Origin of the sequence: Streptomyces sp. CG4 (assembly GCF_041080655.1) — a bacterium.
In the GTDB taxonomy this organism is placed as follows: Bacteria; Actinomycetota; Actinomycetes; order Streptomycetales; family Streptomycetaceae; genus Streptomyces.
This window is the reverse complement of sequence record NZ_CP163525.1, coordinates 1,377,991-1,434,067: the sequence shown is the minus strand read 5'-3', so window position 1 is coordinate 1,434,067 and position 56,077 is coordinate 1,377,991. Positions and strand designations below refer to the sequence as shown.

Genomic DNA, 56,077 nt, shown 5'->3' with positions numbered 1-56,077 from the left:
GGCCGGTCCGGCGGTGGCGCGCTGTCCAGGGTGTCGACCACGGACCCGTACCGCGGCCGGAGCGAGGGATGCGAGACGGCCGAGCCCCGTACCGGTGCCGGCCGTGACGGTGATGCGGATGCGGTGAGCGAGGGCGCGGGTGCCGGGCCGGAAGCCGTCGGGGCGGTGACCGGACGCGCCGACGGGCTGGACCATGGGGCCGCGTACACGAGCACGCCACCGACCACGGCGAGCAGCGCACTCGCCGCCACCACGGCCTTCGCGGTGAGGCTGGTCCCTGCGGTCCCTGCCGTCCCCGCCGTCGCGGAACCCCCGCTGCCTGAAGTGGCCGTGGTGCCGGCATGGCCGGCTGCCGCGGCGTGCGTTCCCGCGGACAGCCAGGGGCGCCAGGCCAGCAGTGCCGCCGGCACGGGCAGGAGGGCCAGGGGCGCCAGCAGTCCTTCCGGGGCCAGCATGCCTTCCTCGTGGCGCACGCACCGCGGGCACTGCCGTACATGGCGGCCGAGGCGTTTGCGCCACAGGCCGCTGGGGGCCCCGTTCCAGTCCAGGGTCAGCCGGGTCAGTTCCCCGCATGCGGGCCTGGCCGCGAGGGCCCGGACGATGACACGGGAGGTGTGCAGGCGCTCCTTCATGCGTTGCACCCGTACCGCCGCTTGATGGCCGGTCATGTCCAGAGCGGAGGCGAGCTCGGCCCGGGCGAGCCGGCCGGCCGTCTCCAGCCACCACAGTGACAGCAGCTCCCGGTCGTCCTCGTCGAGCCAACGGGTCGCGCGCACGGACTCCTCGCGTTGCCCGGACAGCCGCAGGTTGAGGATGACCCCCTCGGCGAAGTCGGCGGCCGGGTCGGGCCGGTGCTCAGCCGCGTCGAACGCCGCTCCTGTCGTCTCCCTCCTGCCGCGCCTGCGGATGTGGTCGCGGACCTCGTTCACGGTGATGGTGATCACCCAGGACCGGAACGCCTCCGGGCGCTCCAGTCCTCCGATGCCGCGCAGGATGCGCATCATCGTCTCCTGGACGATGTCGTCGACGTCGTCGCCGTACGGGTGCGCACGCGCCGCGACGCTGTAGACCAGCGGAAGCGTCCGGGAGCTGAGCTCTTCCAGGGCGCCGCGATCGCCGGCCCGAGCCGCGGCTATCACGTCGGCCGCGGGCGCGGCATGCCTTGGCATCGGGTCTCCCTTCGACCTGACGCGGGTACGAAGCCCCGCTCGCGGCGACCGAGCCGGGTTGCGGGGGTCCTCGGGCAATCGCCGTCGGTATCACACACACCGTGGCAGCGATGTCATCGTAAGGGGTGAGCGCTGACAGCCATGGGCGGGCCGGTGGAACCGTGGCGGCCGGGGATCAGCGGGAGTGACGCGGGGACGTACGCAGACGCGAGCGGCTGCGTACGAAGACGAAGACCGCGGCGACGCCGGCGAGAACGACGCCCGCCAGTCCTGTGACGGCCCACAGAGCACCGACGTTGTTGCCGGTGTCCGCCATGGTGCCGGTGGAGGCGCCCAGGGGGGTGGCCGCTCGGCCGGTCCGGGCCGGGGAGGGTGCCGGTCCTGTCGCGGCGGAGGAGGCGAGAGCGGTGAGCACGGTGTCGGTGCCCGCCCGGCTGACGGAGAAGCGCGCCCCGCCGATGGCGAGACCGGTACCGGAGACTGTTGCGGTCGTCGAACCGACGGTCAGCTCAGGGGAGTTCCGGGAAAGAAGGATCTTCGCGCCTGTGACGACCTGCAGTCTGCGCAGGGTCGTGTCGCGTGCCTTGCTGAGGTCCAGGACGGCCGAGGAACCGGTCAGAGCGACCGCGCTGGATGTCCGCAGAGAGGTCCCGGAGACGATCAGGCTGCCTTTGGCGACGGTGGTGGCGCCGGTGTAGGCGGCGCTGGTGACGGTGGTGGCCGCGGCTCCGCTCTGCGTCACCGATCCGGCACCGGTCACCGCCGGGAGGGAGGTGGGTGTCCCGGTGTTGCGGAGCACGAGTGAACCGTTGTCGATCACTTTGTCAAGGGCTCCGCCGGTGTGGAGGCTCCCGTCGCCGCCCGCGGTCCCGGAGCCGAGACGGAGGGTCGCATTCCTGTCGATCGTGGTGGATCCGTCGTAGTACTGCGCTGCTGCGAAGGTCACGTCGTTGCCGCTGGTGCCGGCGATGACGACGTCCCCGGCGCCGGGAGCGCCGAGGGTGTCGTGGTACATGCCGCCGCCGATGGGCGCGCCCAGGGTTACCGGTCCGTTGTAGTCGAAGGTGAGCCGGGAGCGCTGCCGTCTGGCGTGCAGGTTGATGTAGACCGTCTGCGCCGTGCCGGGCATGAAGATCTGGTGCGTGGTCCCGTCGCCCCACTGGACGTCGGCGCCCTCGATGTTGGTGCCGCGCTTGTTCAGTTTGTGGGCCACGGGCCGCCAGTTCAGTGCGGGGTCGCTCAGTGAGGGCGCCGCCCCGTCGCCGCTGTCACTCCAGCTGTAGACGCCGGTGAGGATCACCTTGCTGCCCGGGCGGGAGTGCACATTGACGTCGTTGCCGTACTCGTGGCTGTAGAAGTTCTGCCGCTGTACGACAGTGTGGTTGAGCGGGGTGTCGATGATCCATGAACCGCGGTTGACGACGGAGCGGGCGCCTGGCAGTTCGGCGGCACAGGTGGTGCTCGCGAAGTTGACGCCCGTACCGTTGTCGAAGATGCCCGAGAACGGGTTGGTGCCACAGATCTGGAGCGTTCCCCACATGTTCCGGGGCTGGGTGACCTGGCCGGAGCCGCTGATGATGCCCAGGTTGAACAGCCGGGTCAGCGACAGACGTAGTGTGCCGTCCACCCGGATGTTGTCCTGGTTCTGCTGGTAACCGGGCGTGTTGTACGGGAAGGACCCGATCAGGCCGGTCGTACCGCCGGTGCCGTACTGGAGGGTTGCCCCCGCGTCCACGGTGACCGCGGGCTCGTCGGGACTGCCGACCACGACGTACGGGTGGTTGCCGCCCGGGATCTGGACCCTCTGGTGCTGCAGGGAGTGCGGCAGGGTGAAGGTGCTGTCCTTGGCGAGGGCCAGCGTGCCGGTGCCGGACACGCGAAGGGCTCCTTCACCGCTGATCACGCCGGTGTATGTGTGGGTTCCCTGCGGGACGCGCACGACCGCGTCGCCGGTCAGGACGACATCACGGTTCGCCAGGACGGCCGAGGTGATGTCGCCGTCTGCGGCGACCGCGCTGCCCGCCGCTACCACCGGTGTGACGGCTCCCGCGACGAGAGCCGACGCCAGGACAAGGTGCCAAGATCGATTCATCGAGTCAGGGTGCTTCCTGAAGTGCTGGTGATCCTTACGGACGTGAAGACCGGTGGCCGGCCACCGGGATCTCAAAAACCCGGAGAAGTTCTCCATTCCACCTACGTCGCCCGTCGGGGAGGACGAGGCGCAGGGGCATTGAGGACTTGCCCACCTGGCACACGGAAGGCATCGGGTCCTGGGGAACGGTTCAGGACAAGCGCGAGTGGGTCGCGTGCAACGCCGCGGTTACCCCTGGTCATTCAGCAGAATGGGGCGAGTTGACGCCCTCACAATGGAAGGTCGGGCATGCGGGGGCGGTGGAGCCTGTTGGAGGCCGAGCAGCTTGAGCTCCACCGTCAGGGCCGTGTTCGGCCCTGCGGCCTCGGATTCGACGATGCGCCGCCTGCCGGCCGAACTGGACGGCAAGACCCTGATACGGATCGTGAAGGTACGGCGGCGGGTGCGCTGGCATGTGTGGATGCTGCTCCACCGGCGGCCCGGCGGCCCGGCGGCTTCCCGTGGCTCACGGTCGCCGAACGGAGGCTGACGGGCTGGATCGTCGTCGGCCTGGACGCCCCCGTCATCACGAGCGCGTCCATGAAGCAAGGGGCCGCGGCCACGTTCAAGGGCACGCTCAGCTTCCACCCGCTGGGCAGCTGGCCGGCGAACCCCGGCGAGAGCCTCGCGATGGAACTGCGAGCGGGCAACGCAGGAGCCAACACCGTGGACGACCACATCCGCGTCCTAGTCGCCGCGCTGGATCAGATACGTAGGCTCCCCGAGCAGGCGTGGGAGACCTCGCTGACACAGGACGGCGACGTCCAAGCGGCCTACCGGGCCGGGAGTTGACCGGGAACCGGGGGCCAGGGCCGGATCACCCGGTTTCGCGGACCAGACCCTGGAGGAGCCCCTGGGGATGTGGCACATGGCCGGGATGTAACAGATCCCGGGAATGTGCCACATCGTGCTACGACGCCCCGTGACTACGACGCCTCGTGGCGCCCCCGGTCGCGGCGGCGCAGGAAGAGCAGGCCGCCGGCGACGGCGGTGACGCCCACAGCGGCCGTCCACCCGACGATCTCCCCGGAACCGGTCGCGGCGAGGCCGCCCCCAACGGCGGGGGAGGCGGAAGCGGCGGGCTTCGGAGCGGCCTTGGTGTCCGTTGCCTTGTCCCGCGTGAACGCCAGCGTCCCGAAGCCGAGCTGGTCGAACCCGCCGCTGTTGGGCCCGTAGTCCCCGCCGCCGCCCTCGGGCGCGGCTTTGGCGGCGATCTGCGTGAGGTACGTGGCGGACAGTCCGCGCCGCTTGGTGTAGTGGTTGGCGGCCATGGCCCAGACCGGCCGCATCTGCGCCGGGCTGGCGGTGGCGACGTTGGTGGGGTGCTGGATCCCCGGCCGATGGTCCACGAGGGCGTAGGGCGTGTACGGCACATGTCCGCCCAGGCTCCACTTGGCCACGTACTGAGCGCCCTTGAGGAAGCGGTTGTCGTCGTAGCCGTACAGGTCGATGCCCTGGTTCCAGGCCATCTCGCAGATGGTGCTCATCAGCCCGACGCCCATCAGCGAGTGCCCCTGGTCGCGCCCGGCCTCCATCCACTCGGCGAGCCCGTCGTCGTGCACGACCGGGATGGCGTGCTTGATCGAGCCCATGCCGTCGCCGTGCTTGAAGTACTCGACGGCCCGCTCGACCTTGGCCTGGTCGTCGCAGAAGATCCCCGTGGCCAGCGCGCAGGCCATGTTGCACAGGTCCCAGTTGGGCCAGTAGTGGGGGGCGGGGGTGCCGTTGTTGTGGTTGACGAGAAAATCCTCACTCACCGAGTAGAAGACGTCGAGCAGCATCTTCTGGAATCTTTCGAGTGCGAAGTCGCTGTGGTCGCGGACGAGTTCGGCTGCGTTGGCGGCCTAAGCGGCCACCGGCCCCGAGACACGATCTCATCGGAGGCGGGCACCAGCTGGACGATCTCCTTGGCTCAACCAGTAGTTGTGGGCCGCCGGGGCTCCGTCACGGTGGCTGTCTGCCTGGACACGCACCTCGGAGTACTCGGCCGTGCTTCCACTCGGGATCGCAACGACAGGGTCCTCTCCAGCAGCACAGTACGAAGGCCACGACGCACCCCGTCGTTGAACGCCCCGGCCGGCGCTGCTGGATAGGCTCGGGGCGTGCAGCCAAGCGGCACGCAGCCGAACCACGCGTTCGCCGGAGAAGCCCGGGGCGAGCTGTCGTCCCGGGCGGCCCGGGCGTTGTGGTGGGGGTCGGGCGGTCTGGTGCTCGGCGTGCTGGGCACCTCGGTGCTCGTCGCCGGTGCGGAGCACGGCCGGCGCCTGCCGGTGACCGTGGTCCTGGTCCTTGCGCAGGCATGTGCCCTGCGGTGGCAGACGCGCGCACCCATGGCCGTACTGGCCGTCAACGCGCTGACGGGGCTCACGGTGTGGGCTCTGCTGCCCGCCGTGTCCTTGTCGGGGGCGCTGCTCGCCGCGCAGTTCACGTTGTGCGTGCTGTCGGCCACCAGGCCGCGGCGGGTGTCGGTGTGGGTGCTTGCGGCGATGTGCCTGCCGGCGCCGTTGGCGCTCGGGGCGGCCGGCGCCGCGGGGCCGGCGGTCTATCTGCTGGCGGTGGTCCTGGCGTGGACCGCGGGGCAGTGGCGCAGGGCACAGCAGGACCGGATACGGGCGGAGGCGCGCCGGGCTGTGGTGGAGGAGCGGGCGCGGATCGCGCGCGAGGTGCACGACGTCGTGGCGCACACCCTCTCAGTGATGGTCATTCAGGCGGGCGCCGCCGACGACGTGTTCGTCCAGCGGCCCGAACAGGCGCGTGAGGCGTTGCGGGCCATCGAAACGGGTGCCCGCTCGGCACTGGGCGAACTGCGCTTGCTGCTGCGGGCCTTCCATTCCGACGCGGGGGCGGGCGCGGCTGGGGATCAGTGGGGGCAGCAGCCCTCGCTCGCGCGTCTGCAGGAGCTGGCCGACAGCGTGCGTGCGACCGGGATCACCGTGCACGTGCACTGCGAGGGCGCAACCGACACCCTGCCGGCCACGGTGGACCTGGCGGCATACCGGATCGTCCAGGAGGCCCTCACCAACACCGTGCGCCATGCCGCCGGTGCCGACGCAGTGAGCGTGCGAGTGACGGCCGAAGGGGAGTGCGTGAAGGTCACTGTGGTCGACAACGGCCGTACCCGGCAAGGTGGTCCGGCCATGAGGGGAGCGGGCCGCGGGCTGGTGGGGATGAAGGAGCGTGCCCGGCTCGTGGGCGGCAGCCTGCGTGCCGGGCCGTTGCCCGAAGGAGGCTTCGAGGTGACGGCGCAGTTGCCCGTGGGGGACGGGTCATGACGCTGCGCGTGGTGGTGGCCGACGACCAGACGTTGGTCCGTACCGGGTTCCGCCTGATCATCGATGCGCGGGACGACCTTGAGGTGGTCGGTGAGGCGGCCGACGGCCAGGAGGCAGTACGGCTGACCCGGGAACTGACACCCGACGTGGTGCTGATGGACGTACGCATGCCCGTCGTGGACGGCATCGAGGCGACCCGGCAGATCGCGCGGTACGGCAGCCCGGCCAGGGTGCTCGTGCTGACCACGTGGGACGTGGACGCGCACGTCGTCGCCGCTCTGCGGGCCGGAGCGAGCGGCTTCCTGCTCAAGGACATCCGACCCACCGAGCTCGTCGACGCGATCCGCCTCACCGCGCGCGGCGACGCGCTGCTGGCGCCCGCCGTGCTCAGCCGCGTCCTCGACCGGTTCCTGCGCACCACGCCCGACCCGGCACCGCCGCCCTCCCTGCAGGACCTCTCCGGTCGCGAACGGGAGGTGCTCACCCTGATCGGCCAGGCCCTGTCCAACGCCGAGATCGCCGAACGGCTGCACTTGGCGGAGGCCACGGTCAAGAACCACGTCACCGCGGTACTGCGCAAACTGGGCCTGCGCGACCGCGTCCAGGCCGTCGTCGCCGCCTACGACCACGGCCTCGTGCAGCCGCGCCGCCCCTGACACCTGCCTCCTCCTCAAGGAGGAGGCAGGGCCACGATCCTCCTGCGTTCCCAGTGCCGGACCGCTCCCATGGCCGATCCACGGGCGGGGTGGCCGGCCGTAGCGTCGACGTGTGATCGACGACCTGCCTTGCCTCATGTATCTGCTCGCCTACGACGACGCGGCCGAAGGCCCCTACGACCGCCCCCGGACCCAGTTGCTGCTCCGGGCCGCCGCCCTCGTCGACCTCGCCGTGCGCGGCCGGCTGCGGGAGGACAACGGCACGGTCACCGTCTTCGGCACCCGACCGACCGGCGTCCCCGCCCTGGACGGCATGCTGCACGACGCGGCCGGCGGCCACGGCTGGAAGCACCTCGCGCGCACCCATCGCAAGCGGACCCTGACGGAGGTGGAGGACCACCTCACCGCGGCCGGAATCCTCACCGCGAAGGAACCCCGCACCCCCTTCGGCACCCGGCGGCTGACCCTGACCGACCGCGCCGTGCCCGCCGCCCTGCACGCCCGCATGTCCGCGGCGCTGCGCGGGGACGAGCCCGTGCAGCGCCTCCCCGCCGCCGACACCGCGCTGCTGGCGCTGGCCGCGGCGGCCGGCGTCCACTCGGTCGTCTCCCGGCAGGACCGCAAGACCTACCGGACCCGTATCGACGCCTGCACGACAGCTCTCGCCGCCCTCGCCCCCGGCCTGGAGAAAGCAGTACGCGACCTGCCGACGACCATGATCGCCGCCCAGGGCGGCATGGGCGGCAGCTGACCGGACGAAACGGGGAGACGATGACCATGCGCCGCGTCCTGACCGCCCTGTGCTGCGCCCTGACCGCCGTCATCGTGACGGCCTGGTCCGCAGCTCATCGAGGACACCAACTCGATGATGACGATGTGCATGTGGTTCTTCTTCGGCAACGCCGTGGTGCTTGCCGTGGGCGACGGCGTCCACTGGCCCACCGTCGTGCTCTGCGTCGCCGCGCTCACCGTAGTGCGCATCCTTCCGATCATGCTCGCCTTCCTCGGCTCGACGTTCACCTGGCGAGAACGGCTCATGGTCGGCGCGCTCGGACCACGCGGCACCACCTCCATCGTGTTCGGCCTGCTCGCGTTCAACGCTCTGCCGGACGGGCCGTACGCCGACACCGCCCTGTACGCCATGACCCTGACCTTGCTCGGCAGCGTTCTGCTCCACGGCGGCGGCTCGGTGGTCATCGCCCGGTCCCTGACCGGCCCGACCCCGTCGGCTGCCGGCGGCCCGGGCTCCCCGAGGACTGACGAGGCGGACGCACAGGTCGTCGCCATGCGGAGCTGATGTGCCTGGCGGTGCTGCGTTCCTCGCGGTGCTGTCGTGTCATGCGGTGCTGCCATGTCTTGCGGTGCTGCCGTGCTTGCGCCGCATCCGCCTCGCGGCCCCGACGTCTACCACCCCAGGCCGGTCTTCTCCAGCCACTCGGCGGGGGCGGACCCGACAGTCGCCGGATGTGCGGAGAGCGGCCGGGCGTCCAGGCTGGAGGCATGACACAGCATGTTCGCGACAAGGAGCCCGAGACCACCCTCGGAGCATCGGTCGACATCGACGTGCCGGGCCGTGACGCCACACCTGGCAGAGGCGGGTTGCTCGAACTTCTCGGCCTGACGCTGGCGGCGGGCGCGGGCATCCTGTTCGTCGTCCGTCCTGAGTTCTACGAAGCAGCGGTGCACACCTTCGCCACGCGGGCGGCCTCACTGCTCCACTGAGCCGCCCAGGGGGTTCCTGAGGCGTTCGCAGGCGGCGGTGCCGTCCTTGATCTCGATGAAGCCGCGGGTTCGGATCCGGCTCCGCCGCCCCTGCCTCCCCCTACGCCGGTTTTGGTTGGTCCGGTTGAACACCGCGTCCGCCCCGGAGCCGACGGGTGCCGAGTCCCTGCGCGCCCGCGGGACGCTCAGGGCGCTGTATGGGTACGTCCGTCCGCACAGATGGGCCGTCGTGCTCGGTCTGCTGTGCGCGCTGACCGGGGCCGCCGGGGGGCTGTTGCAGCCGCTGGCTACGAAGACGCTGGTCGACCGACTCTCGTCGGGCGGCACGATCGGCACCGTCCTGCTGATGTTGACCGTGCTGGTGCTGCTGAGCACGGTGGCCGAGGCGTTCGGTACCTATGTGCTGGAACGGACGGCGGAGTCGGTGGTGCTCGCCGCCCGCCGCAGCCTCATCGGCCGGTTGCTGCGGTTGCAGCTGGCAGACGTGGACCGGATGCAGCCGGGGGATCGGATGTCCCGGGTGACCTCCGACACCACGCTGCTGCGGGCCGTCAGCACCCAGGCGTTGGTCTCCGCAGCGACGGGGCGGTGACGCTCGTCGCCGCGGTCGTGGTGTTGGCGTTCAGCACCGTCGCGCCCACGATCACGAGGATCGCGACGCCCATGCTGCCGATGATGTCGAACGTGGTGCCGCTGTGCGGCCCGGCGGACAACAGATCCGAGAACGATAGCTGGGGCTCGATGACCCGCTGCCCATGGACGCCGCCCCGGAGCCGCTGGACGACGCCCCGTCCTCCGCCGTGCTGCGCAACGCGTTCTTGCCTGCCAGCAGCAGGGACAAGCCATAAGCCCCTACGACGAGGCCGGCAGCCCCTACGACGAGGCCGGCGCCGAGCGCCGCCAGGCGCCGCTGGACGGCAGCCGCCGACAGGTCCATGCGAGCCGGCGCCATGCCGGCGATCACGAACGGCATCCACGTGATCGTCGGGTAGAAGCCGGTGAGCAGCAGATCGAGCACTCCCACGTCGCTGAGCCGGTGGAGCGGGTCGTAGGCGTTGATGTTCTGCTGGACGGAGTCGCTCAGCCGCGTTGTCAGGACGAACGCCAACTGCGGCATGACGAGCGCAAGCCCCGCCGCGATCACCACGAGGGTCCCCGCGCGCTGTCGTACCAGGGGCAGGGCGAGGAGGAAGGAGACGCCGTAGAAGCCTAGGATGATCACGCCGCCGTATTCCATCGCCATAGCGGTGCCCAGCGCCGGCAGGATCACGGCGCGGATCGCGATCCGGACTTTCGCCTGCCGGCCGGCGAGGCCGGTCTTCGGCTCGAAGCGGCCGGCGATCAGCATCAGCGAGAACCCGGCGAAGGTGGCGAACAGGACCGACGAGTGGCCGTCGACCAGGTATCGGACCCAGCTGGCGACGCCGTGCGTGGCCGACAGCGGGGGGCCGATGTGCACGATGTACATGCCGAACACCGCCAGCACGCGGGCCAGTTCCACTCCGACCAGGCGTCCCATCGAGGGACCGCCAGGTACCTGCCCGGCGGACTCGGGCGAGGTTCGGGGCCCTGGAGGCGAGTTCCCCTGCTGTGCCGGTGTCTCCTGCGGCGGCTGTGCCTGTGTCGGACGGAGAACCTCTCGGTGCCGTCAGGAGGCGGACCATCCGGCAGGCTTCGGTAATGCCCCCGCCGACCGGCCGGGACCGCCCCGCCGACCGGCAGAACAGCGCCGCGCCGGCCGTCCGACGGGTCCGGACGAGCAACTGCCCTACTTGATGACGGCGTTGGCCACCACAGCCGCAAGCCCGAGCAGCAGGGCCAGTGTCGGCACCGTCGCCACCACCAACGGTCACTCGGACAGCAACAGCCGCACCGCGGCGCGCACTCCGTGATGGGTCTGGTCACCACGCCGAGCGATCACATGCGCGTCACCGCGCGCCAACCGTGCGCGGGCGTGCCCTTGCGCTCCCGTCCTCCGGAAAGGAGCACTCCGAGGTGTAGGGCTTCGCCTAGAAGACAGTCGGACCGGGCCGATGCGTGGTCTCCCCAGGTGAATGGTTGAACCGGGACCGTTTCGGTCTCCGTAGGGCTGTCGGGTTCGGAAGGGGCTGGAGGCCATGGAACGAGCGGCAGTAGTCGCCGGACTCGGGGGCTGGGTGCCCCCCATGGTCGTCACCAATGACCAACTCGCGGAGGTCCTCGACACCACTGACGAGTGGATCCGCATCCGTACCGGTATCCGGGAGCGACGCTGGGTCTGCCCGGGGCAGTCCACCGGTGACCTGGCCGTCGAGGCCGCGCGGCGGGCGCTGTCGTCCGCCGGGGCGGAGGGCGTGGACGCGATGGTCCTCGCCACCAGCTCCCCGGACCGGCTCTGCCCGGCGACCGCGCCCGAGGTGGCCGCCCGCCTGGGACTAGGACCGGTCCCCGCGTTCGATGTGGCGGCGGTGTGCACGGGCTTCGTGTACGCCCTTGCGACAGGGGCCGGCATGATCGCGCTCGGCGCCGCCGACAGCGTGCTGGTCGTGGGTGCGGACGCGTTCTCCACCCTTCTCGCCCCGGACGACCGCTCGACCCGGGTGATCTTCGGTGACGGCGGCGGTGCGGTGGTGCTGCGCGTAGGGTCGCCGTCCGAGCCGGGTGCGCTCACGGGGCTGAACCTCGGCAGCGACGGGACCCTCAGCGATCTGATCGAGGTCCCGGCGGGCGGGTCCCGGCAACGGTCCACGGGGGTGCCGGCCAAGACCGAGGACACCTACTTCACCATGCAGGGGCAGGCCGTCTACGCCCAGGCGGTGCGGCGAATGGCGGAGTCGGTGCGGGAGACCGCCGCGCGCACCGGATGGAGCCTGGAGGAGATCGACTCCTTCGTGCTGCACCAGGCCAACGCCCGGATCCTGACGGCGGTCGCCCGGCGGCTCTCGCTGCCCCCGGAGCGGTTCCTCTCCAACATCGGCACGCGGGGCAACACGGTCGCCGCATCGATCCCCCTCGCCCTGGCCGACACGGTCGCCTCCGGTGAACTGCGCCCCGGGCACAAAGTGGTGCTGGCCGGCTTCGGCGGCGGGCTCACCTGGGGATCGGTGGCCCTGGTCTGGCCTCACCTCGCAGCGCACCCGACCGAACTGTCCGAGCTCGCGGCGACCTCCGCCGGACCTGTGGGCGGCACCGCCTGATCAATGCCCCCGATACCCCCACTTCACCAGGAGGCCTCCGTGGACGCGGAGTCGATCATCGCGCAGTTGCTGACCCCCGAGGGACGGTCCGATCCCTACCCGCTGTATGCGCGTGCCCATGAACTGGGGCCCGTCATGCCGGCCGGTGACGGCATGGTGCTGGTCTGCGGCTACGAAGCCTGCAAGCAGGCCCTGCGCCATCCGGGCCTGGGAGCCGACATCAACATGGTGACCTGGGGCGCCAGCCTGGACGAGCATCCCTCGCTGGCCATGCTGAGCCGGTCCCTCCTGGTCGCCAACCCGCCCCACCACGGGAGGCTGCGGTCATCGATGTCCCAGGTGTTCACCGCACGCCGTGTGACCGCCCTGGAACCCCAGATCGTCCGTATCACCGACGCCCTGCTCGACACCCTCGCCGAGAGCGGCTCCTCCCCGGTCGAATTCATGGACGCCTTCGCCTTCTCCCTGCCGGCCCACGTCATCTGCGAACTGATCGGAGTCCCGGCCGAGGACCGTCACCGCTTCCGGGGCTATGCAGGCGATCTGATGGCCACTCTGGAACTGCTGGCCGACCCCTCCGGCCTCGAAGCCGCCGACCGGGCGGCGGTGGAGGTCGATCACTACTTCACCGCGCTCGTCGAGGCGCGACGGGGCGATCCACGCGACGACCTGGTGAGCGCTCTGGTAGGCGTCCAGGAGCAGGAGGCGCAGCTGGACGACGAGGAACTCGTCGCGAACCTCACCCTTCTGCTGCTGGCAGGCTTCGAGACCACCACAAACCTCCTCGGCAACGGGCTGCAACAGCTCTTCGAACACCCCGATGTGATGGCCGGACTGCGGGCCGGAACCATCCCGATGCAGGGCTTCGTCGACGAGGTGCTGCGCTATGACTCACCGGTGCAGCTGAGCAACCGGATCGCGCTGGCGGACGGTGTCTCGATCGGGGGCCTGCCGGTTCCGGCAGGGAACCACGTGGTGCTGCTGCTGGGTGCCGCCAACCGGGATCCGTCCCGCTACGACGGCCCCGGACGGTTCGATCCCCGCCGTCAGGACATCCAGCCGCTCAGCTTCGGCGGGGGTGCGCACTACTGCCTCGGTGCCATGCTGGCCCGTCTGGAGGCCTCCACCGCCTTCGGCCGGCTGCTGTCCCGGTTCCCCGCCCTCGGCCCCGCTCCCGGAGACGGCCCGGCCCGCCGTGACCGGCTCACCCTGCGTGGCCATGAGACCCTGCCGGTCGTCCTGGCCTGACGATGAACGGCCGGTGAGGTTTAGGGAAACTCCTATCGTGGCCAATTCCGAGGTTTTGACCGGCCTCGCTGTGAAACCTTTCGGTGAGGTTGGCCCAAAGCCCTTCGGAGGGGAATCAGTTGTCGTTCAATGCGGGATCAATTCAGCGGTCCCTCGGCGTCCTCACACCTTCCAGTGAGGAGTCCCTGATCGCCGAACGGGCCGGCGGCAAAGCGAGAAACCTTCATACCCTGACCGCCGCCGGTTTCCAGGTGCCGAGCTGGTCGGTGATAGGCCTCGACGTCTTCGCGGAATTCTCCCACGCCAGCGGACTGGACGAGCGTCTGGGAGATCTGCTCGCCGATGGCTGGGACGACAGGGCTGCGCAGGTCGCCGCGGAAATCTCCGCACTGATCGAGGGGGCGCCCCTCGACGAGCGTATCGCCGCGGCCATCGCCCTGGCCTACCAGGAGGCCGGGCGCGGTCTGGTGGCCGTCCGCTCGTCCGGCGCGCAGGAGGACGGGACCGAGCACTCCTTCGCCGGCCAGTTCGACAGCTATCTCAACGTCTCCGGACTCGACCAGGTCACCGCCCATGTCCGGCGCTGCTGGGCCTCCGGATTCTCGGAACGGTCCATGAGCTATCGCGCGCAGCGCGGACTGCCGCCCGATGGCGGCGGCGTCGCCGTCATCGTCCAGCGCATGGTGCCCGCCGAGCGCAGCGGCGTGCTGTTCACCGCCGATCCGACGGCCGGCCGCGCGGACCGTTATGTGGTCGGCGCCGTCCATGGGTTGGGGGAGGGGCTGGTCTCTGGCGCGGTCGACGCCGACACCGTCGTCCTGGACGCCGCCACCGGCGAGCCGCTGAGCACCGTGATCGGCGCCAAGCAGGAGCGCTACGACGCCGGCACCGGACCGGGCTGCGAGGTGTCGCCGGTCGCCGACGAAGACCGCAAGGCGCTGTCCCTGACCGCCGACGACCTCGCCCGCCTGCACGCGGTCGGGATACGCGCCACCGAACACTACGGCAGCCCGCAGGACATCGAGTGGGCCATCGCCGACGGCACCCTGTGGGTACTGCAGAGCCGCCCGATCACCACCCTCGGCCCCGCCGTCGACGCCGCGCCGGAACCCGAGGGGGAGCTGCGAATTTGGGACAATTCCAACATCATCGAGAGCTTCAGCGGCGTCGTCTCCCCGCTCACCTACAGCTTCGCCGCCGACACCTACGCCAAGGTGTACGAGAGCTACGCCCGTGCGCTGGGCGTCCGGGGCGACAAGCTGCGCGAGGTCCAGGAGTGGACCCCGCACCTGCTCGGCTACATCCACGGGCGGGTCTACTACAACCTGTACCACTGGTACCGCATGGTGCGCCTGGCACCGCTCTACCCGCTCAACCGCCGTGTGCTGGAGAAATCCCTGGGTGTCGCCGAGAGCATTTCGGACGAGACCGCCGACGCGCTTCATCCCTTCACGCCACGCCCCGGGCTGCGCGGCCGAGTTTCCCGGCTGGCTCGTACGATGACCTTCGCCAGAAGGTTTCTGGCCATCCGGAAATCCGTTGAGACCTTCCACCGGGATTTCTACCGGGCGTATGAGGTTTTCAACAATATCGATTACAACGCGCTGCCCGGTGACGAGACCTATCGCCGTTTCCGCCGGCTGCAGAGGGAACTCATCGAGAAGTGGGGCCCGATGCAGGCCCTCGACGCCACGATCCTGCTCTCCGTCGGACTGCTGGCCCTGCTCACCCGCAGATGGCTGCCCGACGCCCCCGAGTGGTTCACCTGGGCCGCGGCCTCCCCCGGCAGTGACGTGGAGTCCGCCGAACCGGTCTGGGCGCTGGCCGAGTTGGCAGCGAAGGCGCGCGCCGACGACGAGGTTCGCAATCTGCTGGAACACACGCCCGACGCCGACGCCTACGGGGCGCTGCGCGACGCCGGCCACACGGAGTTCCTGGCCGCCTTCGACGCGTACGTCGCCGACTACGGTTACCGCAGCCCCGACGAACTCAAGCTCGAAGTCCCCGACCTGCACGAGAATCCCGCCGGGCTGTTCACCCTGCTGCGCGACGCCCAGCCCGGGGCCACGAGCGGCAGCGCGGGCGATCACGGCGGCGAGGCCGACTCCTATCTCGACCGGCATCTGCGCGGCCCCCGTCGCTGGGTGTACGAGCGGGTGCGGCGCAAGGCCCGGGCCGCGCTGGCCGACCGCGAACGGCTCAGGTTCTGCCGCACCCGCGCCTTCGGCGCGGCCAAGCGCATGCTGCGCGCCATGGGCCGTGACCTCGCCCGCAGCGGGGCCATCGCCACCTGGGACGACGTGTTCATGCTGCGCCTGGAGGAGATCAGGGGCGCCTACGAGGGCATGATCGCGCACGCCGAGCTGACGGAGCTGGCCGCACTGCGCCGCAGGCAGCTGGCCGCCGATGCCGAGCTGCGCGCCCCCTCGCGATTCACCACCCGCGGCGCCCCGTACTGGTCGGGCAATCTGGAGCGGGCCGGCTGGACCAGTGGTCCCGCCGCTCGCAGTGGTGCCCGCGAACTGCGCGGTACCCCCTGTTGCCCCGGCGTCGTCGAAGGTCCGGCGGTGGTCACCGACACCCCGCGTGACATCGGCGGCGGCATCCTGGTCACCTACCGCACCGACCCCGGCTGGGTGGCCGCGTTGCGCTCGGCTGCCGCGCTGGTCATCGAACGGGGCAGCCCGCTCACCCATGTCGCCGTCGTGGCCAGGGAGTTGGGCATCCCGACCGTGGTCCAGGTCAAGGACGTCACCACCGAGATCCGTAGCGGCACCCTGCTGCGCGTCGACGGCGCCGCCGGCACGGTCACCGTACTTGCCGAACCGCCGGACGGCGGCACAGCCGTCGCGCCCCCGGACAATCCCAGGACGGAGATACCTCAGTGATCCTCACCGAGGACCAGCTGCAAGGCCTGCTCGACAAGTCGCTGGCCGAACTGCCCCGGGGCGCCGGGTGGGCCGTCGTACTCGAGGGCTCCATCGCGGAGGGGTTCGGCAACCCCTCCTCCGACATCGACTTCCTGCTCATCGGCCGCGCCGAGGAAGACCTGCCGACCATGCCGTCGCTGCTGTTCGTCGACGGACGCCGGGTGGAGATCCGCACCCGGTCGGTGCGTCAGATCGCCGAGCAGTTCCGCGCCCTTCAGGAGGGGGCCAAGCGGCCCGGCCGGCTCTCCGAGGATCTGCTCAACCGCTGCCAGCGGTTGCTGCACAGTCACCCGCTGCGTGGCCACGGCCTGGTCGACGAGGTCAAGGCGATGCTGCCGGTGGAGCGGTTCGCCCGTATCGCCGCCGACTGGTGGGCGCACCGGGCCCGGCAGTCCCTGCGGCACGCAAGGGCACTGCTCTGCCTCGGCGAGACCGATGAGGCGGTCGACTGGTCCCGCGCCGGACTCGTCCAGACGATCAAGTCGTGGGCGGCCGGCCAGGGCGAGACCTACCTCGAACCCAAGTGGCTGTCCATGCAACTGGACCGGGCCGACCGGCCCGACGTGCGCGACCGGTACTGGGAGCTGGAAGCCGCCGCCCCGGCCCCCGGCGATGCCGACGCCGCCCGCGCCCACCTGACCGCCTGTCTCGCCTTCGCCGAGGACCTTGGTCTCACCGGCGTCTCCTGGCGCCCCGACCGGCTCACCGTCGGGCGCGTCGCCGGGGTCACCACCTGGCAGACCGGAGAGCGGGTCCACATCATCCGCGGGCGGCGCGAGGTGTTCGCACTCGGCGACCACGCCGGAACGGTCTGGCGCTCCCTCGTCCCGGGCCGGCCTCTGACCGAGGTGCTCGCCGCGGCCGAGCACACCGGCGTGGCCGACCCCGGACCGCTGCTGGCCGCGTTCCTGCGCTACGGGCTGATCCGGCTGGCGTGGAAGGGCGGCGGCACCGTCACCCCGTCGCTGCCGCTCGCCGCGCCGCCCGGCCCCATCACCCCGCCGCCCTCCACCGCGCAGCCGCTGCTGTCGGTGCGCGGCGCGGCCGTCAGCGGCCCCGACGGCATCGACCTGGTGCCGCTGCCCGCCCACCGGTTCGCCGCCGCCACCATGGCCCTGGTGTGGTCCAACGTCGTCGTCGAGAACGCCATCGAGGACCTGACCGGCGCCCTGCAGCGCGGTCAGTGGCGGGTCGCCGAACTCACCGCACGCCGCGCCGTGCACGCCGCGCTGCGCGGACTGTTCAGCGCGTACGGCGTCAACCCGCTGCCCGCCGACTCCGACCTCGTACGCCGTATCGATCTGCTGCCGCCGGCGACCCGCCCGATCCGGGAGCGTGCCGAGGAACTGCTGCGGCGCACCGTCGACTCGGCGGAGCGCGGCGACGGCCTCCTCGCGGATCTGCGCTCCTATGTCGAACTGGTGCGAGGTACCGCCGGCGCCGACGCCTTCCCCTCCTCCTTCGACTCCGCGGACACCTGGCGGGCCACCCTGGAGCTCGGCTACGACTGGCTGCGCATCGGCGCCTACCTCGACGCGGAACTGCCCCTGGAGGAGGCCCGTGACCTGCTCGCCAGCAATGGCGCCCAGCCTCATCAGGCCGTGTGAGCGCCGGCCTGTATGACACCCCCCTGGAGGACCGACTGATGGCCGACACGATGACGGTGCTGGTGACCGGTGCCAGCGGTTTCGTGGGTGCGGAGGTGACCGCCCGGCTCACCGCCGCGGGCCACACCGTGCTGACGCTGCTGCACCGCAACGGCGACCTCGTCCGCAACAACGGCAGGAAACTCACCCCCGGGCCCGGCACCCTGACCCGGATCACCGGCGACGTCACCCGCCCCGGCCTCGGACTGACCGACGACGGCCGCAGGCTCGTCGCGAGCGCCGACCGGATCGTGCACTGTGCCGCCGTCACCGACTTCGGACTGCCCGATGACCGGTACGAGAGCATCAACGTCGCCGGCACCCGGCATGTCCTGGACCTCGCGCTGGCCCACCGCACCCCGCTGGTCCACGTCAGCACGGCCTATGTGTGCGGGGAACGCGACGGCATCGCCCGTGAGGACGAACTCGATGTCGGCCAACGCCCCGGCAACGGCTACGAGAAGAGCAAGCTGACCGCGGAGACCATGGTCCGCAAGGCTGCCGCGGAGGGACTGCCGGTGACCGTGGTGCGCCCCAGCATCGTCACGGGCGCCGCCCGCACCGGCTGCGCCCGCGACTTCAAGACCATCTACCCCGTACTCAAGGTCATCACCAGGGGCCTGGTGCGCACCGTCCCCGGTCACTACGACGCCGCCCTCGACCTGGTACCGGTCGACCACGTCGCCGACCTGGTGACCGGGGCCGCCACCCGCTTCGAGGACGCCGAGGGGCTCACCCTGCACGCCGTCGGTCAGGTGCTGACCCTGAGGGACTTCTCCGACGTCCTCGCCGAGTACCCGTCCTTCCAGGTCGCCAGGTTCGTCCCCCCGTCCGCGTTCTCAGCGTCGGCCCTGCCCGACCGTGAACGCCCCTACTACGACCGCGTCGTCTCCCTCTACAACACGTACTTCAGGCGGCGCATCCACTTCGACGACACCCACGCCGCCGCCTTCAGCGGCCGTCCGGCATACGCGGGCGGGCGGCCCTACCTGCGCCGTCTCCTCGACCACTGCCTCAAGGTCGGCTACCTCGGCGCGCCCCCGCCCAGGGAGCCTGCCGCCGCACCGACCGACGGGAGCACCCAGCGATGAACCACCCCGAGCCCGCGCACGGCATTCCGGTCTCGCCGCTGCTCACCTGTGACCCCGAGAAACAGCGGCTGTACGGCGCGGACACGTACTACCAGGAGAGCTACGAACAACTCGCCGCCCTCACCGACGACGTCACCGGCTTCGCCCACCGTCACGCCGCGCTGCTGCTGAAGCCGGACGCGGTGGTGGCCCGCAGGCTGGACGCGGCCGTCGAATGGCTGACCGGGCAGGGCTTCCGGATCGTCGGCGCGGCGACCACCCGGCTGACCCGGACCATGATCCGTTCCCTTTGGTACTTCCAGTGGAACCTCGCCACCCCCTACCGCAGGCGGCTCGCCGCGCTCTTCCTGGAGGACGCCGACGCCCTCGTCCTGCTGGTCCGTCCCGAGCACGACACCGACGTCCCGGCCTCGGTCCACCTCACCAGCCTGAAGGGGCCCACCGACCCCGAGGCCCGCAAGCCCGGTCAGCTGCGCCACCTGCTGGGCCGCTACAGCTATCTGCTCAACCTTGTGCACACGCCCGACGAACCCGCCGACGTCCTGCGGGAGCTGGCCGTCCACTTCGACGAGGCCGAGCGCGACCGCCTCTTCCGCTCCGCGCTCGCGGACGAGGACCGTTCCGGGGACGCCCTGGAGCTGGCCCACTGGCTGTACTCCGCCACGAAGCCCCGTGAACTCGACTTCGAGCCCGCTGTCGAACGCCTGCGCGATGTCATCGCCCGCCATCCTGGCCTGGACCCGGCCGCCTCCCCGCGCGAACTCCTGGAATCGGCCTGGCACCACGGGATGGACCTCGACCCGTGGGACACCGTCATCGTCGGCTCGAAGGTTCTTCCCATGCGGCAGCCCGGCTGGCTCCCCGTGCTGGACGGTGCCGGCGTCGACGAATGGCGCAACCACCTGGACGCCGTACGCGGCGCCTCGACCTGAGGAGCGACCCATGCAGTTCGCCCGGACACTTCCGAAGGAGCTGGTGCACCGGGCCGCGATCGCCGAGGTCTTCCTGACCGATGCGGAGCGCCACAGCGACGACGAGGTGCTGCTCGCCGCGCAGCTTCCCCGCCTGCACGCCTTCTACGACGACACCCTGGGACCCCGCACGCACCACGACCCGATGCTGTTGTTCGAGGCGTGCAGGCAGGGCATCTTCGTGGTGGCCCACTCGTACTTCGGTGTCCCCCTTGGGCACAAGTTCCTGCTGCGGACCGTCGAGTTCGAGATGCCCGATCCGGCTGCCCTGGCGTCCGGTGCCACGCCCACCGAGGCCGTCATCGCCGCCTGTATCGAGCGCCGGATCCGGAGCCGGGCCGGGGTGACGGGACTGCGGCTACGCTTCACCGTGACCATCGGGGCACGCGAGGCCATGCTGGCCCGCATCGATTACTCATGGATGCCGCCGGAGGACTGGACGCGCCTGCGGGCCGGGCAGCGCGAGGCACTCGGCCTGCCCGAACTCCCCGTCGCGCTGCCCGGACCACGGATCGATCCCGCCCTGGTCGGCCGGAGCGACCCGGCCAATGTGGTCATCTCCTCGCCGCGCACCCCGGGCGACGGCATACGCACGGCCCGTCTGGTCGCCGACACCATGCACCCGACCCTGTACGACCACTGGGTCGACCATGTCCCCGGGATGCTGGAGCTGGAAGCCTTCCGGCAACTGGCCGTGAACGCAGCCGTCGCCGCGGGCACGGTGCGCGCGGCCACCGCGCTGCCGGTCGCCCTGACCGCGAGGTTCAGGTGCTTCGCCGAGATGGACCTGCCCCTGGAGTGCCGGACCGCTCCGGTACTGCCCGGCACCGACATCGAGTGCACCCTGCACCAGCCCGGCGCCCTGGTCGCCGAGGCCGGCATCCGGCTCGCCGACCGGGACACGGCCCTGGCGGGCATCTCCGCGAGTCCGGGGACACACGCGGGCGCCTGAGCCCCGCGACACGACCGACACCGCACGACACATACCCGAACAGGGGGACACCCCTCAGTGACCACCGTCGCCGCGCCCCAAGTGCCCGCCCGGCTGGGCCGTTTCGTACTGCGCATGTTCCGGCCCCACATCTACGCCACCTACGGACTGCTGTGGGTCCTCGCCCTGGAGGGCTCGGCGGTGGAGCTGACCGGCACGCCCTGGCGGCCGTCCGGCGCCACCTGGGTGCGGGTCGTCAGCGTCGTCCTGGCCCTGCTGTTCCTGCGCATGCTGGACGAGCAGAAGGACTTCGAGTACGACCGGGTGCACCACCCGGACCGGCCGCTGGTCACCGGTGCGATCACCGTGGCCGAGCTGCGCGGCGCCATGGCCGCCCTCACCGCGGTCGTGGCGGGCCTGAACGCCGCCCTGTCGGCGACGGCCGTCCTGTTGATCCTGGCGGCCCTCGGTTACGGACTGTTCCTCGCCGCCCTGGAACGCCTGTCGACGGCGGTACGCGACCGGCAGCTGCTCAACCTCGCGGTCACCTACCCGGTGCAGGTGCTGCTCGGCGTCTATGTGTGCGGCTCGCTGGCCGCCGCGGGGACCATCACCGCCGACTGGCGCGAAGCGGTGCTTCTCGCGCTGTGCGCTTGTGTGTTCCTGCACTTCGAATTCGCCCGCAAGACGGCCTGGGAGGCGGAGCCGGGCACCCGCCTGTACTCGGCCGACCTCGGCCCCCGGCGCAGCGCGGCGATCACCGCGAGCCTCGCGGCCGGGGCGGTGGGTTGCCAGGTCGTCCTGTTCGCGCCGGACGGCCCGCTCGGGCTGCTGCCCTGCCTGATGGCGGCCCTGCCGGCCTGGGGCACCCGACGGTTCCTGGCCGCGCGCCACGGCGGCTGGCCGCTCGTGACCGCGATGGGCTTCATCGTGGGGACGTACCTCGCCCTGGTCGTCAGGGCGGTGCTGCTGCCGTGAGCGCTGAACTTCCCCTGTCCTGCGAGGAGTTGCTGACCACCACGCGTTCCGTGCGGCGCGGCCTTGACCTGGCGCGGGCGGTGGATGCGGAGCTGGTCGAGGACTGCCTGCGCGTCGCCCTGCAGGCACCCAACGGCAACAACCGGCAGAACTGGCGCTGGATCCTGCTCACTGACCCGCAAGTGCGTGCGGACGTCGCCGAGGTGTACCGGGCCGCGTTCTACGACCGCAACGCCGCCGCCCTCGAACGGCTGGACGAGCTGCCCGAAGAAACCCGCTCCGTGCTCACCGCCGCCCGGGGGCTGGCCGACCGGCTGCACCAGGTGCCGGTGCTGGTCATCCCCTGCCTCGAACTGGCCGACGGGCGGCTGCCGGAGGGCAATCAGGCCGGTCTGTGGGCGTCGCTGCTGCCCGCCGCCTGGAGCTATGCGCTGGCCGCGCGAAGCCGCGGTCTGGTGACCGCCTGGACGGCCGTCCATCTGGACCGCGAGCGGGAGGTAGCCGATCTCCTGGGCCTGCCGTCCACTGTCCGCCAGGGGGCCCTGCTGCCGACGGCGTACCCGCTGCGCGCCACGTTCCGGCCGGGGCCACGGCTGCCGCTGAAGGACGTCCTGCACCACGACGGCTGGCAGGGCGGGGACCTGACCTGACCGAGAAGGCCGGCATGCCGCCCATGGTCGGCAGGGCCTCCAGCACACCGCCACTGCGGCTGAGTACGGCCTCGCTGCCCTTCACGAGGTAGCGCAGCGGCATCAGGTTCACCTGGAGAGTGCTTCTTTCCGCGGAGCCAACAGGACCCTGGACAAGTCCCATCGTTGCAGGTCGGCGATCCAGCGCTGCACGAACGATGCGCCGGTGTGGACATCAGCAAGAGGGGCGCCACCCGCCGTTGGTGCCGCCTTGAGGCGATCGGCACCGTCCTGAACCCCCGACGCACCCTGATTGTCCGTCAGTTCGAGGTGTATGGCGTCCAGGCCGTCGGCTCCCGGAAGCTCGTCGCCAACGGCCAGCAGGCGCTGATCCAGGCGAACAGGCCCGCCGAATGAGCCCCCCGAGGCTGCTGTGTCGTGTCAAGCCGCTTGAGGAAGCTCTTCCACGTCCGGCTGACTCCTTCGTTCGACGATCTTGAAGATCTGGCGGCAGATGTTGAGCTTGAGGCAGCGCTGTGCGTCGCGGGGGCTCTTGCCTCGCCGACACAGCGGGCGACGTACGCCTTCGTGGCGGGATCGAGCCGCATCCTGATCAGGGTGATCGTGTGCATCGCTCGGTTCAGCTGGCGGTCGCCGCCCCGGTTGAGCCGGTGCTTGTTGGCCAGGCCCGACGGAACCGGGATCGGCGCGACGCCGGCGAAGGAGGCGAAGGCGGCCTCGGAACGGAACCGGCCCGGATGCGACCAGCTGACCAGGATCTGAGCTGCGGTGATCGCACCGACGCCAAGCAACTCCAGGAGTTCGGGGGCTTGTTGGCGGACGAGCTGGAGGAGTTCGTTCTCCAGCTCGCGGGCCTCGGCCTGGAGGTGCCGGATGCGCCGGGCAGTTGACCGCGGAGCGCGGATGGTCATGCGGTGCTCGGCGGACAGCGCGGGGCGGAGCTCAGGGTGATGGTCTCCACCGGTTGTCTGGGGAGTGTGCTGCACTGCCGGAGCGGCCGTGGGGTGCATGCCGCCGTGCAGCCTTGTGGGGCCGACCGAAGGCCGGGCGGGGTCGTCGTACGCCTCGGCCCGCTGGTGACGGAAGCCGACGCCGAGGTGGTCGGGGCGTGGCTGCGGGCCGGGATGCCCGACGACGGCTCGCTGCCCGATCGGCTCCGAGCAGAACCCGCGCCACGGCACGTCGCCCACCTCAACCGACGCACAGATGCCGGCCGTGCGAGACAGGCGTCAGCCGGGGTCGCGTACGCCGAGGCGCAGGTGCTCGATGTGGTGGACGGCCTGGTCGAGGAGTTGGGTGACGTGGTCGTCGTAGAGGCTGTAGACGATGCGGCGGCCGTCGCGGCGGCTGGTGACCAGGCCGAGGGCGCGCAGCAGGCGCAGTTGGTGGGAGACGGCGGACTGTTCCATGCCGATGGCGCAGGCGAGTTCGCCGACGGGGTACGGGCGCTGTCGCAGGGTGGTGAGGATCAGCAGGCGGGACGGTGTGGCGAGGGCCTGGAGTGTCGTGGCGACGGAGGCGGCGGTGGCTTCGTCGAGCCGGGCGGCCGCGAGGACGTCGCGGCCGCCGGCGTCGAGGTCATCGGCGTGCACGGGCGCGGGCCTCGCGCGGTGGGCGGATCAGCTGGAGGGCCAGGGTGGGGGGCGGTTGGGCGATGCCGGGTCCGCCCGCCTGTGCCCAGTGCAGCAGGTCGTCGGTGCTGTCGTCGTCCATGGCGAAGCCGACCCAGACGGCGCGGCCTCCGGCCCGGCGCCCGGCGGTTGAGGGTTGGACGACGATGACGTTGGCCTGGTCGCAGGGGCCGAGGCAGTCCGTCGTACGGACCTGGAAGCCGTGCTCTGCCGCGCCGGCGCGCAGTCGGTCCAGTTGCCAGGCGTGGTCGGTGCCGGGGTGCTTGCGTGGGTTGCCGCAGCAGCAGCCCCGGCACACGACGAGTGTGCAGGGGCGGGGAGTGGCTGCCCGGATGACGGAACGGTTCACGGACTGGTTCACAGCGCGGTCCGGGACGGCACGCCGTAGGTCCGGATCCGGCCGTCCCGCCAGGCCACGGTCAGCAGGTGGGGGCCTGCCCAGGCGAGCGCGCCGACGGCCGCGCCGGTGCCGTCCAGTTCGCGCACCGGGCGCAGGCGCGCCTGTGGCCGTCCTGCGGTGGCGTGCCACAGGGCTACGGTGCCGTCGGCGCCGCCGCTGGCCAGATGCCCGGCCGCGCCCGGCCGCCAGGCGAGCGCGGTCACCGTCTCGTGGCAGCGGAGCGAGCGTGGTGCGGTGCCCTCCGGGCCCTTGCCGGAGAAGTCCCAGACGGTCACGTCGGGCGCGCCGTCGGCGGCCAGCCAGAAGCCGGTGTCGTCGAAGGCGAGCCGGGAGACCTTCTCCGGGTAGCCGGACATGGTGAGTTCGCCGCCGTCGCGGGCGCGCCAGATGTGGATGGAGGCGTCCTGGTTGCCGCTGCAGATCCACCTCCCGGTGGGCGCGACGGCGAGTGCGAGGTGCGAGCCGACGTAGGGGTAGGTGGCGACCGGCTTCTCGGTGTGCCGTTCGTGGCAGCGCACGGCCCCGTACGCGGCCACGGCCAGGCGCCGGCCCTGCCGCATCCAGGCGAGGTCGGTGACGGTGGACGCGGCGGGCTCCGTACGCCACAACTCGCCACCGCCGGTGTCCAGGACGAGGGCCCGGCGCCCGGAGGCGACCGCGACCCGCTCAGTGTCCGCCCAGGCGGCGGCCGCCGACCAGGCACCTGACTCCCGTAGCGTCGTCCGCCCGTCGGAGCGGCGCCACAACGCGTACCCCAGGGGGCCGGTGGCGACCAAGTGCTGGGCGTCCGGGGAGAGTTGGACCTTCAGTGCGCCTCCAGGCAGGTCGAGCGTGCCGATCTCGGCGCCCATCGCCGCGTCGAAGATCTTCACGGTGCCCTCGGCGCCCGCGGCGGCGACCAGGTCACCGCGCGCGCTGAGTGCGACGGGTACGTCGTCGACGTCGGTCTCCCACGCGGGCGGGGACTCCACTGCCGTGCTCATGCGATCGCTCCCGCCGTGGCCAGGCAGTCTGCGAAGCCGCGCTGCAGTGCCGCGCGGTCGAGGTCGCGGCCGATGAACACGAGCTTGTTCGTGCGGGGTTCGCCCTCCTGCCAGTCGCGTCCGAAGGTGCCGTCCAGCAGCATGTGCACGCCCTGGAAGACGTACTGCTTGGGCGCTCCGGCGATGGCGAGGATGCCCTTGGAGCGGAAGAGGTCGACGCCCTTGGTGCGCAGCAGGGAGCCGAGCCAGGCATTGAGGCGGTCCTCGTCCAGCTCGCCCGCCAGCTCGATGCCGACCGAGGTGACGGTGGTGTCGTGCTGGTGCTCGGTCTCGGTGAGGAAGGCGGGGTCGTCGGCAAGCACCCGCTCCAGGTCGAACGCGCCCACGTCCAGCACTTCGTGCAGATTGATGCGCGCGTGCTGTGCGGGGATGATCCGCACTCCGCCGTTGATGGCCCGGATGCGGCGTACGACCTGTCCGATGGTCTCCTCGTCGGCCAGGTCGGTCTTGTTGAGGACGACGCGGTCGGCGAAGGCGATCTGTTCGACGGCCTCGTTCTCCACGCCCTCCGGCTTGATCTCGTCCAGGTGCTGGAGCACGTGTGCGGCGTCGACGAGCGTGACGATGGCGTCCAGCCGCAGCTGGGAGGCGATTTCGTCGTCCATGAAGAAGGTCTGGGCGACGGGCGCGGGGTCGGCGAGGCCGGTGGTCTCGATGAGGATGTGGTCGAACTTCTCGCGGCGCCGCATCAGCGCACCCAGGATGCGGATCAGATCCCCGCGCACGGTGCAGCAGATGCAGCCGTTGTTCATCTCGAAGATCTCTTCCTCGGCGTCGAGCACGAGCGCGTCGTCGATGCCGACCTCGCCGAACTCGTTCTCGATCACGGCGATCCTCATGCCGTGGTTCTCGGTGAGGATGCGGTTGAGGAGGGTGGTCTTGCCGGCGCCGAGGAAGCCGGTCAAAACGGTGACGGGGACCCGCTCGTCGCGGGGCTGGCCAGGTTCGGGGGTGGTCAAGTCGGTCTCCTAGTCGTGCTGTTCGGCGGCGAGCAGGGCGGCGCGCAGGTCGTCCTTGGTGATCTGGTCGGCGGGGCGGTGCAGGGTCCAGCGGCGGGCCGCGCCCTCCATCGGGAGCACGACGACGACCGTTTCCAGTGGCGGGCAGCCCGGTTCGGTACAGGCGAGCTGGCGGATCAGGACGGCGGTGTCGTCGTCGAGATCGAGGAGAGTGCGCACGGTCTCCTTCAGCTCGCGCAACTGTGGACTGGGTCCCCGGGGCCCGGGGCGCGATCCCAGTGGCATGGCGGTTCTTCTCCTTCGTCCCCGGACGGTCGGCCTCCGTCTGTGCGGGCCAGACAGTCGGCGCAGACGCCGGTGAGTTCGACGGTGTGCTCGACGGCGGTGAAGCCGGTGTCGGCGGCGATCCGGCCCGCCCACTCCTCGACGACCTCGGAGTCCACCGGCCGGCTGCGACCGCAGTCGCGGCACATCAGGTAGTGGCGGTGTCCGTCGGCGGGGCGCAGCCGGTAGAGCCGCCCGCCGGCCTCGTCGCGTACGACGTCCACGCCGCCGTCCGCCTCCAGCTCGCGCAGGGCGCGGTAGACGGTGGTCAGGCCGATTATGTGATCGCCGGACACCAGATGGGCGTACAACTCCTGGGCCGACACGAAGTCATGGCAGCCCGCGAGTGCGCGCGCGACGGCCTTGCGTTGTCGGGTCGTCCGGCCGCCCATGGCGCATCACCCCCTCTGGCTTGTGCCGGGTCGGCACGCTCCACCGTAGATGGAAATGAAATCCATGTCCATATGAACGCCCAGTCATGTGTGGCTGGGCGGCATCGCCTGGGTTCAGTAGTGCTGCCGGAGCAATCAGACGGCAGCGGCCCGCCGCACCTGCGCGGGTACGGCGGGCCGTGGGGCTGGGCGAGTCAGGGCTGGCCCTCCGTGCGGGCCCGGGTCCAGGCGGCCTCGCGCAGCAGGCGCAGGCCGTTGAGGCCGACGATGACGGTCGAGCCCTCGTGGCCAAGGACGCCGAGCGGCAGGGGGAGGGTGGCCGTGAGGTCCCAGACGACCAGGCCGGAGATGAACACGGCGGCGATGGCCAGGTTCTGCACGACCAGGCGGCGGGCCCGGCGGGAGAGGGCGATGACGGCGGGCACGGTGGCCAGTTCGTCGCGCACGATCACCGCGTCGGCGGTCTCCAGGGCGAGGTCGGAGCCGGCTCGGCCCATGGCGATGCCGGTGTGGGCGGCGGCCAGGGCGGGCGCGTCGTTGACGCCGTCACCCACGACCAGGACCTTGCGGCCGGCCTGCTCCAGTTCCCTGACCGCGGCCACCTTGTCCTGCGGGAGCAGCCCGGCGCGGACGTCGGTGATGCCGACCTCGGCGGCCAGGTGGGCGGCGGCGCGGGAATTGTCACCGGTGACCAGCGTCGGCGGCGTTCCGGCGAGTGCGGTGAGCGATGAGATCGTGGCGGCGGCGTCCGGCCGCAGTCGGTCGGCGATACCCAGGACCCCGGTCGGCGTGCTGTCGGCCACCACCAGGACCGCGGTACGCCCGCTGTCCTCCAGCTCGGCGGCGACGGCGGTGTGCGCGACCTCGGCGCTGGACAGCAGTCGGGCGGGGGAGCCGACCGCGATCTTGCGGCCGTCCACGGTGGCGGTGACTCCGGCGCCTGGGGTGGAGGTGAAGTCCTCCGCGACGGGCAGGGCGAGACCACGGGCACGGGCGGCGTCCACGACGGCGCGGGCCAGCGGGTGCTCGCTGGGGTGCTCGGCCGCCGCGGCGAGCCGCAGCAACTCTCCCTCCGTCAGCCCGGATCCGGACAGCGGACGGACGTCGGTCACGCGCGGGGTGCCCTCGGTGAGCGTGCCGGTCTTGTCCAGAGCGACCGTATCGATCTGGCCGAGGCGCTCCATCACTACGGCCGACTTCACGAGGACACCGTGCCGTCCGGCGTTGGCGATCGCGGACAGCAGCGGCGGCATGGTCGCCAGGACGACCGCACACGGCGAGGCGACGATCATGAAGGTCATGGCCCGCAGCAGCGAGCCGGTCAGCGCGGCGCCGAACGCGAGCGGCACGGCGAACACGGCGAGTGTGGCCGCCACCATGCCGATGGAGTAGTGCTGCTCGACCTTCTCGATGAACAACTGGGTCGGCGCCTTCGTCTCCGACGCCTCCTCGACCATCTGCACGATGCGGGCGATCACCGAGTCCGAGGCGTCCCGCTCGACCTTGATCCGCAGTGCGCCGGTGCCGTTGAGGGTGCCCGCGAACACCTCGTCGCCGAGTTCCTTCGCCACGGGCAGCGGCTCACCCGTGATGGTGGCCTGGTCTACCTCGCTCGCCCCGCCCAGCACCCGCCCGTCGGCGCCGATCCGCTCGCCGGGCCGCACCAGGACGGTGTCCCCGACGGCGAGATCCGTGGTGGGCACGGTCTCCTCGATGCCGTCGTTGTGCAGCCGGGTCGCGGTGGCCGGGGCGAGGTCGAGCAGTCCGCGCACCGAGTCGGCGGTACGGGCGGTGGCCAGCGCCTCCAGCGCGCCGGAGGTGGCGAAGATGACGATCAGCAGTGCGCCGTCCATGACCTGGCCGACGGCGGCCGCCCCGAGCGCGGCCACGATCATCAGCAGGTCGACGTCGAGGGTCTTCTCCCGCAGCGCCTGCAGCCCGGCCAGCGCCGGCTCCCAACCGCCCGCAACGTAGGCGAGCCCGTACAGCGATCCCCACATCCCGGCGGGTGCGCCGGTCAGCTGCAGCGGGAGGGCGAGCAGGAACAGCACTGTGGCCGCCGCGGCCCAACGGGCCTCGGGCAGCGCGAAGACCCGGGTTCGCCGCCGGGAGGGGGCGTCCGGGCGCGAGGTCGCGGCGGGCGCGGGCCGCTCGGTCAGGGTGGAAGACATGACGAAGAACCCTTCGGGAGGGCGGGACGGTTCGACTCAACCACCATACAGGTACATATGAAGATCTCTTCAAGTGTTGCTTGTATGATGGCCACCATGGGCCATGGAGCAGCTCCCGCGAAGAACCGCGTCCCGCGCACCCGCTTGGACGCGGACAGTGCCGCCCGGGTGGCCACCACCCTCCAGGCCCTGGCGACCCCCTCCCGGCTGCTGATCCTCTCCCGCCTGCGCGAGGGCCCCTGCGCCGCCACCGAACTCGCCACCGAGGTCGGCATGGAACAGTCCGCCTGCTCCCACCAGCTGCGCCTGCTGCGCAACCTCGGCCTGGTCGTCGGCCGGCGCCAGGGCCGCTCGGTGATCTACGCGCTCTACGACAACCACGTCGCCGAACTCCTCGACCAGGCCGTCTACCACATCGAGCACCTGCGCCTCGGGCTCAGCGACGCCGGCGACGAGGACCAGGCGGAGGATGCACGGCTCGCTAGAGCCGATTGACCTGGACGGGACCGCAGTCAGCGCAGACGCCCTGCACGCCCAGCACCGCCACGCCCGCTACCTCCGCGACCGCGGCGCCCATCGCATCGCCGTCGTCAGGCCGAACGATCCGACGCTCTACGACCGGATCCGCCGCCTGCCTTGGAAGGAGATCAGCGTGGACCGGTCGAACGCACCCGGGCCCGCCACCGGTGCGCGATCCGCCGCCCGAAGACCGCCGCGTTCCGCCACATCGCCTCCCCGGGAGCCCGTCAGGCCCTCCAGGGCGTTGGCTGGAGGCGGGACCTCAGCGCCGGGACGCTCACGATCGAACAGGTCTCCCTGGTCATCAGCAAGCTTCCGCAACCTCGCGATCGGCCTCCACCGCCAGAACGACCACCGTGGCCGCGCGTGAGCACCACCCCCGGTGGCTCTGCGCCCTTCCGGCGCGCTTTCTCCTGCGTCCGGCCGCGCTCGACGAGCCGCTTCACGTGAGGGGGGAGTGGCTTGGGCGTCGTGGAGATGACGACCTGGGTCACACCAGGCCTTGTCGAATGCCCAGCCACGCAGATTGTCCGGCGTCTCCGCACCGAACCCGCGTATCAGCGTGCTGTTCTTCAGCCGGAGCGTCGTCTCGCTCAGCGACGAGTTGTACTTGGCCACGTCCTCGGGCGGGATCACGGACAGCAGACCGGACTTCGGGGAGCCGAAGCAGATGTCCCGCACCAAGGTGGCGTTCTTCGCGACCACGGCGATGTGCAACCCCGGCGTCTTCGCCCACTCCCTGACCGTCTCCGCCGCCGTCCGTGACGTGCCCCAGCCTCGGCCGGTGAGCAGCATCCACACCGTCCACAGCCACGACGGCTGCCGCTGCGCCGCGCTGGCATGATGGTGCAGCCAGCCTTCATGCGGGAGCCCGTCACAGCCGGGAACCTCGCACGCCCACCGGCGCGCCGACAGCTCATCAGCCCGGACCAGCTCGGCGACCTCCGCCTTCAGCTGCTCCAGGTTCATCACCGACGGGTCGGCGAAGCTCTCGATCATCTGGCGTTTCGCCCGCCCTCGGATCACTGCGCGCCCTCGGCCAGCCGGCGCTCCAGCTCCCGCCGCAGCTGATCCATCCGGGCCCGACGCTCCTCATCCGCCAGGGCAGCAACATCCGCACCCTGCTCCTGAGCCTCCGCCGTCACGGCCGCCGACGGCGCCTCGCCGACTGCCCGCCGCTCGATCTCCGCCGCCACTTGGATGTACCGCAGCAACTCCGACGGCGACAACTCCCGCGGGTCCAGAGGCTGCAGCCGTGCCACGGCCTTGCTCTGTACCGCCTGCGCCAACTTCGCGTGTCTGCGAGCGATCTCCCGCTGCGCCTGCCCCTGCGTCTGCTCGGCGAGGAACAGGCGATCCTGTTCACGCTCGTACGCCACCGACCGCATCACCCACGCGTACTGACGCGACCACCGGCCCAGGAGCGTGCGAGATCTACCCAACTCCCGTGCCACCTTCGTGACACTCCGAGCAGGGCCCAGATCGCGATATACGGCGAACGCCTCGAATGCCTGACGGGACTCACCGTCCTGGCGCTCCCAGGAGTCGACGACGCACCGGGCAACCACCGGTTGGCCCTCCTTCTCCCCATGCGCCACCGAATCCCGGCCACCTGCACGGACCAAGGTTGGATGTCCCAGCGCCTGTCGCCCGCGTCCGCGGCGGAGACACGTGAAGGCCACACCACACAGCCCGGTGTGGATGCGGTCGCCGGGCGCGACCCGGTCGCCCGACGTTGGCCCTGCCCAGGCAGAGCCAACGTCCATCACTCGACGGCGGCGGCGTACAGGGCCAGACACCACCCCCCTGAGCACGCACGGGGCCGTCTACGCGGCGGGGGTGAGTTCGGCGCGGCCGAACAGCAGCGCGTAGCCGGAGGGGAGCTGGTGCAGGATGCGGGTGGTGAGGTCGGGGCCGGCGTAGGCGGCGACGGCGGAGAAGACGGATCCGGTGTCCCAGCGGGTGGTGGCCAGGGAGGCGCCGGTGCGGGCGGCGAGGTCCTTGACGAAGGCCCAGCCACCCAGCGGCTGGGTGTCGGGGATCTGGGTGGTGAGGATGCGTGCGGCTTCGAAGGGGAGACGGGCGGCGAGGTCGACGCGTTCATCGCCGGTCAGCTGGCGTCCCAGTCCGGCGAGGACGAGGCGGACGGCTTCCTCGGCCTTCTCGCGGGTGGGGTAGGCGCCCTCGTAGCGGACCTTTTCCAGCATCTGCTCGTACGCCCTCCCGTAGGAGTGCTGGAGCGGCGTGTGCTGGTCGGTCATCACGGTCGTTGCCTTTCTGTCACTGGTGTCGTGGTGGCCGGTGTGCGGTCACCGGGGGTGGGTGTCAGGTGGGCTGGGTGGCCGAAGAGGAGTTCGTAGCCTGCGGGGAGCTGGAGCAGGATCTCCTGGAGGAGGTCGTCGTCGGCGGCGTGGGCGACCGTGGACAGGACGGCGCCGACGTCCCAGGCCGCGGTTTGCTCGGTCGCGCCATCGATCCAGGCCGCCGTCGCGTGCACGAACCGCTCGGGTGCAGCGGCTCGGCGCTCTGGAGCGGGTTGAGCAGGATCAGGGCGAAGTCCTCCGGCAGACGCGTCGCCAGCTCGGCGCGTACCTCGCCTCCCAGGTGTGCGCCCAGCAGGGCGAGCGCCACGCGGGCCGCGCGTTCGGCTTCCTGCGCTCTTCCTCGGTTCCCCAGGGGTGCGGAGGACGGGCGAGGGGGGGAGATCAGGTACCCGTCCTCCGCCGCTGTTCAGCCCTCGTCTGTCCGGCTCAGCCGGAGATCTCCTTGCGGCCGGATCCCACGCCGATGGCGATCTTGCGGGGCTTGGCGCGCTCGGTGATCGGGATGCGCAGGGTGAGCACGCCTGCGTCGTAGTCGGCCTGGATGTGCTCGGTGTCCAGCGTGTCGGCGAGCACGATCTGGCGGGAGAAGACGCCAAGGGGCCGTTCCGACAGCTCCATCTGCACGTCGTCGGACTTCGTCACGGGCCGCCGTTCGGCCTTGACGGTCAGCATGTTGCGTTCGACGTCGATGTCGATCGCGTCCGCGCTGGCGCCGGGGATGTCGAAGGCCACCACGTACTGGTCATCCTCGCGGTAGGCGTCCATCGGCATCGGGGATGGCCGCGACCAGGTACCTGGGCCGATCAGCTGCTGTGCCAGCCGGTCCAGCTCACGGAAGGGGTCAGTGCGCATCAACATCGGAAAACACCTCCAGGAAGGTTCGGGCAGTTGCTGCCAATGCGCCTCACTGAAACCGTTGTAACATGTCATCCAATGGATGACAAACGTGGTGTCGTCCAAAGGATGACCATCTGAGGGAGGTGCCCATGACTCCGGCCGACCAGCCGGCATCGTCCAGCGCCGACGCACCAGGCCCGGCTTCGTTCCTCGCCGCCGCGGCAGCCCTTCACGCCATAGACGACGCCCTGCATGCCGCCCGGCACGAGAACCCCGGCACCGCCGAGACCCATGACGTCGGCCCGGAACAGGCCCTGGCCTCCCTCCTGCTGCTGCGGCAGGTTCGCGAACAGCTCGCCGGATGGGAAACCGGCCTGATCGAAACCGCCCGCCAGGCGGGTGCCAGCTGGGCCGACCTCGCCCACCCCCTCGGCGTCGCCAGCCGCCAGGCCGCCGAACGCCGTTACCTGCGCGGCCGTCCCGGCCCCGCAGGAACCACCGGCGAACAACGCGTCCAGGCCACCCGCGAACGCCGCGCCGCCCAACGCACCACCGCCGCTTGGGCCCGCCGCAACGCAGCCGACCTGCGCGGCATCGCCGGCCAGATCACCGCCCTCACCGACCTGCCCGCTGCAGCTCGCGTCCCGCTCAGCCAGCTCCACGCGGCCCTCGCTCACGACGACCCCGCCGACCTCATCCGCCCCCTCAACGCCACCCGCCCCCACCTGACGACCACCCACCCCGACCTCGCAGCACGACTCGACACACTCACAGCTCCCTGAACCGCCACCCCAGCGTTGTCTCAAGGCAGACCTGGGGGTGGGCACTGACGTACCGTCACACGCGGAAAGCCACAGGGCTGCCGGTGGACTGGGCGGCAGCCGGACGCGAGATCACCATCGCCCCAGGTGGGACGGAACTGCCTCTTGGCGTTATCGATGTCGCGCTCAACACATCCGCCGCCGACGACTGAACAGCCCGGCAACGCCTCTCCGTGACCGCAGTCGCTCCGGGAAGCGGTACGTTCACCGCTGGCGGGGCCAGATCAGGACCGACATCGGGGCTGTGCAACCAGTGAGGTGGTTGACGGGGCAGACCCATCACCCCTCGAAACCGCTGTACGCCGCTGCGTACACGCGTACTGCTCGACCACACGGCGGGTGTCGCGGCGGAGTCGACGGAACGGGCACTGGGCGAAATGTGGGCGGCAGGCGTGGAGCTGTCCGGGGAGCCCGTCGTGGCGGCTGGCTGAAACGGAGGCGGTAGGAAGGTCAGGACTGCGATCGTGGCGATCGGCGTGGTGGTGATCTTCGTCATGCTAGTGGGCAACCTGCGCGGAGTACGCCAGGCGGGCGCCGTCTTCGCCGCACCCACGTACGCGTTCATCATCGCGACTCTCGCACTTGTGGCCGTGGGCCTGACCGACGCAGCAGGCCGCGGATTCCAGCCCACACCGACGCCCCGGCTGCCTGTCACGGAAGGAGTCACCCTCCTCCTGGTCCTGCGGGCCTTCGCCTCCGGATCCACGGCCTTGACCGGCATCGAGGCGATCTCCAACGCAGTACCGGCAATCCGCCCCAAGGAGTGGCGCAATGCCCGTACGACGCTGACCTGGATGGTCACCCTGCTGATCATCCTGTTCGGCAGCACAATCGCCCTGGTCCACCTCGACGGGGTGGTGCCGCACGGCAACGAGACCGTGCTGTCCCAGCTCGCCCGCCATACCTTCGGCCCCGGAGTCATGTACGGCTACGTACAGGTGGCGACGGCCGCCATCCTGCTGCTGGCCGCCAACACCGCCGTCAACGACTTCCCCCGCGTGCTCTTCCTGCTGGCTCGCAGCGGCCACGCCCCGCGCATGTTCCTGCGCGTAGGCGACCGGCTCGCCTTCAGCAACGGAATCATCGTCCTCGCCCCGGCCGCGATCGCTGTCTTCGCCGGGTTCGCCGGCAACACCCAGTCCCTGATCCCCCTGTACGCCGTCGGGGTGTTCCTCGCCTTCACCCTGTCGCAAGCCGGCATGGTCGTCCACTGGCTGCGCCACCGCGATCGGGCCCATTGGCGCAAAAGCCTGGTCGTCAACGCCACCGGCGGCCTGCTGTCCGCCATCGTCTTCATCACCGCCGACATCACCAAGTTCACCGAAGGCGCCTGGGTCGCCGTCCTCGTGACCGGAGTCTTCGTCCTGCTTCTCCTGCGCATCCACCGCCACTACGACCTGTGCGCCAAGGCCCTCGCCCTGCACCCCCACGCCATCGAACTGCCCAAGCGGTCGACGGCCGGTTCCGGACGGCGCGTACGGCCGACTGCCACGCCCCCTGCGGCAGCGGACACCCAGGCAGAGGAAGGTGAGAGCGAGGAAAGTCCGGAGGAGGTCAGCCACCTGGTCATCGTGCCCATCGCCCGGCTCGACCTCGCCGGCATGCGCGCCCTTGCGTACGCGGCCTCCCTCGGACAACCGGTGCTGGCCCTGCACCTCAGCCCGACGGAGAACGAGGCGGAACGCTTCCGCGGCTACTGGGCGACCTGGGCGACCACCTCCCGCTTGAGGTCGTCGTCTCACCCCCACCGTGCGATCGTCGCCCCACTGGTCCACTACATCGAGTCCCTGCACCACCAACGGCCCGATCTCACGCTGACCGTGATCCTCCCCGAAATCGTGGTGCGCCACTGGTGGCAGCGCATGCTCCACAACCTGACGGCACCCCGACTGCGGCGGGCCCTGCGACCACTGCCGAAGATCGTCATCACGACCATCCCTTTCCATCTGCCCAGATGGACGAGCTGCCACAAGTGCCAGCAGATGAACCGGCAGCTCACCGTCCAGGAGTCCCCGGCACGAGTTCCCCCGCGGCATCTGCAGCGGCAAGCGCGGACAGATCATGCAGGCGTACCGGACGGGGCGGGGCTGGACGTCGCCCTTGAACAGCTGCGGGCGCTGTCCGCCGACCAGCGTGAACACGACGTCCCTCGGGGACACGGCCCCCTGGACGAGGACGCCACCCTGCCGGGGCCGCTACAGCTTCCGCGTCGGTGTCCCGGTCGGAGGCCTGCGCCCGTTGCGTGACCCGGTCGCCGCGGAGGGCGAGGAGGATGACGCGCGGTGAGTTCCGCCAGACGCCTCGGGGTCCTGCGGCCCGTCGGCCCGGCTACGAGGCCCGAGGGAAGCTCCGCTGTCCGGACCGGAGCGGTCTGCCAGAGCCGCGATGTGCAGCGGCTTGCCCTGGCTACCGGCTCCGTTCCCCCGTCACGGCGACGGTGTCGAAGATCCGCAGGAACCTGATCGGCTCCTGTCATCTGAAGGATCCATCGCAGTTTGCCTGGGACGCAGGCCAGCGCCACCGGGCTGCCCTTTCTGGCTCGCGGTGGGCTCCCAGCAGGACGTTCAGCCCTGCCGAGTCGTAGAGCGCCGTTCGCCGGCCACCTCGCGGATCTCACACTGAATCCCGTGGAAGGAGGAAGGGCGCAAGACGGGACGTGAGTGACGCATAACGTGGGAACTCTCATTACGATGCGGCGTCCCGGGACGATGTGCTGAGCCTCTTGGCCCAGTCGAGCGCCGGCAGCGCGGTGTTGGATGTCCGGCTCGAGAGCCCTTGCCTGGCTGCCGACCTGCGGTAGGAGACGTTCGATTCGCCCCTGCACGAGGCGGCCCAGGCCCTGTAAAGAGTGTTTTGTCCCGGAGAGGTTATTTGGTTCGAGGTTCAGGTGTCGCGCCGGTTCGGGGTGGATTCGCTCGTGAGCCGTCGGCTTGTCAGGTCGATCATCGCAACGTGGATTATGGCTTCGGAGCGGTGGGAGTGAGTCTCGTAGTCGCGGGCGAGACGGCGGTGGTGCATCAGCCAGCCGAAGGTCCGCTCGACAACCCAACGTCGGGGGATCACCTTGAACCCCTTGGCGCCGGGGTCGCGTTGGACGACTTCGACGTCGATTCCGAGGCGGGCGCCGTGGTCGATGGCTTTCGTTCGATAGCCGGTGTCAGCCCACGCCTTGGTCACTCGAGGGGGTGCGGCGGAGACCTGGGAGAGCAGATGGATGCCGCCGGTGTTGTCGGAGACGCTCGCCGCAGTCACCCAGACGGCCAGCAGCAGGCTGAGGGTGTCGACGCCGATATGGCGCTTGCGGCCTGCGATTTTCTTGCCTGCGTCAATGCCCTGGCCGGCCGCGGGCACGTTGGCGGATGTCTTGATGCTCTGAGCGTCCAGCACGCAGGCACTCGGCTCGGCTCTGCGGCCTTCGGCTTCACGCACCAGGCGCCGTAGCAGACCGTTGAGCTGGTCGAAGACGCCTTCCTTCTGCCAGGCGGCGAAGTAGTCGTAGACCGTCTCCCACGGCGGGAAGTCGTGCGGCAGGTAGCGCCAGGGGATCCCGTGCGGTCGACGTGGAGGACGGCGTCCATGATGCGACGCAGGTCGTGCTCGGGTGGGCGGCCGATGTCCAGTCCCTTGCCTCTGCGCTCGGCCCGCCAGGCGGTGAGCGTGGGTCCGATCAACTCCCAGCGGGCATCGGAGAGGTCACTGGGGTACGGGAGGCGTCGCGTCATGTTTCGGTAGTACCGTCGGGCACGACGCGCCCCCAGGGTGCAAACAGCGTCAACCGGGGGCACTTTGGGATCAGACAGGAGCGACTCGACTCAAACGGGCAGTTAGAGGTCGTTTTCATCTGTACTGCCTGGATATAGGGCGGTTCTTGGAGTGTGGGATTGCGGTGCGGAAGAGGTAACGGGATGTGGTCGGCGCTTGTGTGCTGGGCGGGGTGACTGGTGGGGTGGGATGTGGCTTGTTCCTGTCTCATTCCAGGACGTCCGGTCTTCCTGGCTGTGTGCTTCCGTCGCCGCTGCTGTGCGCCTGGGCGCACTCGATCTGCGGCGATACGCCGGAAGCATGCTGACGCGACGCCCGTATCCGAGTGATCTGTCCGATGCGCGCTGGGAGTTGATCGAGCCGGTGCTCTCGGCCTGGCGCTTCGAGCGCCGCGGCAGGGCCCTGGACTTCGGCCGGCCGCCCGAGCACGATCTGCGCGACATCATGAACGCGATCTTGTACGTGGGCCGGACCGGCGTTCAGTGGCGCTATCTCCCGCACGATTTTCCACACTGGAACACGGTCTACGGCTACTTCGCCAAGTGGGCGGACGAGGGCGTGTTCGCGCAGCTCAACGGCTTGCTCCGGCAGCTTCTCCGGGAGAAGGAGGGGCGGGATGCCGAGCCATCGGCCTGTGTGATCGACGCCCAGAGCGTCAAGACCTCCACCAGCGTCCCCGCCGCCGGCCAGGGCATCGACGCCGGGAAGAAGATCGTGGGCAGGAAGCGGAACATCGTCACCGACACCATCGGTCTCCTGCTTGCCGTGCTGGTCACAGCGGCGAGCGTGCAGGACTCCGTCGCCGGCACCAGACTCCTGGACCAGGTCGCTGCCGAACACCCCGGCATCCGCAAGGTGTGGGGCGACGGCGGCTACCGCCAGCACCTCGTCGAGCACGCGGCCACCCTCGGCATTGACATGGAAATCACTCAACGCAACCCCGGGACCAGGGGATTCACCCCGATCCCGAAACGCTGGGCAGTCGAGCGGACCTACGGCTGGCTGATGCTCCACCGCCGACTGGCCCGTGACTACGAGACCCTGTCCGTCCGCTCCGAAGCCATGATTCACCTCGCCATGGCCGACCTGATGGCCCGCCGCCTCACCGGCGAGAACACCATCTCCTGGCGCGACCCGACACTGCAGACCAAACGACAGATTCCGGGATGAAACAACGGGAGAAAACGACCTCTTAGAGCTCTCGCATCTGGTCATTTATGAGAAGCACGGGCCGCGTACCCCGAGAGTGCACCTCGCGCAGGGTCCATCGGCGGTGTGGCTCAGGACTACCCCTGCGCCCCGTGCTGCCCCTGGGAATTACTGTTGAAGAGGTCGATGAGTCCGAACGGTGCGCGATCACCGAGGCAGAGGTCCAGAATCTCGTGCGCGTCCGTGTAGAAGGCCTCGCTGCGCGGGAACAGCGCTTCTTCGTAGGCGGTGAGTGCCGCTTCGATGTCGTCGGGGTGCGCGGCGATCGCCTTGGCGAGTTCGGCGCCGTCGAACATCGCCAGGTTCGCGCCGTCGCCGGACGGCGGCATCAGGTGTGCGGCATCGCCGAGGAGCGTCACCCCGGGCACGCGGCCCCATCGGTGTCCGCCCGGGAGTGTGTGGATCATGCGCGCGACCGGGGCGGTCTCGCCGTCGGTGATCAGCGCGGTGAGTTCCGGTGCCCACCCGTCGAATTCGGCCGCGACCCGAGCAGTCGCGGCGGCGGCGTTGGTGAAGTCGATGCCGGCGATCCACTCGGCGGGGCGGTTCAGCTCGACGTACGTGTGAAGGATGTTCCCCGCCTCTCGGTGCGCGACGATCCCCTTCCCCGGGGTCAGCGCGTACATTGCGCCGTCACCGACCGCCTTGGCCGTCGCGGGGTGCCGCTCGTCGGCGTCGTAGAGGTAGGTTTCGATGAACGTCGTGCCGATGTACTCGGGGGTGGCGTCGGAGAGCAGCGAGCGGATCTTCGACCAGGCGCCGTCGGCGCCGACGAGGAGGCTGCTGGTCACGGTTGATCCGTCGGCGAAGGTCAGCTTGTGTCGGCCGTCACCGAGGGACTGGACACCGGTGACCTTGCGTCCCCACTGCACCGTCTGGTCGGGCAGGGAGTCGAGCAGGATCCGACGCAGGTCTCCGCGGAGTACTTCGGGACGCCGCGCTGTGCCGTCGTCGGGGTCGTCGTGCAACACCTCGCCGTGCTGGTCGAGCACGCGCAACGCCTCGGCGCCTTCGTGGATGATCGCGCGGAACTCGTCGGTGAGGCCGGCGTCCGCGAGCGCGCGCTGCCCGTCTTCCTCGTGAATGTCCAACTGGCCTCCCTGCGTGCGGGAGTTGGCCGAGGGCTCGGCCTCATAGACCCGCGCGGAGATGCCGTGGACGTGCAGGACCCGGGCGAGGGTCAGGCCGCCGAGGCCGGCGCCGACGATGGCGATCGGGGGGTGGCTGGTGTTCATGGGCTTCCTCGTTCCTCTGCGGGCAGAGCGCCGGGCATCTGCCCGGGACGCCCCATATGGACCGGCGTTCCATAAGTAGAATGGAACACGGTTCCATACCGTGTCAAAATAAGGTCATGCCACGGACACGAGGAAGAGCACCCGCTGAGGGGCGTGCCGATGCCCTCTCACGAGAGGTAGTCGTTGGCGCGGCCGTCGCGCTGCTGGACGAACGCGGAGAGCGGGGACTCACCTTCCGGCTGCTGGCCGAACAGCTGAACACCGGACCCGGCGCCCTGTACTGGCACGTGGCGAGCAAGGACGAACTCGTCGCCCTGGCCGCCGATCAGGTGCTCGGCCACGCCCTGGCCGCGGCACCGCGCCCCGACGACGGCGCCGGGCTGCGCGCGCTCGCCATCGCCGTCTTCGACGCCCTTGATCGGCACCCGTGGGCCGCATCTCGCATCACCGCGCCTGCCACGCTGCCGAACGCGCTGCGCCTGTTCGACCGCATCGGCACCCTTGCCGCACGAACCGGGCTGCCCGTCGAGCGGCATTTCGCCGTCTCCACCGCGATCTTCTACTACATCACCGGCGTCAGCGCCCAGATCGTCGCCCCGGGCACCACCGTTGGCGCGACGACCAGCCGCGACGCCTTCCTCGCCCAGACCGCCGAACGCTGGGAGAAGCTCGACCCCGCCGACTACCCCTTCCTGACACGCATCACCACGGACCTGCGCGCCCACGACGACCGGGACCAGTTCACTACTGGCCTCGACCTGCTCCTGGACGGCCTGAACACCACCGCAGACCCGCGACCACCCGCGTGATACCGCGGTCCCTGGCATGCGGGTCATGCCGCTGGGGCCTGCTCGTGATGTAGACGGCCTCCGGCAAAGCCGTGACGGTCCACCCATCGGCCTCATTCGTACCGGGTGATTCCCTCAGGCCCTGAGGTAGGGCTGGCACCCCCCAACCTCGGGGGCATGCACCGTCGCGGCCAGCTACGTGCCGGATGAAGGCTAGGACCTACAAGAAAGCCTTCGGCGGGCCGAGGTCACCGACCATCGCCCCGAACGGCCCCTGCTCTCCTTGTCCTTCATGGAAGGAACTTCCGTGGCCAACCCCACCGCACGCCTGCGGCGTCTGCGGCGCACCGCCGCCGCCCTGGCCGGCATCACGCTCGCCGCCTGCGGACTCGCCGCCTGCGACGGCCCCGCCCGGGCAGCCGCACACCCCGCCGTAACAACGGCCCCGACTACCGCAGCCTCAGCCTCCACAACTGGCGTCCAGCCATCCCTCCACATGATCACCAACGGTGGGCATAAGCTGGCGTTCTACGTCACCCCCGGCCACCTGCCGGCCGTCGTCCTCGACGCCGGAGGAGGACTCGACGCGTCGTACTGGAAGAAGGTGGCGCCCGTCATAGCGCAGCGGACCGGGTCCGAGGTCATCACCTACGACCGCTCAGGGGAAGGCAGGAGCAGCGACGTTCCGGGGCCGTGGAAGGCACAGAACGCCGCGTCCGACCTCGCGGCCGGGCTAACCGGACTGGGCGTCACCAAGAACGTGGTTCTGGTATCCCACTCGCTCGCCGGAGAGATCGCCACGTACTTCGTCAACGAACACCCGCACTGGATCTCCGGCGCGGTCCTGGTGGACGCGAGCCTGCCCGAGTTCTACACCGACAGCGAGACGGGCAAGCTCGTAGCGGCGAACCAGCGGCAGATCGCGGCGCTGAAAGACCAGCCGCAGACCAGGGCGACGCGCCAGCTCCTCGCCGAGGCCGACAACTACGGCCCCGTGCACATCGCGTACCACAAACTCAGCTGGCCTCACAGCGTTCCTGCCATCGCGATCGTCTCCTCCCAGACCCCTTTCACGACCTCGCCTGTCGACGCGCAGCTGTGGAAGCAGGCCCAGCAGGAGTTCGTCAGCACCGCACCCAACCGCCACCTCGTCGTGGCACAGCACAGCTCACACGACATCCCCGTTGACCAGCCGGATGTAGTCATCAACGCGATCGGGGACATGGTCAAGCGAGTGGGTTCCTGACCGGTGCTCAGCAGGCGGTGTCAATCCAATGGCGCGCACCTCCCAGGTAGATGACTACTTGCGGTGGCGCGCGCCGTTCCCCGTACCCGGCATGCCTTCGTCCCCGCCGGCGCCTGGCGGCTGAACTAGCGGGTGTTGAACTGAATCGAGGCCGAGTTCGCGCCCGATTCATCGACCATCACGGGCACCAGCGCCTTCGTTCGGGTGGAATTCAGCGGGTGTGAGGCTGCTGCGCGTCGCCGCGCGCATCGAACTCGGTGTCGGGGCTGGCGGCGGCTTGCTCAGCGCGGTCTGCGATCCGCTGGAGCGCGGCCAGGTGCGCGCGCAGCCGTTCCCACCCGGCGGCGGTGGCCCGCACCCAGGTGCAGCGCCGTTGGCCGACGGAGCCCTTGCGGATCTCGACGAGCTCGGCGCCGCCGAGCGTGGTGTGTTGCTTGGACAACGCCGAGTCGCTCAGCCGGGTGTGGTCGCGGACGAAGGCGAACTCGCACCAGGTGGTGGCGGACACCAGGAAGACGATGGTCAACCTTGTTGGGTCCAGAAGGAGTTGCTCCAGTCCGGGGACGGCGTAGGGTGCGGCGCCGACGGCTTGGTCAGTCATGCTCGTGCGGCTGCCGTGTGACGAGCCATGCGCCGCACCACCACGTTGATCAGCAGGCCCACAGCGACCATGAGGACGGCGTAGGGGGCGCTGCAACCGTGTACGGGTGCTCGCGGATCCAGGTCGGCATGCCGGAGGCGGTCAGCGTGCGGTGCACGGCGGGGCCGGCGAAGTGCTGGGCGCAAGCGAGGCGATCCTGTTCGTCGACGACGACGCACTCGAGGGGGATCCGGAGCGGGACCGCACCGTCGCCAGCGGCATGTACGACCGGGCCGGCTTCACCGAGGTCGACCGCCTGCACTCCTTCACCCGCCGCCCGTAGACCCCCCGCAAATCCCCGATGTCAGCAGGCGTGCAGGGCCCTGACCTGCAAGGATCAGGGCACGATGACGGCCGTCTTCTGCTAGGCTCCGGCCAGCCATGGCTCCGGTGCCGCGACGCCCAGCAGCACTGCCGCCTCGGTCTCGGCCGCCGGTGCGTGGCGGCGTCACCAAGTGTGTGAACACCGTCCAGAGGATTCCCTTGCGCCAGGCGGTGAAGGCCTCGCCGATCTCTGCCGTGAGCAGGTTGGACTCCAGGGACACGTCGGTGGCATTGAAGCCCTTGTCGATTTTGTTGTCCCAGGCCAGCTTCTGGGCGGAGCGGATGTCCACAGTTCCTCCGGCGCGTGGTGGGTCGGCCGATGACGGAGCCTACTGAGAACGCGCTGCGCCCACTGGGGCTTTGGTGGTTGTCATGCGGTCGAAGGACGTCCTCCGACAGTGGTGTCGAGGGTCATGACCGGCACGGATTCCGCGAGGGTTGCGAAAACGGTCTGGTAGGCGGCCAAGAGCGCTGCTATCTCCTCCGGCAGAGGAGCTTCCTTGTCCCGGTTCAGTAAGCGGGTCTGGATCACTGCGGTTGACGCCGTCAAGTGGAGGAAGACTCCGTCCCGGTTGACGACGGCCTTGGCGAGCGTCCGGGCCTCGTCCCAGGTGATGCGTGAACCGCCTCGGTAGAGGGGGCCGTAGGCGAGTTCGCTGATGAAGGAGCGATCGAGGACCAGGCGGCCGGGGCGGGCGAGCACTCCCAGGTAGCGCTGGAGGAGGCTGACCGAGTCCGGGGTGCGCGGGCAGTGGATCACGGTGAAGCCGTGTTCACGGGCCAGTCGGGTGGCGAGGGTGCTCTTCCTCGCTCCGTCGCAGCCTTCGATGACGATGGTCCGGTGGGCGGCCGCGATCTCCTCGGTGTTCATGAGGCCAGCCATGAAGCGAGATCGTGCCGGTCACGGATGCGGGACCGGGATCCGACGGTGTACTGGATCATCAGGCTCGGTCAGTTGGGCTCGCAGCCCCGGGTGTGGGTGAGCGTGGTGGTGGGGAGGTAGGCGCCGATGCGGCGGCGCAGTGCCGTGGCGGCCCCGATGAGCAGGGCGGCTCCCGGGGGTGTCTCGGGGCCGGATAACTGCTCGTTTCAGAACAGAAGGAGTCGCATCCGTGCCCGGCACCGAGCCGGTGGTCAAGAAGATCGTGGACGATGAGGACGAGTTGCTGGCTTTCTATGGCTTCCCCGCCGAGCACTGGATTCATCTGCGGACCATGAATCCCATCGAGTCGATGTTCGCCACCGTGCGGCTGCGGACCAAGGTGACGAAGGGTGCCGGCAGCCGGGCCGCCGGGCTGGCGATGGTTTTCAAGCTGGTCGAGCCAGCCCAGGCCCGCCGGCGGGCTGTGAACGCACCCCACCTTGTCGCTCTGGTTCGTGCCGGGGCGCGTTGCGAACGCGGCCGCCTCGTCGAACGCCCCGAGCCCCTCTCTGCGTGAGCAGCCTCAGCCGGTCCGCAGAAGCCGGGAGGGTCTCAGGCACGCGCGCTCCGTATGTGCAGGTGGCCCTCGCGGGGGAAGGAGGGCGGTGCTGCGGGCAGGAGGGTGTCGAAGTCGTAGCGGCTCTTCTGTGCGACCCGGCACGATGCCGGGTTGTCCACCTGGTGGAGGAGTTCGAGACGCTCAAGACCGTCGGCTTCGAAGGTGTCGAAGGCCCAGCTGGTGAGTGCCTCCAGGGCGCGGGAGGCTACTCCCCGGCCGCGAGCGTGTGCCGCGGTCCAGTAGCCCACTTCGGCCGCCGGTTTGCCGGAGGTGACTTCCTTGAGGACCACGTTGCCCACCAACTGTTCGCGAATTGAACCGGGTTGTGCCTCAAGGACGGCAAAGCCGAACCGGTTCCCCGCTCCCCAGCCCTGCTGCTGAGCCTGCACCCAGCGTGTCCCCTCGGCGTCGTCGTCCACGACAGAGCTCGCCCACTGGCGCAGTGCCCGGTCCTGGCTCACCTCGACCAATGCGGCAACGTCCTCCATGCGCCAGGGGCGAAGAACGAGAGCGGGAGAGACCGGCGACGCGGCCACCTGAAGTACGACCGGGGCACTCATCAGCCGGTCATGTGTGGTGGCGTTTTCACCCGACGCCGGCCGCGTCCGCCCCATACCTCTTTGCGACCGCCCCGTCATTGCTGTGTCCGGACGCGCAGGGCCTGGACGGACCAGTCGAACACTGGAGCCAGACTCTCCGGGGCCGGCCAGCCGTTGACCACTGCGAGCAGCTGGAGGTATCGCTCCCTGCGTGGGTCGTTCACGCTCTCCAGCCGAGTCGCTAGCCGGCGGCGAAGCTCGATGTCGTCGGGGCGGCCTAGGAGGTGCGCGTAGTGCGCCGTGAACTCCGCGACGATCGGATCGGCCTGGGGTGAGGCCGGGTCGATGCCGGCGGTCAGGGCCGGGCCGGCCTGGTCACGGACGGCTGCGGCAATGTCGCGGCGCGGGCCCCGCATGTCGCTTCGGGCCCGCTCGGCCGCCTGGTCCTCGGCCATCCGCCGCACGGCGGCGCGGAAACCCGGGTCCAGGGACATTTCGGCCAGTTCCACCCACGCCTGGAGCTGTTCTGCCTCCGGGTTGTCGGGCAACTCGGGGGTCATCGAGCGCATGACCCCCGCGAATGCGGGGTCGGCGTCAAGACCGCCGAAGACGGCGTCGAGGAAATCGCCGATCAGGCGTCTGCGTTCGTCCTCGGAAAGCTGGGCCAGCCGGTTCATGAGTTCCGTCTCCTCAGGTGTGGACCCGCGCTCGGCCACTGCCGTCAGCACCGCGCGCCGCAGGCGCAGGACGCGGATCTGCACTGCCAGTGCTTCGGCGTGCGCCGCGGCGACCTCGGGAAGCGAGAGCTCGCGGTCCACGACCTTGCGGATCGTGGGAAGGTCCAGTCCCAGCTCGCGCAGGGTCCGCACGAGGTCCAGGCGTGCGACGGCGTTGATGCTGTAGAGGCGGTAGCCGGCCGGGCTGCGGTCCGTCGGCGCCACGATTCCGCGATCGGAGTAGAACCGAATGGTCTTGACCGTGAGACCGGTCCGTCGAGCCAGTTCACCGATCGAGTAGAGCGTGTCGCCGTCCATGTCCCCACCTTCGTGTCTCCCCCTACTGGAGACTCAAGTCCCTTCGCCTGCCAGCAGGCAACCACTCCTCATCCACACGTCGTGACAATTCCTCTTGCCGGACCAGGGCGGGCGGCTCGCTCTCGGTACGCTGCCCGGGCCGGAACAGGAGGTCTGGTCGGTCAGTTGCGCGAGCCGAGCTCCTTGGGGCCGTAGAGCGCCGTGGCGTTGCCCGTGAGCAAGGCCCAGTAGCGGTCCCCGAAGGACCAGTGCCACCACTCCGTGGGGTAGTTCACCAGCCCTGCGGCCGTGAGTACGGTGCCCAGCAGCTCCCGGTTGGCGCGGGCCTCCTCGCTGATGTTCGGGGCGTGGGTGTAGCAGGCGCCGGCGCTCTCCTCCGGGTCCGCGTTCATGCGCGTGCCCAGGTCCAGCTCGTTCCCGTCGGCATCGGCGAGGGTGAGGTCGACGGCCGCGCCGGCGCTGTGCGGGGCGATGTTGGGGGGTGACACGTACCTGCTCGCCGCCGAGTGGATCTCCTGGGAGGACCAGCCGGGGTGGGCGGCTCGCAGCCGGCCGGCGTACTCCTCGAAGTACTCCCGCTGGAGGGAAGGGGGTCGGTACCCCTCGACGAACAGCAGCCGGATGCCCGTCGGGAGCATGGTCTGTGCCGTGAGCAGCCGCTCCAACACGCCTTCCCGCAGGTGGGCGAAGGCGTCGGCCGGGTCCTGCTTGCGGGTGTCGACGAGCAGACGGCCGCCGAGGCGGACGTCCACGAGGCGTTCGCCGGACTCGGTCACGGGCACGGCGGCGACCTTCGGATCCGACATCAGCACGATCGCGTCCATGTCGCCGCCCCTCATCCTGCCGACGTGGCCGGGTGGCGCACGCCGAACCACTGCTCGGCGCCGTACTCCTCGAACCGCTCGACCTCGGTGAAGCCCAGTCTCGCCGCGAGGCGCATCGCCCGGTGGTTGGCGCTCTGGGTGGAGAGCACCACGGGTTCGCCGGGCCGCGCGCCGGTGAACCAGTCGAGTGCCGCCGCGCACGCCTCGAAGGCGTAACCGCGTCCCCACGCCTCGGGCAGGAACAGGTAACCGAGTTCGGTCTCTCCGGCCTCGGGGCGGACATGTCCCCGGCGCTCGGCGCCGCGGGGATCGAGCGTGATCATGCCGATCATCGTTCCGTCGAGTTCGACCACGAAACAGCCGGGGCGTCGGCCGGGGACTTCAGGCATCGCGCGTTCGAGTTCGTCGCGAGGCCGGGCGCCGCCGATGTAGGTGCCCACCTCGGGCGAGGCGAACAGCTCGACGAAGGCCGCGCGGTCCCGGGCCTCGGACTGGCGGAGCACGAGCCGGTCGGTCGGTAACGGGGCCGTCGGCCAGGTGAAGGTTCCAGGTTCGATCATGGTGGGGAACCTATCGCACGCCCCATGAGACTCTTAATGGGTTTCGTCAAGCAGCCTGAACCTCTGTGGCTGTCTTCTCGCGGGGGTTGTACTCCCTCTCGTAGAGCCGACCGTCCCGGAGCATGGCCCACAGGATGGAGACTCGCTGGCGGGCGACAGCGATGACGGCCTTCTTGTGGCGGCCTTTGTCGTGTGTGTAGCCCTTGTACTTGCGCAGGTACATCTCGTTCTCCCACGTCCCCGCGGTCAAGAATGCGACCTGGGTCGACAGGAAGAATGCCCGCTGGAGGGGGCGGCTGTATTGGGTCGGGCGCAGGCGGTTTCCCGTGTTTGATCCGGAGTCACGAGAGACGGGAGCCATTCCCGACGCGACAGCGAGTCGCCCAGCGGTCGGGAACCGTGAGATGTCGCCGATCGCTGCGAGAAGTTCGGACGCAAGGAGTTGGCCGAAGCCAGGCATGGAAAGGACGATGGGCGCCTGGGGGTGTTGGGAGAGAAGTTCCTTGATCTTCTTCTCCAGCTCCTTCAGCCGGTTGTTCATCTCCGTGATCTTTTGAGCGAGTTCGGCCACCAGCTCGGCTGCCAGGTCTTCTTCACTGGCTGCTGATTCCTGGGATTTAGCGGCTGTTACGGCCTTTTCTGCGAGGGCTGCCGCATTCCTTACTCCACGCTTGGTGAGCCAGGCAGTCAGCCTGCTCTCGCCCATGCGTCGGATGGCAGCTGGTGTCTGGTATCCGGATAGGAGGACCAGAGGCCCTGCGGCCTGGGCGTAGTCGAAGGACCGCTCCAGCTCCGGGAACATGCTGGTGAGCAGGGCTCTCATGCGGTTGATGGTCCTGGTGCGTTCGGTTGAGAGGCCGTTGCGGTGGGACAGGATGAGCGTGAGTTCCTTGGTGACCCTTGGGGGCGCTGGCACAGGGACCGTCTGCCGTCGAAGGCAACGGGTGAACTCGGCAATGATGTAGGAGTCCTTCAAGTCGGTCTTGCCCTGCCCACTGAAGCTCTTCTTGAAGGCCGCGAACTTCGAGCCGGCGACGTACCGCGGGTTCTGGCCGTGGTTAGCCATAATTCCTAGAAGCAGAGATGCCGGGCCGTCAATGAGGTCGAGAGCCCAGGTTACGTGGTCCGACATGCCCATGACCTCGCCGAATGCGGCCAGGATGTCGGACTCAGAGTTAACCACCTTGCGGTTCCACAGCGACTCGCCGTCGCTGTCGACCACTGTGAACCAGTGATGTCCTTTTCCTACGTCGATCCCAGCCCATACCTGCGGTGGCCGCTGCGTCATCTCGTCTCTCCAGGTCGATCACGGACAAAAAGTGCCAGGCCACCCCTGGAGTAAGTCCGTACGAGCGATCGAATCGCAGCTCTTAATCAGTTAGTGAGGGTGGCCTGAAGGCTGGCCGACGCAGTCTCAAGGAGCCCCTTCGATGGGCAGGCGATTGAAAGTCGCATCCAGCCTTCCAGGCTGTAGATGTAACGATCATCGGACAGCAGGGACACCCGCTGGCAAGTCCGTACAAGCGATCGAGTCGCCACTCTTAATCAGCAGTCTGGGGTGCCCCAGAAGGCCGGCCGACGGAGTCTTGGAGAGCCCTTGGTGGGCAGGCTGATGAGAGTCGCATCCGGCCTTCTGGCTGGACGCGGAGTTTACAGCCCGACCGGGTGCCCACCTGCACGCCCGTACTGTAGCGATCATGATCGCAGCTCTTAATTAGCAGCGAGGGCGAGCAGCGGCACCGGTGTCCCAGGGCTGCCGCTCATGCCCGATCGAGCCTGCTTGAAGGGTACGGGCTGATGAGGCGTACGGGACGAGGGCCATCGGTGACGACGATGCCGGCGAGCCCCGACGCGTCGAGCACGGAATCCAGGAGCGGGTGTTCTCGGGCGTTGGCGAAGATCCAGGAAGCGTGCGGCAGCCAGGGTGCAGCTGCCCTGATCAGCTCGTCGGCACTGGACAGGAAGAAGTCGACGCTGCATCTCATGTCGTTGAGTGTCCGGCCTGGCTGCCGTGTTCTTCCTGTGTCCGGTCCGCCTCGTCGGGGAGCTTCTCGTCCGCCCCGTCCGGGAGCTCGCCCTCCCCGTTGGGGAGCCTCGGGTGGTGGCTGCTCGTGGCGATCTTGGCCGCCATTCCGGCGAGCTGCCCGCAGGCTCGTACGATCTCCCGCTGGGTCTGGCTCCGCTCGCTGATGACGGCGGCGAGCATCAGCGCGGTCAGGGCGGCGGAGCCGTTGAACGCCTGCAGGGTGATCATGCTGGTGAGCAGGTCGCGGCCGGCGAACGGGCCCGTCTGCCGGGTGGCGGCGATGATCGCAAAGGTCGATACGGCCAGCGCGCAGGGCGCGGCCCCGGCCAGCTGGAAGCGGAAGGCGGCCCAGATCAGCAACGGGTAGCCGAGGAACAGCAGCGGTGTGCTGCTGGTCTCGACGAAACCGATGCCGGCGACGGCTGCCAGAAGCAGCAGCCCCTCCGCCCACCGCAACGGTAGAACGTCCCTCGGCCGGCGCACCGAGCGGAGGACGAGCAGGACCGGCGTGACCACCAGCACGCCCATCGCGTCGCCGGTCCACCAGACCCACCACGTCGGCCAGAAGCCCCTGGTGCGCAGCACCCCGGCGAGCAGCAGGGTCGCGCTGCCCGTCGTCGCGCTGATCAGCATCCCGGTGAACGCACCGAGAAAGATCAGCGCGAGCGCGTCTCGCAGCCGGTTCAGTTCGTTGCGGAACCCCGCACGGCGCAGCAGCGCGTACGAGCACAGAGGAGCGAGGGTGTTGCCCGCCGTGATCGCGAACACGGCCGGGAGCGACGGGCCCAGCGAGACATTGGTCAGAAAGGCGCCGAGCGCGATGCCGGGCCAGACCCGCGGACCGCGCAGGAGCAGGCTCGCCACCGCGATACCGCTCGGCGGCCACAGTGGGGTGACCTGGTTGCGCACCAGCTGCTGGAGCAGCCCTGCCTTGGCGGAACCGTAGTACAGCGCGGTGATGGCACAGATCTCCAGGGCGGCCGAGCCGCCGCGCCGGAGCTGTTCGAGCCGCGCGCCATCCATCGGGCGACCTCCGTGCCGATATCGGTGGATATCACCTCGAAGCCCATCATCCGTCCGATCGCCCGGATCCTCCACGTCGCCGTCGAGGTCAGGCCTGCGGGGTGCGCAGGGCGAGGATGGCCATGTCGTCGTGACCGTCGCTGGGGTGGTGATCGGCCAGTGCCCGCACGAACTCCGGCAGGGGCAGGTCGGCATGTTCCGCGGCGAGTCCGGCGAGCTGGCTCAGGCTCTCGTCGATGGAGTGGTTGGGATGCTCGATCAGCCCGTCGGTGAAGAACACCACGGTCGCGCCCTGCGGCAGGAAGCGCGAGTGGTCGGGCCGGGCCTGCTCGGGATCGACGCCGAGCGGCAGTCCGGGCTCGGCGAGCAGGTACCGCACCCGGCGATCCTGGGTGACGATCATGGGCGGGACGTGGCCCGCGGTGCTCCAGCGCAGCCGCCAGCCGGGTCCCTCCGGTTCGATGCGGGCCAGGGTGGTGGTCGTGACGGGATTGCTCGTGATGGCTTCCAGGGCATGGTCGAGCTGGGCGAGGATCGCGCCGGGCGGACTGGTGTGGTCGAACAGCAGGGCGCGCAGCATGTTGCGGGTGGAGGCCATGGCGGCGGCGGCCTGCAGATCGTGGCCGACCACGTCGCCGATGACGACCGCCACGACCTTGTCGGGCAGCAGGATGGCGTCGTACCAGTCCCCGCCGAGCTGACTCGGCTCGGCGGCGGGCCGGTAGATGGCGGCGGCGGTGAAGGGCCGCAGGTCGGGCAGGGTGGGCAGCAGCAGCCGCTGGAACTGCTCGGCGCCCACCCGGATCTTCTCGAACAGGCGGACGTTCTCGATCGCGATGCCGGCGGCGCCGGCCAGGGCGACGACGACGTTCTCGTCGTGCACGTCGAAGGGCCGGCCGTCGCTCCGCTCGGCCAGGTAGAGGTCGCCGTAGATCTCGCCCCGCACGCTGATGGCGACGCCGAGCAGGGTGCACATGCGCGGGTGGCCGGGCGGGAACCCGGCGGAGGACGGATGGGCCGTGATGTCGTCGATCCGCAGGGGTTCGGGGTAGCGGATCAGATGGCCGAGGACGCCCAGACCACGGGGCAGGCCGACCTCGGCGAGATCAGCGCGTTCCTGCTCGGACAGACCGGCCGCGACGAACTGTTCCAGGCGCTCTCCGGACGCGTCGAGCACGCCCAGTGCCCCGTAGCGGGCCCCCACCAGGTCCATGGCGGTGGTGACGATACGGCGCAGCACCGCAGGCAGCTCCACCTCACGGCTGATGGCCACCACCGCGTCCAGCAGGCCCTGCAGCCGGTCCATGGCGGACAGCAGGGAACGCAGTTGGTCGTCGATCCGGCCCAGCTCGGACCGCAGCCGAACATGCAGGTCGGGGACGTGCGCCCGCCTCGGCTGCCGCCCCATCCGCTCCCGGGTCATCAGGCGCGCCTGGTGGCCGGCTGTTCGGTCGCCGCACGTGAGCGGTACATTCCGACCTCCTGACACGCCGGGGTACCGTCTCGGCAGCCGTGCCGGTGGTCCGGCCGCCGGGGGCCGCCTCGCCTTCGATTGTGACATCGGCGGAGGAGACCGACGCGTCGGAGCGCGGCCCGCGGCGGCGGGCCCTCGGGGCCAGGCCCTGTCCGGCGGCTCCAGTCCGGCTAGGCCTCGCGTCGCTGCCGACGTGCCGCCATCACGGCGTAGACGAGCACCCCGGCGAACAGGAACAGCACGCCCTGGTACACCGCCGCGTAGCCGGCACCGGCCATCAGCCAGAGGGAGAAGGCGGCCGCCAGCGCAGTGATCACCGAGTCCCGCACCAGCCGGGCGCGGTCCACCGACTCGCCTCGGCCGGAGACCAGGTGGAAGAGCTGCGCGGCCGTCGCCAGCAGGTACGGCACGGTAGCGGTGAACGTGGTGACGAGGACCAGGACCTCGAAGACCTTCCCCGAGCCCGACAGGTAGTTGTAGGCGGTCAGGAGCGAGGAGAGGACCACGGTGACGGCGACGCCGACCGTTGGCACACCCCGGCGCCGGCGCCCGAAGGCGGCCGGGAACAGGCCGTCCTTGGCCGCCGCGTACGGGGTCTGGGCGCTCAGCAGCGTCCAGCCGTTGAGGCATCCGGTCATCGACACCAGCGCCGCCAGCGCCACCGCCGTACCGCCCCAACCGCCGCCGAACATCGTGTTCACGGCGTCGGAGAAGGGGGCGGTGGAGGTCACCAGCCGGTCGTGCGCGACCGTTCCGAAGACGGACAGCGTGCCCAGCAGATACACCAGCGCGGCGCCCGCGGTGCCGATGACCGTGGCGCGCCCCACGTTGCGGCGGGCGTTCCTGACCTCGCCGGCGCTCACGGCCGCGGACTCCACCCCGAGGTAGGAGAAGAGCAGCAGCGCGGCGGAGGCGGAGACCGCGCCGACGGCGCTGTGACCGCTGGCGTTGAACGGCCCGAGCCGGGACGGATCGAAGAAGAACAGCCCGCCGACGGCCACGAGCAGCAGCGGTACGAACTTCAGCACCGTCGCCACCAGTTGGACGGCTCCCACGTACCGGGTACCGGCGAAGTTGGCGAGCGCGGGCAGCCACTGCAGGGCAAGGGCGGCCAGGCACGCGGTCCACTTGTGGTCGTTGACCGGGATCAGCACGTCCAGATAGCCGACGGCGGCGACGGCGAGCGCCGCGTTCGACACCCAGGTGGTGATCCAGTACGCCCATGCGGCGAGGAACCCGGCGAAGTCGCCGAAGGCCTCGCGGGCGTAGACGTACGGGCCGCCGGTACGGGGGTCGCGCGCGGCGAGTCGGCCGAAGACCAGGGCGAGCATGATGGCGCCGACGGTCAGGACGGCGAAGGCGACCAGGCTGACCGTGCCGTAAGGGGCGATGGAGGCGGGCAGCAGGAAGATGCCGCCACCGATGATGTTGCCCATGACCAGCGCGGTCGCGACCGGCAGCCCGAAGCGCCGGGCGTGCTTGCTGCCGGAGCTCTGGGCGTCCTCGCCGCTCGTGGTGTCCCGAAGGTCTCCGCCGGGAGCCGTGAGGTCCTCGGAGGGGGCCGGAGCCGGCTGCGGTGCGGTTCCGGTGACGTGCATGGGGGTGCCTCTCATCGAACAGACGTCCCGGGATCGCCGGGACGCAGTCATGCTCCGGGAAGCCCCCGCCCGCCACAAAATCGCCGGTTCTTGTGTCGTCCAGCCCGGCTGATCGTGAAAAAAATGCACCAAAGTGGGGTCTGTGCCGCAAGGTGTTCGGCGCTAGTCGTGTGCCGTTCCCTCTGCCCACAGGCTCCGTACATGGCCCAGATGCCGCGTCATGATGGCGTGTACGGCCTTCTCGTCCCGTTCCAGGAGGGCGTCGAGGAGTTGCAGGTGTTCCTCGGCCGAGGCGAGCAGGCGGCCGGCCTGGACCAGGGCCGTCAGGCCGTAGAGGCGGGAGCGGCCGCGCAGGTCGGCCACCACCTCGACCAGATGGGCGTTGCCCGCCAGGGCGAGCAGGCCGAGGTGGAAGCGGGTGTCGGCCTCGACGTAGGCGATCAGGTCGCCCGCGGCCGCCGCGCCGACGATCTCGCGGGCCGCCGGGCGCAGCGCCTCCAGCGAGACGCGGTCGGCGGTACGGGCCAGCGCGGCCACCGTGGGGATCTCGATGAGCGCGCGGATGTGCGTGTACTCGTCCAACTGCTTGTCGGAGACCGCGGTGACCCGGAAGCCCTTGTTCGGCACGGTGGCGACCAGACCCTCCTTGACGAGGTCCAGCATCGCCTCCCGCACCGGCGTCGCCGAGACGCCGAAGCGGGCGGCGAGCGAGGGCGCCGAGTAGACCTCGCCCGGCCGCAGCTCGCCCGCGATCAGCGCGGCGCGCAGCGCGTCCGCGACCCGCTCGCGATAGCTGCTGCGCCGCCCGCCCAGCCGGGGGAGTGCCGGCAGGTCCGCGTCCGGCCTGTTCTGTCCCTGTGCCATGTCACGCATCACCGGGCGGAGTCTAGAGGAGGTCGGGGGAGGCTAGAGGACGAATCCCTCCGGAAAGGGGTCGGTGGGGTCGAGGAGGTACTGGGCGGTGCCGGTGATCCAGGCGCGGCCGGTGAAACTGGGCAGGACCGCCGGGACGCCCGCGACCTCCGTCGTACCGAGCAGGCGTCCGGTGAACCGGGTCCCGATGAAGGACTCGTTCACGAACTCGGTGTGCAACGGGAGTTCGCCCCGCGCGTGCAGTTGCGCCATACGCGCGCTCGTGCCCGTGCCGCACGGGGAGCGGTCGAACCAGCCCGGGTGGATGGCCATGGCATGCCGCGAGTGGCGTGCGGTGGCGCCGGGCGCGTAGAGGTGGACGTGGTGGCAGCCGTGGATGGACGGGTCCTCGGGGTGCACCGGCTCCGCCTCGGAGTTGATCGCCTCCATCAGGGACAGGCCGGCCGCGAGGATGTCGTCCTTGCGGGCGCGGTCGAAGGGCAGTCCGAAGGCGTCGAGCGGCAGGATCGCGTAGAAGTTGCCGCCGTAGGCGAGGTCGTAGGTGACCGTGCGGCCGTCGGACAGGGCGATCCTGCGGTCCAGGGCGACGGTGAACGACGGCACGTTCCTCAGGGTCACGTGCCGCGCGGCCCCGTTCTCCACCGCCACCTCGGCCACCACCAGCCCCGCCGGGGTGTCGAGCCGGATCGTGGTCACCGGCTCCACGACCTCCACCATGCCGGTCTCCACCAGCACGGTGGCGACCCCGATGGTGCCGTGCCCGCACATCGGCAGATAGCCGGAGACCTCGATGTAGAGGACGCCCCAGTCGCAGTCGGGGCGGCTCGGCGGCTGGAGGATCGCACCGCTCATCGCGGCGTGGCCGCGCGGCTCGTTCATCAGCAACTGCTTGACGGAGTCGCGGTGTTCACGGAAGTACAGCCGCCGCTCGTTCATCGTCGCACCCGGTACGGTGCCGATCCCACCGGTGATCACCCGGGTCGGCATACCCTCGGTGTGCGAGTCGACGGCGTGCAGCACGAGCTTGCTGCGCATGCTTCTCCAGTCTCCAGTCTCCTGGTCGGATTTCGTTGTCGGATCTCCTGGTCGGACTTCTCGGACGAGCCCGCGGCCACGGACTCTCTCGGACGAGCCCGCGGCCATGGACCTTCTCAGGCAAGCCCCGCGGCCACGGCTTTCTCGGTCGCCGCGCGGACCGCGGCCTCCTGCTCCGGCGGCAACGGCACGCGCGGCGGGCGCACCGGACCGCCGTACCGGCCGACGATGTCCATGGACAGCTTGATGGCCTGCACGAACTCCACCTTCGAGTCCCAGCGCAGCAGTGGGTGCAGCTGCCGGTACAGGGGAAGCGCGGTGGCGAGGTCGCCGGTCACCGCGGCACGGTACAGCTCCACCGAGGCCCGCGGCAGCGCGTTCGGGTAACCGGCCACCCAGCCCTTGGCGCCCGCC

Annotated in this window: 52 protein-coding genes and 7 pseudogenes (2 of these 59 running past the window's edge); 26 read left to right on the top strand and 33 right to left on the bottom strand. The window is 70.2% G+C overall.

Translation table 11 applies throughout. The annotated features are described in order from the left end of the window. Together AB5L52_RS06590 and AB5L52_RS06585 are read right to left on the bottom strand one after the other, a co-directional pair. Nucleotides 1-1,169 carry the 5' portion of a sigma-70 family RNA polymerase sigma factor gene (locus AB5L52_RS06590; RefSeq protein WP_369362966.1) on the bottom strand. The gene continues 598 nt to the left of window position 1, outside the view, so 1,169 of the gene's 1,767 nt are visible here — the first part of the coding sequence; its start codon is at nucleotides 1,167-1,169; its stop codon lies off the left edge, out of view. Nucleotides 1,170-1,344: 175 nt separating this feature from the next. Next, nucleotides 1,345-3,261, bottom strand: coding sequence for an autotransporter (locus AB5L52_RS06585; protein WP_369362965.1), 1,917 nt, complete (start codon nucleotides 3,259-3,261; stop codon nucleotides 1,345-1,347). Between the two features lie 456 nt (nucleotides 3,262-3,717). On the opposite strand from AB5L52_RS06585, the gene AB5L52_RS06580 reads away from it, so the two are divergent. After that, the gene (locus AB5L52_RS06580; RefSeq protein ID WP_369362964.1) at nucleotides 3,718-4,092 is read left to right on the top strand and encodes a hypothetical protein; all 375 of its coding nucleotides are present in this window, start codon (nucleotides 3,718-3,720) and stop codon (nucleotides 4,090-4,092) included. A gap of 134 nt (nucleotides 4,093-4,226) precedes the next feature. Here the strand turns inward: AB5L52_RS06580 and AB5L52_RS06575 are convergent. Next, nucleotides 4,227-5,141 (bottom strand): annotated as a pseudogene (locus AB5L52_RS06575) (alginate lyase family protein); the annotation flags it as partial. Between the two features lie 261 nt (nucleotides 5,142-5,402). On the opposite strand from AB5L52_RS06575, the gene AB5L52_RS06570 reads away from it, so the two are divergent. The 6 genes and pseudogenes from AB5L52_RS06570 to AB5L52_RS06545 form a co-directional block, all read left to right on the top strand. Continuing rightward, nucleotides 5,403-6,572 carry a sensor histidine kinase gene (locus tag AB5L52_RS06570; protein ID WP_369362963.1) on the top strand — a complete coding sequence of 390 codons (1,170 nt, stop codon included), beginning with the start codon at nucleotides 5,403-5,405 and terminating at the stop codon, nucleotides 6,570-6,572. Then, nucleotides 6,569-7,228, top strand: a complete 660-nt coding sequence (locus AB5L52_RS06565) for a response regulator (RefSeq protein ID WP_369362962.1) — start codon at nucleotides 6,569-6,571, stop codon at nucleotides 7,226-7,228. Before AB5L52_RS06570 ends, AB5L52_RS06565 begins: the two co-directional genes overlap by 4 nt. Before the next feature lie 112 nt (nucleotides 7,229-7,340). Then, a complete protein-coding gene (locus tag AB5L52_RS06560; RefSeq protein ID WP_369362961.1) occupies nucleotides 7,341-7,979 on the top strand; it encodes a GPP34 family phosphoprotein in 639 nt (212 codons plus the stop codon). 114 nt (nucleotides 7,980-8,093) lie between these two features. Beyond that, nucleotides 8,094-8,525, top strand: coding sequence for a cation:proton antiporter (locus AB5L52_RS06555; protein WP_369362960.1), 432 nt, complete (start codon nucleotides 8,094-8,096; stop codon nucleotides 8,523-8,525). A 203-nt stretch (nucleotides 8,526-8,728) separates the two neighbouring features. Beyond that, the gene (locus AB5L52_RS06550; RefSeq protein ID WP_351030748.1) at nucleotides 8,729-8,950 is read left to right on the top strand and encodes a hypothetical protein; all 222 of its coding nucleotides are present in this window, start codon (nucleotides 8,729-8,731) and stop codon (nucleotides 8,948-8,950) included. Nucleotides 8,951-9,074: 124 nt separating this feature from the next. Then, nucleotides 9,075-9,574, top strand: a pseudogene (locus tag AB5L52_RS06545) (ABC transporter transmembrane domain-containing protein); the annotation flags it as partial. Nucleotides 9,575-9,576: 2 nt separating this feature from the next. Here AB5L52_RS06545 and AB5L52_RS06540 read toward each other — a convergent pair. Continuing rightward, a pseudogene (locus tag AB5L52_RS06540) lies at nucleotides 9,577-10,469 on the bottom strand (hypothetical protein); the annotation flags it as partial. Between the two features lie 598 nt (nucleotides 10,470-11,067). On the opposite strand from AB5L52_RS06540, the gene AB5L52_RS06535 reads away from it, so the two are divergent. The 9 genes from AB5L52_RS06535 to AB5L52_RS06495 all read left to right on the top strand — a co-directional run bounded on the left by AB5L52_RS06535 (nucleotide 11,068) and on the right by AB5L52_RS06495 (nucleotide 22,571). Next, entirely contained in the window at nucleotides 11,068-12,126 is a 1,059-nt protein-coding gene (locus AB5L52_RS06535) for a beta-ketoacyl-ACP synthase III (protein WP_369362959.1), read from the top strand. Between the two features lie 39 nt (nucleotides 12,127-12,165). Next, entirely contained in the window at nucleotides 12,166-13,374 is a 1,209-nt protein-coding gene (locus AB5L52_RS06530; RefSeq protein WP_369362958.1) for a cytochrome P450, read from the top strand. A 119-nt stretch (nucleotides 13,375-13,493) separates the two neighbouring features. Further along, nucleotides 13,494-16,262 (top strand): phosphoenolpyruvate synthase, encoded by a 2,769-nt coding sequence (locus AB5L52_RS06525; protein WP_369362957.1) that lies wholly within the window; start codon nucleotides 13,494-13,496, stop codon nucleotides 16,260-16,262. Continuing rightward, complete coding sequence (locus tag AB5L52_RS06520) at nucleotides 16,259-17,911, top strand: hypothetical protein (RefSeq protein WP_369362956.1); 1,653 nt, start codon at nucleotides 16,259-16,261, stop codon at nucleotides 17,909-17,911. Before AB5L52_RS06525 ends, AB5L52_RS06520 begins: the two co-directional genes overlap by 4 nt. A 38-nt stretch (nucleotides 17,912-17,949) precedes the next feature. After that, the gene (locus AB5L52_RS06515; RefSeq protein WP_369362955.1) at nucleotides 17,950-19,041 is read left to right on the top strand and encodes an SDR family oxidoreductase; all 1,092 of its coding nucleotides are present in this window, start codon (nucleotides 17,950-17,952) and stop codon (nucleotides 19,039-19,041) included. Then, nucleotides 19,038-19,973: a nucleoside-diphosphate kinase gene (locus tag AB5L52_RS06510; RefSeq protein ID WP_369362954.1), complete on the top strand. Its 936-nt coding sequence runs from the start codon at nucleotides 19,038-19,040 to the stop codon at nucleotides 19,971-19,973. Before AB5L52_RS06515 ends, AB5L52_RS06510 begins: the two co-directional genes overlap by 4 nt. A gap of 10 nt (nucleotides 19,974-19,983) precedes the next feature. Next, nucleotides 19,984-20,964 carry a ScbA/BarX family gamma-butyrolactone biosynthesis protein gene (locus AB5L52_RS06505; RefSeq protein WP_369362952.1) on the top strand — a complete coding sequence of 327 codons (981 nt, stop codon included), beginning with the start codon at nucleotides 19,984-19,986 and terminating at the stop codon, nucleotides 20,962-20,964. Between the two features lie 57 nt (nucleotides 20,965-21,021). Further along, the gene (locus tag AB5L52_RS06500; RefSeq protein ID WP_369362950.1) at nucleotides 21,022-21,921 is read left to right on the top strand and encodes a hypothetical protein; all 900 of its coding nucleotides are present in this window, start codon (nucleotides 21,022-21,024) and stop codon (nucleotides 21,919-21,921) included. Continuing rightward, entirely contained in the window at nucleotides 21,918-22,571 is a 654-nt protein-coding gene (locus AB5L52_RS06495; RefSeq protein WP_369362948.1) for a nitroreductase family protein, read from the top strand. Before AB5L52_RS06500 ends, AB5L52_RS06495 begins: the two co-directional genes overlap by 4 nt. 299 nt (nucleotides 22,572-22,870) lie before the next feature. On the opposite strand, the gene AB5L52_RS06490 is transcribed toward AB5L52_RS06495, so the two are convergent. The 8 genes from AB5L52_RS06490 to AB5L52_RS06455 form a co-directional block, all read right to left on the bottom strand. Further along, nucleotides 22,871-23,752 (bottom strand): transposase, encoded by an 882-nt coding sequence (locus AB5L52_RS06490; protein WP_369362946.1) that lies wholly within the window; start codon nucleotides 23,750-23,752, stop codon nucleotides 22,871-22,873. Between the two features lie 48 nt (nucleotides 23,753-23,800). Next, entirely contained in the window at nucleotides 23,801-24,163 is a 363-nt protein-coding gene (locus tag AB5L52_RS06485; protein WP_369362945.1) for an ArsR/SmtB family transcription factor, read from the bottom strand. After that, entirely contained in the window at nucleotides 24,150-24,551 is a 402-nt protein-coding gene (locus AB5L52_RS06480) for a (2Fe-2S) ferredoxin domain-containing protein (protein WP_369362943.1), read from the bottom strand. Before AB5L52_RS06480 ends, AB5L52_RS06485 begins: the two co-directional genes overlap by 14 nt. An 8-nt stretch (nucleotides 24,552-24,559) precedes the next feature. Then, nucleotides 24,560-25,585 (bottom strand): WD40 repeat domain-containing protein, encoded by a 1,026-nt coding sequence (locus tag AB5L52_RS06475; RefSeq protein WP_369362942.1) that lies wholly within the window; start codon nucleotides 25,583-25,585, stop codon nucleotides 24,560-24,562. Beyond that, nucleotides 25,582-26,604, bottom strand: a complete 1,023-nt coding sequence (locus tag AB5L52_RS06470) for a GTP-binding protein (protein WP_351023016.1) — start codon at nucleotides 26,602-26,604, stop codon at nucleotides 25,582-25,584. The genes AB5L52_RS06475 and AB5L52_RS06470 overlap by 4 nt, the downstream gene beginning before the upstream one ends. Before the next feature lie 9 nt (nucleotides 26,605-26,613). After that, the gene (locus AB5L52_RS06465) at nucleotides 26,614-26,844 is read right to left on the bottom strand and encodes a hypothetical protein (RefSeq protein ID WP_351023013.1); all 231 of its coding nucleotides are present in this window, start codon (nucleotides 26,842-26,844) and stop codon (nucleotides 26,614-26,616) included. Further along, on the bottom strand, nucleotides 26,832-27,320 hold the full coding sequence (locus AB5L52_RS06460) for a Fur family transcriptional regulator (protein WP_369362941.1): 489 nt from the start codon (nucleotides 27,318-27,320) through the stop codon (nucleotides 26,832-26,834). Before AB5L52_RS06460 ends, AB5L52_RS06465 begins: the two co-directional genes overlap by 13 nt. Before the next feature lie 194 nt (nucleotides 27,321-27,514). Then, entirely contained in the window at nucleotides 27,515-29,491 is a 1,977-nt protein-coding gene (locus AB5L52_RS06455) for a heavy metal translocating P-type ATPase (protein ID WP_369362940.1), read from the bottom strand. Nucleotides 29,492-29,587: 96 nt separating this feature from the next. On the opposite strand from AB5L52_RS06455, the gene AB5L52_RS06450 reads away from it, so the two are divergent. Next, complete coding sequence (locus tag AB5L52_RS06450) at nucleotides 29,588-29,986, top strand: metalloregulator ArsR/SmtB family transcription factor (protein WP_351023006.1); 399 nt, start codon at nucleotides 29,588-29,590, stop codon at nucleotides 29,984-29,986. Nucleotides 29,987-30,536: 550 nt separating this feature from the next. Then, entirely contained in the window at nucleotides 30,537-30,854 is a 318-nt protein-coding gene (locus tag AB5L52_RS06445) for a hypothetical protein (RefSeq protein WP_369362939.1), read from the top strand. Nucleotides 30,855-31,032: 178 nt separating this feature from the next. On the opposite strand, the gene AB5L52_RS06440 is transcribed toward AB5L52_RS06445, so the two are convergent. The 4 genes and pseudogenes from AB5L52_RS06440 to AB5L52_RS06425 all read right to left on the bottom strand — a co-directional run bounded on the left by AB5L52_RS06440 (nucleotide 31,033) and on the right by AB5L52_RS06425 (nucleotide 33,192). Continuing rightward, complete coding sequence (locus AB5L52_RS06440; RefSeq protein WP_369362938.1) at nucleotides 31,033-31,578, bottom strand: hypothetical protein; 546 nt, start codon at nucleotides 31,576-31,578, stop codon at nucleotides 31,033-31,035. A gap of 258 nt (nucleotides 31,579-31,836) precedes the next feature. After that, nucleotides 31,837-32,274, bottom strand: a complete 438-nt coding sequence (locus AB5L52_RS06435) for a DUF2267 domain-containing protein (protein ID WP_369362937.1) — start codon at nucleotides 32,272-32,274, stop codon at nucleotides 31,837-31,839. Next, nucleotides 32,271-32,719 (bottom strand): annotated as a pseudogene (locus tag AB5L52_RS06430) (DUF2267 domain-containing protein). The gene AB5L52_RS06435 and the pseudogene AB5L52_RS06430 overlap by 4 nt, the downstream one beginning before the upstream one ends. Before the next feature lie 41 nt (nucleotides 32,720-32,760). Next, nucleotides 32,761-33,192 (bottom strand): Hsp20/alpha crystallin family protein, encoded by a 432-nt coding sequence (locus AB5L52_RS06425; RefSeq protein WP_369368827.1) that lies wholly within the window; start codon nucleotides 33,190-33,192, stop codon nucleotides 32,761-32,763. A gap of 128 nt (nucleotides 33,193-33,320) precedes the next feature. Between AB5L52_RS06425 and AB5L52_RS06420 the strand changes: the two genes are divergently transcribed. The 3 genes and pseudogenes from AB5L52_RS06420 to AB5L52_RS06410 all read left to right on the top strand — a co-directional run bounded on the left by AB5L52_RS06420 (nucleotide 33,321) and on the right by AB5L52_RS06410 (nucleotide 36,238). Further along, nucleotides 33,321-33,953, top strand: a complete 633-nt coding sequence (locus AB5L52_RS06420) for a type III effector protein (RefSeq protein WP_369362936.1) — start codon at nucleotides 33,321-33,323, stop codon at nucleotides 33,951-33,953. 347 nt (nucleotides 33,954-34,300) lie between these two features. After that, a pseudogene (locus AB5L52_RS06415) lies at nucleotides 34,301-34,423 on the top strand (nicotinamidase); the annotation flags it as partial. A gap of 33 nt (nucleotides 34,424-34,456) precedes the next feature. Beyond that, nucleotides 34,457-36,238, top strand: coding sequence for an APC family permease (locus AB5L52_RS06410; RefSeq protein ID WP_369362935.1), 1,782 nt, complete (start codon nucleotides 34,457-34,459; stop codon nucleotides 36,236-36,238). A gap of 637 nt (nucleotides 36,239-36,875) precedes the next feature. Here the strand turns inward: AB5L52_RS06410 and AB5L52_RS06405 are convergent. Beyond that, nucleotides 36,876-37,714 (bottom strand): annotated as a pseudogene (locus tag AB5L52_RS06405) (IS5 family transposase). Between the two features lie 340 nt (nucleotides 37,715-38,054). Here AB5L52_RS06405 and AB5L52_RS06400 point away from each other — a divergent pair. Beyond that, on the top strand, nucleotides 38,055-38,924 hold the full coding sequence (locus AB5L52_RS06400) for an IS5 family transposase (RefSeq protein WP_369362934.1): 870 nt from the start codon (nucleotides 38,055-38,057) through the stop codon (nucleotides 38,922-38,924). 116 nt (nucleotides 38,925-39,040) lie between these two features. On the opposite strand, the gene AB5L52_RS06395 is transcribed toward AB5L52_RS06400, so the two are convergent. After that, on the bottom strand, nucleotides 39,041-40,198 hold the full coding sequence (locus tag AB5L52_RS06395; protein ID WP_369362933.1) for an FAD-dependent oxidoreductase: 1,158 nt from the start codon (nucleotides 40,196-40,198) through the stop codon (nucleotides 39,041-39,043). 116 nt (nucleotides 40,199-40,314) lie between these two features. Between AB5L52_RS06395 and AB5L52_RS06390 the strand changes: the two genes are divergently transcribed. Next, a complete protein-coding gene (locus tag AB5L52_RS06390) occupies nucleotides 40,315-41,007 on the top strand; it encodes a TetR/AcrR family transcriptional regulator C-terminal domain-containing protein (protein WP_351572856.1) in 693 nt (230 codons plus the stop codon). Nucleotides 41,008-41,293: 286 nt separating this feature from the next. Next, complete coding sequence (locus AB5L52_RS06385) at nucleotides 41,294-42,232, top strand: alpha/beta fold hydrolase (RefSeq protein WP_369362932.1); 939 nt, start codon at nucleotides 41,294-41,296, stop codon at nucleotides 42,230-42,232. A gap of 211 nt (nucleotides 42,233-42,443) precedes the next feature. Here the strand turns inward: AB5L52_RS06385 and AB5L52_RS06380 are convergent, their stop codons facing one another. Beyond that, nucleotides 42,444-42,833 carry a transcriptional regulator gene (locus AB5L52_RS06380; protein ID WP_369362931.1) on the bottom strand — a complete coding sequence of 130 codons (390 nt, stop codon included), beginning with the start codon at nucleotides 42,831-42,833 and terminating at the stop codon, nucleotides 42,444-42,446. Nucleotides 42,834-42,939: 106 nt separating this feature from the next. On the opposite strand from AB5L52_RS06380, the gene AB5L52_RS06375 reads away from it, so the two are divergent. Next, the gene (locus AB5L52_RS06375; protein ID WP_369362930.1) at nucleotides 42,940-43,155 is read left to right on the top strand and encodes a hypothetical protein; all 216 of its coding nucleotides are present in this window, start codon (nucleotides 42,940-42,942) and stop codon (nucleotides 43,153-43,155) included. Here AB5L52_RS06375 and AB5L52_RS06370 read toward each other — a convergent pair. Both AB5L52_RS06370 and AB5L52_RS06365 read right to left on the bottom strand, forming a co-directional pair. Beyond that, nucleotides 43,139-43,486: a hypothetical protein gene (locus AB5L52_RS06370; protein ID WP_369362929.1), complete on the bottom strand. Its 348-nt coding sequence runs from the start codon at nucleotides 43,484-43,486 to the stop codon at nucleotides 43,139-43,141. The two genes, AB5L52_RS06375 and AB5L52_RS06370, sit on opposite strands and share 17 nt — an antisense overlap. An 80-nt stretch (nucleotides 43,487-43,566) precedes the next feature. Next, complete coding sequence (locus tag AB5L52_RS06365) at nucleotides 43,567-44,079, bottom strand: hypothetical protein (RefSeq protein WP_369362928.1); 513 nt, start codon at nucleotides 44,077-44,079, stop codon at nucleotides 43,567-43,569. Between the two features lie 250 nt (nucleotides 44,080-44,329). On the opposite strand from AB5L52_RS06365, the pseudogene AB5L52_RS06360 reads away from it, so the two are divergent. Beyond that, nucleotides 44,330-44,635: pseudogene (locus AB5L52_RS06360) on the top strand (transposase); the annotation flags it as partial. A 35-nt stretch (nucleotides 44,636-44,670) separates the two neighbouring features. On the opposite strand, the gene AB5L52_RS06355 reads toward AB5L52_RS06360, so the two are convergent. The 12 genes from AB5L52_RS06355 to AB5L52_RS06300 all read right to left on the bottom strand — a co-directional run. Next, entirely contained in the window at nucleotides 44,671-45,237 is a 567-nt protein-coding gene (locus AB5L52_RS06355) for a GNAT family N-acetyltransferase (protein ID WP_369362927.1), read from the bottom strand. 74 nt (nucleotides 45,238-45,311) lie between these two features. Beyond that, a complete protein-coding gene (locus tag AB5L52_RS06350; protein ID WP_369362926.1) occupies nucleotides 45,312-46,250 on the bottom strand; it encodes a MerR family transcriptional regulator in 939 nt (312 codons plus the stop codon). A gap of 161 nt (nucleotides 46,251-46,411) precedes the next feature. After that, nucleotides 46,412-47,074 (bottom strand): M15 family metallopeptidase, encoded by a 663-nt coding sequence (locus tag AB5L52_RS06345; RefSeq protein WP_369362925.1) that lies wholly within the window; start codon nucleotides 47,072-47,074, stop codon nucleotides 46,412-46,414. Between the two features lie 11 nt (nucleotides 47,075-47,085). Further along, nucleotides 47,086-47,634: a GNAT family N-acetyltransferase gene (locus AB5L52_RS06340; protein WP_351572833.1), complete on the bottom strand. Its 549-nt coding sequence runs from the start codon at nucleotides 47,632-47,634 to the stop codon at nucleotides 47,086-47,088. Between the two features lie 46 nt (nucleotides 47,635-47,680). Then, complete coding sequence (locus tag AB5L52_RS06335; protein WP_369362924.1) at nucleotides 47,681-48,922, bottom strand: IS110 family transposase; 1,242 nt, start codon at nucleotides 48,920-48,922, stop codon at nucleotides 47,681-47,683. 472 nt (nucleotides 48,923-49,394) lie between these two features. Further along, complete coding sequence (locus AB5L52_RS06330; protein WP_369362923.1) at nucleotides 49,395-49,619, bottom strand: hypothetical protein; 225 nt, start codon at nucleotides 49,617-49,619, stop codon at nucleotides 49,395-49,397. Beyond that, nucleotides 49,616-50,683, bottom strand: a complete 1,068-nt coding sequence (locus AB5L52_RS06325; protein ID WP_369362922.1) for an MASE1 domain-containing protein — start codon at nucleotides 50,681-50,683, stop codon at nucleotides 49,616-49,618. The genes AB5L52_RS06330 and AB5L52_RS06325 overlap by 4 nt, the downstream gene beginning before the upstream one ends. A gap of 88 nt (nucleotides 50,684-50,771) precedes the next feature. Next, nucleotides 50,772-52,106 (bottom strand): PP2C family protein-serine/threonine phosphatase, encoded by a 1,335-nt coding sequence (locus AB5L52_RS06320; protein ID WP_369362921.1) that lies wholly within the window; start codon nucleotides 52,104-52,106, stop codon nucleotides 50,772-50,774. A gap of 221 nt (nucleotides 52,107-52,327) precedes the next feature. Continuing rightward, nucleotides 52,328-53,755, bottom strand: a complete 1,428-nt coding sequence (locus tag AB5L52_RS06315; protein ID WP_369362920.1) for an amino acid permease — start codon at nucleotides 53,753-53,755, stop codon at nucleotides 52,328-52,330. Between the two features lie 162 nt (nucleotides 53,756-53,917). After that, a complete protein-coding gene (locus AB5L52_RS06310) occupies nucleotides 53,918-54,619 on the bottom strand; it encodes a GntR family transcriptional regulator (RefSeq protein ID WP_369362919.1) in 702 nt (233 codons plus the stop codon). A gap of 42 nt (nucleotides 54,620-54,661) precedes the next feature. Further along, nucleotides 54,662-55,663 carry a proline racemase family protein gene (locus AB5L52_RS06305; protein ID WP_369362918.1) on the bottom strand — a complete coding sequence of 334 codons (1,002 nt, stop codon included), beginning with the start codon at nucleotides 55,661-55,663 and terminating at the stop codon, nucleotides 54,662-54,664. Nucleotides 55,664-55,779: 116 nt separating this feature from the next. Further along, nucleotides 55,780-56,077, bottom strand: the 3' end of a protein-coding gene (locus tag AB5L52_RS06300) for a dihydrodipicolinate synthase family protein (protein ID WP_369362917.1). 599 nt of this gene lie beyond the right edge of the window; the window shows 298 of its 897 coding nt (coding positions 600-897); its start codon lies beyond the right edge, outside the window — the gene reads right to left on this strand; the stop codon is at nucleotides 55,780-55,782.

Excerpts from the sequence above, each read along its gene's own strand:
- AB5L52_RS06350 (WP_369362926.1), bottom strand. The coding sequence starts at position 46,250 with ATGGACGGCGACACGCTCTACTCGATCGGTGAACTGGCTCGACGGACC.
- AB5L52_RS06395 (WP_369362933.1), bottom strand. The coding sequence starts at position 40,198 with ATGAACACCAGCCACCCCCCGATCGCCATCGTCGGCGCCGGCCTCGGC.
- AB5L52_RS06365 (WP_369362928.1), bottom strand. The coding sequence starts at position 44,079 with ATGGCTGGCCTCATGAACACCGAGGAGATCGCGGCCGCCCACCGGACC.
- AB5L52_RS06505 (WP_369362952.1), top strand. The coding sequence starts at position 19,984 with ATGCAGTTCGCCCGGACACTTCCGAAGGAGCTGGTGCACCGGGCCGCG.
- AB5L52_RS06585 (WP_369362965.1), bottom strand. The coding sequence starts at position 3,261 with ATGAATCGATCTTGGCACCTTGTCCTGGCGTCGGCTCTCGTCGCGGGA.
- AB5L52_RS06305 (WP_369362918.1), bottom strand. The coding sequence starts at position 55,663 with ATGCGCAGCAAGCTCGTGCTGCACGCCGTCGACTCGCACACCGAGGGT.
- AB5L52_RS06510 (WP_369362954.1), top strand. The coding sequence starts at position 19,038 with ATGAACCACCCCGAGCCCGCGCACGGCATTCCGGTCTCGCCGCTGCTC.
- AB5L52_RS06340 (WP_351572833.1), bottom strand. The coding sequence starts at position 47,634 with ATGATCGAACCTGGAACCTTCACCTGGCCGACGGCCCCGTTACCGACC.
- AB5L52_RS06420 (WP_369362936.1), top strand. The coding sequence starts at position 33,321 with ATGACTCCGGCCGACCAGCCGGCATCGTCCAGCGCCGACGCACCAGGC.
- AB5L52_RS06550 (WP_351030748.1), top strand. The coding sequence starts at position 8,729 with ATGACACAGCATGTTCGCGACAAGGAGCCCGAGACCACCCTCGGAGCA.
- AB5L52_RS06535 (WP_369362959.1), top strand. The coding sequence starts at position 11,068 with ATGGAACGAGCGGCAGTAGTCGCCGGACTCGGGGGCTGGGTGCCCCCC.
- AB5L52_RS06325 (WP_369362922.1), bottom strand. The coding sequence starts at position 50,683 with ATGGATGGCGCGCGGCTCGAACAGCTCCGGCGCGGCGGCTCGGCCGCC.
- AB5L52_RS06565 (WP_369362962.1), top strand. The coding sequence starts at position 6,569 with ATGACGCTGCGCGTGGTGGTGGCCGACGACCAGACGTTGGTCCGTACC.
- AB5L52_RS06455 (WP_369362940.1), bottom strand. The coding sequence starts at position 29,491 with ATGTCTTCCACCCTGACCGAGCGGCCCGCGCCCGCCGCGACCTCGCGC.
- AB5L52_RS06515 (WP_369362955.1), top strand. The coding sequence starts at position 17,950 with ATGGCCGACACGATGACGGTGCTGGTGACCGGTGCCAGCGGTTTCGTG.
- AB5L52_RS06475 (WP_369362942.1), bottom strand. The coding sequence starts at position 25,585 with ATGAGCACGGCAGTGGAGTCCCCGCCCGCGTGGGAGACCGACGTCGAC.
- AB5L52_RS06355 (WP_369362927.1), bottom strand. The coding sequence starts at position 45,237 with ATGAGTGCCCCGGTCGTACTTCAGGTGGCCGCGTCGCCGGTCTCTCCC.
- AB5L52_RS06555 (WP_369362960.1), top strand. The coding sequence starts at position 8,094 with ATGATGACGATGTGCATGTGGTTCTTCTTCGGCAACGCCGTGGTGCTT.
- AB5L52_RS06345 (WP_369362925.1), bottom strand. The coding sequence starts at position 47,074 with ATGGACGCGATCGTGCTGATGTCGGATCCGAAGGTCGCCGCCGTGCCC.
- AB5L52_RS06330 (WP_369362923.1), bottom strand. The coding sequence starts at position 49,619 with ATGAGATGCAGCGTCGACTTCTTCCTGTCCAGTGCCGACGAGCTGATC.
- AB5L52_RS06450 (WP_351023006.1), top strand. The coding sequence starts at position 29,588 with ATGGGCCATGGAGCAGCTCCCGCGAAGAACCGCGTCCCGCGCACCCGC.
- AB5L52_RS06425 (WP_369368827.1), bottom strand. The coding sequence starts at position 33,192 with ATGTTGATGCGCACTGACCCCTTCCGTGAGCTGGACCGGCTGGCACAG.
- AB5L52_RS06335 (WP_369362924.1), bottom strand. The coding sequence starts at position 48,922 with ATGACGCAGCGGCCACCGCAGGTATGGGCTGGGATCGACGTAGGAAAA.
- AB5L52_RS06380 (WP_369362931.1), bottom strand. The coding sequence starts at position 42,833 with ATGACTGACCAAGCCGTCGGCGCCGCACCCTACGCCGTCCCCGGACTG.
- AB5L52_RS06315 (WP_369362920.1), bottom strand. The coding sequence starts at position 53,755 with ATGCACGTCACCGGAACCGCACCGCAGCCGGCTCCGGCCCCCTCCGAG.
- AB5L52_RS06320 (WP_369362921.1), bottom strand. The coding sequence starts at position 52,106 with ATGACCCGGGAGCGGATGGGGCGGCAGCCGAGGCGGGCGCACGTCCCC.
- AB5L52_RS06400 (WP_369362934.1), top strand. The coding sequence starts at position 38,055 with ATGCTGACGCGACGCCCGTATCCGAGTGATCTGTCCGATGCGCGCTGG.
- AB5L52_RS06460 (WP_369362941.1), bottom strand. The coding sequence starts at position 27,320 with ATGGGCGGCCGGACGACCCGACAACGCAAGGCCGTCGCGCGCGCACTC.
- AB5L52_RS06310 (WP_369362919.1), bottom strand. The coding sequence starts at position 54,619 with ATGGCACAGGGACAGAACAGGCCGGACGCGGACCTGCCGGCACTCCCC.
- AB5L52_RS06390 (WP_351572856.1), top strand. The coding sequence starts at position 40,315 with ATGCCACGGACACGAGGAAGAGCACCCGCTGAGGGGCGTGCCGATGCC.